The 54,913-nt window shown below is 65.7% G+C and carries 55 protein-coding genes, 2 pseudogenes and 1 riboswitch; of the genes and pseudogenes, 23 read left to right on the top strand and 34 right to left on the bottom strand.

Features of this window, described 5'->3' with window-relative positions; genetic code table 11:
- Positions 1-199: 199 nt before the first annotated feature.
- On the top strand, positions 200-349 hold the full coding sequence (locus ACLMAJ_RS29135; protein ID WP_412017054.1) for a hypothetical protein: 150 nt from the start codon (positions 200-202) through the stop codon (positions 347-349).
- Positions 350-426: 77 nt separating this feature from the next.
- Entirely contained in the window at positions 427-1,809 is a 1,383-nt protein-coding gene (locus ACLMAJ_RS29130) for an ABC1 kinase family protein (protein ID WP_412017053.1), read from the top strand.
- Here the strand turns inward: ACLMAJ_RS29130 and ACLMAJ_RS29125 are convergent.
- Positions 1,802-1,933 (bottom strand): helix-turn-helix domain-containing protein, encoded by a 132-nt coding sequence (locus ACLMAJ_RS29125; protein ID WP_412017052.1) that lies wholly within the window; start codon positions 1,931-1,933, stop codon positions 1,802-1,804. The genes ACLMAJ_RS29130 and ACLMAJ_RS29125 overlap by 8 nt on opposite strands.
- Between ACLMAJ_RS29125 and ACLMAJ_RS29120 the strand changes: the two genes are divergently transcribed.
- Positions 1,923-2,075 carry a hypothetical protein gene (locus ACLMAJ_RS29120; protein WP_412017051.1) on the top strand — a complete coding sequence of 51 codons (153 nt, stop codon included), beginning with the start codon at positions 1,923-1,925 and terminating at the stop codon, positions 2,073-2,075. The two genes, ACLMAJ_RS29125 and ACLMAJ_RS29120, sit on opposite strands and share 11 nt — an antisense overlap.
- A 366-nt stretch (positions 2,076-2,441) precedes the next feature.
- Here ACLMAJ_RS29120 and ACLMAJ_RS38075 read toward each other — a convergent pair.
- The 4 genes and pseudogenes from ACLMAJ_RS38075 to ACLMAJ_RS29100 form a co-directional block, all read right to left on the bottom strand.
- Positions 2,442-2,732 (bottom strand): annotated as a pseudogene (locus ACLMAJ_RS38075) (RsbRD N-terminal domain-containing protein); the annotation flags it as partial.
- A gap of 424 nt (positions 2,733-3,156) precedes the next feature.
- Complete coding sequence (locus ACLMAJ_RS29110) at positions 3,157-4,626, bottom strand: amidase (protein WP_412017049.1); 1,470 nt, start codon at positions 4,624-4,626, stop codon at positions 3,157-3,159.
- 345 nt (positions 4,627-4,971) lie between these two features.
- Positions 4,972-5,097, bottom strand: a complete 126-nt coding sequence (locus tag ACLMAJ_RS29105; RefSeq protein ID WP_412017048.1) for a hypothetical protein — start codon at positions 5,095-5,097, stop codon at positions 4,972-4,974.
- 76 nt (positions 5,098-5,173) lie between these two features.
- Positions 5,174-6,160, bottom strand: a complete 987-nt coding sequence (locus tag ACLMAJ_RS29100) for a GlxA family transcriptional regulator (protein ID WP_412017047.1) — start codon at positions 6,158-6,160, stop codon at positions 5,174-5,176.
- Between the two features lie 74 nt (positions 6,161-6,234).
- On the opposite strand from ACLMAJ_RS29100, the gene ACLMAJ_RS29095 reads away from it, so the two are divergent.
- Complete coding sequence (locus ACLMAJ_RS29095) at positions 6,235-7,074, top strand: dienelactone hydrolase family protein (RefSeq protein WP_412017046.1); 840 nt, start codon at positions 6,235-6,237, stop codon at positions 7,072-7,074.
- Between the two features lie 55 nt (positions 7,075-7,129).
- Here the strand turns inward: ACLMAJ_RS29095 and ACLMAJ_RS29090 are convergent, their stop codons facing one another.
- The 4 genes from ACLMAJ_RS29090 to ACLMAJ_RS29075 form a co-directional block, all read right to left on the bottom strand.
- Positions 7,130-7,600, bottom strand: a complete 471-nt coding sequence (locus ACLMAJ_RS29090) for a DUF4158 domain-containing protein (protein ID WP_412017045.1) — start codon at positions 7,598-7,600, stop codon at positions 7,130-7,132.
- Between the two features lie 519 nt (positions 7,601-8,119).
- Positions 8,120-8,917, bottom strand: coding sequence for a class I SAM-dependent methyltransferase (locus ACLMAJ_RS29085; RefSeq protein WP_412017044.1), 798 nt, complete (start codon positions 8,915-8,917; stop codon positions 8,120-8,122).
- Between the two features lie 100 nt (positions 8,918-9,017).
- Positions 9,018-11,288: an MMPL family transporter gene (locus ACLMAJ_RS29080; protein WP_412017043.1), complete on the bottom strand. Its 2,271-nt coding sequence runs from the start codon at positions 11,286-11,288 to the stop codon at positions 9,018-9,020.
- A 151-nt stretch (positions 11,289-11,439) separates the two neighbouring features.
- Positions 11,440-11,949 (bottom strand): GtrA family protein, encoded by a 510-nt coding sequence (locus ACLMAJ_RS29075; RefSeq protein WP_412017042.1) that lies wholly within the window; start codon positions 11,947-11,949, stop codon positions 11,440-11,442.
- A 126-nt stretch (positions 11,950-12,075) separates the two neighbouring features.
- On the opposite strand from ACLMAJ_RS29075, the gene ACLMAJ_RS29070 reads away from it, so the two are divergent.
- The gene (locus ACLMAJ_RS29070; protein ID WP_412017041.1) at positions 12,076-14,349 is read left to right on the top strand and encodes a molybdopterin-dependent oxidoreductase; all 2,274 of its coding nucleotides are present in this window, start codon (positions 12,076-12,078) and stop codon (positions 14,347-14,349) included.
- Positions 14,350-14,518: 169 nt separating this feature from the next.
- Positions 14,519-14,998 (top strand): nitroreductase family deazaflavin-dependent oxidoreductase, encoded by a 480-nt coding sequence (locus tag ACLMAJ_RS29065; protein ID WP_412017040.1) that lies wholly within the window; start codon positions 14,519-14,521, stop codon positions 14,996-14,998.
- Positions 14,999-15,062: 64 nt separating this feature from the next.
- Here ACLMAJ_RS29065 and ACLMAJ_RS29060 read toward each other — a convergent pair whose 3' ends face one another.
- Complete coding sequence (locus tag ACLMAJ_RS29060) at positions 15,063-15,335, bottom strand: hypothetical protein (protein WP_412017039.1); 273 nt, start codon at positions 15,333-15,335, stop codon at positions 15,063-15,065.
- Between the two features lie 166 nt (positions 15,336-15,501).
- On the opposite strand from ACLMAJ_RS29060, the gene ACLMAJ_RS29055 reads away from it, so the two are divergent.
- Positions 15,502-15,852, top strand: a complete 351-nt coding sequence (locus ACLMAJ_RS29055; RefSeq protein WP_412017038.1) for a hypothetical protein — start codon at positions 15,502-15,504, stop codon at positions 15,850-15,852.
- Between the two features lie 173 nt (positions 15,853-16,025).
- Here ACLMAJ_RS29055 and rox read toward each other — a convergent pair whose 3' ends face one another.
- Both rox and ACLMAJ_RS29045 read right to left on the bottom strand, forming a co-directional pair.
- Complete coding sequence (gene rox, locus ACLMAJ_RS29050) at positions 16,026-17,453, bottom strand: rifampin monooxygenase (protein WP_412017037.1); 1,428 nt, start codon at positions 17,451-17,453, stop codon at positions 16,026-16,028.
- Positions 17,454-17,741: 288 nt separating this feature from the next.
- Positions 17,742-18,209, bottom strand: coding sequence for a YybH family protein (locus ACLMAJ_RS29045; RefSeq protein ID WP_412017036.1), 468 nt, complete (start codon positions 18,207-18,209; stop codon positions 17,742-17,744).
- Positions 18,210-18,494: 285 nt separating this feature from the next.
- Here ACLMAJ_RS29045 and sigJ point away from each other — a divergent pair, with 285 nt between their 5' ends.
- Entirely contained in the window at positions 18,495-19,385 is an 891-nt protein-coding gene (gene sigJ / locus ACLMAJ_RS29040; RefSeq protein ID WP_412017035.1) for an RNA polymerase sigma factor SigJ, read from the top strand.
- Between the two features lie 276 nt (positions 19,386-19,661).
- Positions 19,662-20,657: a CHAP domain-containing protein gene (locus ACLMAJ_RS29035; protein ID WP_412017034.1), complete on the top strand. Its 996-nt coding sequence runs from the start codon at positions 19,662-19,664 to the stop codon at positions 20,655-20,657.
- A gap of 228 nt (positions 20,658-20,885) precedes the next feature.
- On the opposite strand, the gene ACLMAJ_RS29030 is transcribed toward ACLMAJ_RS29035, so the two are convergent.
- Together ACLMAJ_RS29030 and ACLMAJ_RS29025 are read right to left on the bottom strand one after the other, a co-directional pair.
- Positions 20,886-21,128 (bottom strand): hypothetical protein, encoded by a 243-nt coding sequence (locus ACLMAJ_RS29030; protein WP_412017033.1) that lies wholly within the window; start codon positions 21,126-21,128, stop codon positions 20,886-20,888.
- Positions 21,129-21,702: 574 nt separating this feature from the next.
- Complete coding sequence (locus tag ACLMAJ_RS29025; RefSeq protein WP_412017032.1) at positions 21,703-22,122, bottom strand: Hsp20/alpha crystallin family protein; 420 nt, start codon at positions 22,120-22,122, stop codon at positions 21,703-21,705.
- A gap of 147 nt (positions 22,123-22,269) precedes the next feature.
- Between ACLMAJ_RS29025 and ACLMAJ_RS29020 the strand changes: the two genes are divergently transcribed.
- On the top strand, positions 22,270-22,674 hold the full coding sequence (locus ACLMAJ_RS29020) for a MerR family transcriptional regulator (protein WP_412017031.1): 405 nt from the start codon (positions 22,270-22,272) through the stop codon (positions 22,672-22,674).
- Between the two features lie 188 nt (positions 22,675-22,862).
- Here ACLMAJ_RS29020 and ACLMAJ_RS29015 read toward each other — a convergent pair whose 3' ends face one another.
- On the bottom strand, positions 22,863-23,669 hold the full coding sequence (locus ACLMAJ_RS29015) for an SAM-dependent methyltransferase (RefSeq protein ID WP_412017030.1): 807 nt from the start codon (positions 23,667-23,669) through the stop codon (positions 22,863-22,865).
- Positions 23,670-23,860: 191 nt separating this feature from the next.
- Positions 23,861-24,733 (bottom strand): transporter substrate-binding domain-containing protein, encoded by an 873-nt coding sequence (locus tag ACLMAJ_RS29010; protein ID WP_412017029.1) that lies wholly within the window; start codon positions 24,731-24,733, stop codon positions 23,861-23,863.
- 69 nt (positions 24,734-24,802) lie between these two features.
- On the opposite strand from ACLMAJ_RS29010, the gene ACLMAJ_RS29005 reads away from it, so the two are divergent.
- Positions 24,803-25,876 carry a GNAT family N-acetyltransferase gene (locus tag ACLMAJ_RS29005; protein WP_412017028.1) on the top strand — a complete coding sequence of 358 codons (1,074 nt, stop codon included), beginning with the start codon at positions 24,803-24,805 and terminating at the stop codon, positions 25,874-25,876.
- On the opposite strand, the gene ACLMAJ_RS29000 is transcribed toward ACLMAJ_RS29005, so the two are convergent.
- Entirely contained in the window at positions 25,780-26,499 is a 720-nt protein-coding gene (locus ACLMAJ_RS29000; RefSeq protein WP_412017027.1) for a TetR/AcrR family transcriptional regulator, read from the bottom strand. The two genes, ACLMAJ_RS29005 and ACLMAJ_RS29000, sit on opposite strands and share 97 nt — an antisense overlap.
- Before the next feature lie 276 nt (positions 26,500-26,775).
- Between ACLMAJ_RS29000 and ACLMAJ_RS28995 the strand changes: the two genes are divergently transcribed.
- Entirely contained in the window at positions 26,776-27,078 is a 303-nt protein-coding gene (locus ACLMAJ_RS28995; protein WP_412017026.1) for a hypothetical protein, read from the top strand.
- Positions 27,079-27,207: 129 nt separating this feature from the next.
- Here the strand turns inward: ACLMAJ_RS28995 and ACLMAJ_RS28990 are convergent, their stop codons facing one another.
- The gene (locus ACLMAJ_RS28990; RefSeq protein WP_412017025.1) at positions 27,208-28,110 is read right to left on the bottom strand and encodes a phosphotriesterase family protein; all 903 of its coding nucleotides are present in this window, start codon (positions 28,108-28,110) and stop codon (positions 27,208-27,210) included.
- Entirely contained in the window at positions 28,107-28,532 is a 426-nt protein-coding gene (locus ACLMAJ_RS28985) for a carboxymuconolactone decarboxylase family protein (protein WP_412017024.1), read from the bottom strand. Before ACLMAJ_RS28985 ends, ACLMAJ_RS28990 begins: the two co-directional genes overlap by 4 nt.
- A gap of 83 nt (positions 28,533-28,615) precedes the next feature.
- On the opposite strand from ACLMAJ_RS28985, the gene ACLMAJ_RS28980 reads away from it, so the two are divergent.
- Both ACLMAJ_RS28980 and ACLMAJ_RS28975 read left to right on the top strand, forming a co-directional pair.
- On the top strand, positions 28,616-29,197 hold the full coding sequence (locus ACLMAJ_RS28980) for a CGNR zinc finger domain-containing protein (RefSeq protein ID WP_412017023.1): 582 nt from the start codon (positions 28,616-28,618) through the stop codon (positions 29,195-29,197).
- A gap of 529 nt (positions 29,198-29,726) precedes the next feature.
- A complete protein-coding gene (locus ACLMAJ_RS28975) occupies positions 29,727-30,518 on the top strand; it encodes an SDR family oxidoreductase (protein ID WP_412017022.1) in 792 nt (263 codons plus the stop codon).
- A gap of 579 nt (positions 30,519-31,097) precedes the next feature.
- On the opposite strand, the gene ACLMAJ_RS28970 is transcribed toward ACLMAJ_RS28975, so the two are convergent.
- From ACLMAJ_RS28970 to ACLMAJ_RS28960, 3 genes are all read right to left on the bottom strand, one after another.
- Positions 31,098-32,819, bottom strand: a complete 1,722-nt coding sequence (locus ACLMAJ_RS28970; protein ID WP_412017021.1) for a hypothetical protein — start codon at positions 32,817-32,819, stop codon at positions 31,098-31,100.
- A gap of 506 nt (positions 32,820-33,325) precedes the next feature.
- On the bottom strand, positions 33,326-34,249 hold the full coding sequence (locus tag ACLMAJ_RS28965; protein ID WP_412017020.1) for an NADP-dependent oxidoreductase: 924 nt from the start codon (positions 34,247-34,249) through the stop codon (positions 33,326-33,328).
- A 108-nt stretch (positions 34,250-34,357) separates the two neighbouring features.
- Positions 34,358-34,753, bottom strand: coding sequence for a MerR family transcriptional regulator (locus ACLMAJ_RS28960; RefSeq protein ID WP_412017019.1), 396 nt, complete (start codon positions 34,751-34,753; stop codon positions 34,358-34,360).
- Between the two features lie 219 nt (positions 34,754-34,972).
- Here ACLMAJ_RS28960 and ACLMAJ_RS28955 point away from each other — a divergent pair, with 219 nt between their 5' ends.
- From ACLMAJ_RS28955 to ACLMAJ_RS28945, 3 genes and pseudogenes are all read left to right on the top strand, one after another.
- The gene (locus ACLMAJ_RS28955) at positions 34,973-35,317 is read left to right on the top strand and encodes a hypothetical protein (protein WP_412017018.1); all 345 of its coding nucleotides are present in this window, start codon (positions 34,973-34,975) and stop codon (positions 35,315-35,317) included.
- Positions 35,318-35,371: 54 nt separating this feature from the next.
- Positions 35,372-35,536, top strand: a complete 165-nt coding sequence (locus ACLMAJ_RS28950) for a hypothetical protein (RefSeq protein ID WP_412017017.1) — start codon at positions 35,372-35,374, stop codon at positions 35,534-35,536.
- A gap of 269 nt (positions 35,537-35,805) precedes the next feature.
- Positions 35,806-36,045 (top strand): annotated as a pseudogene (locus ACLMAJ_RS28945) (Tn3 family transposase); the annotation flags it as partial.
- 45 nt (positions 36,046-36,090) lie between these two features.
- On the opposite strand, the gene ACLMAJ_RS28940 reads toward ACLMAJ_RS28945, so the two are convergent.
- Complete coding sequence (locus tag ACLMAJ_RS28940; protein ID WP_412017016.1) at positions 36,091-37,071, bottom strand: aldo/keto reductase; 981 nt, start codon at positions 37,069-37,071, stop codon at positions 36,091-36,093.
- A gap of 191 nt (positions 37,072-37,262) precedes the next feature.
- Between ACLMAJ_RS28940 and ACLMAJ_RS28935 the strand changes: the two genes are divergently transcribed.
- Positions 37,263-38,162 carry a helix-turn-helix transcriptional regulator gene (locus ACLMAJ_RS28935; protein WP_412017015.1) on the top strand — a complete coding sequence of 300 codons (900 nt, stop codon included), beginning with the start codon at positions 37,263-37,265 and terminating at the stop codon, positions 38,160-38,162.
- Between the two features lie 216 nt (positions 38,163-38,378).
- Here ACLMAJ_RS28935 and ACLMAJ_RS28930 read toward each other — a convergent pair whose 3' ends face one another.
- Positions 38,379-39,041 carry a TetR/AcrR family transcriptional regulator gene (locus ACLMAJ_RS28930; RefSeq protein ID WP_412017014.1) on the bottom strand — a complete coding sequence of 221 codons (663 nt, stop codon included), beginning with the start codon at positions 39,039-39,041 and terminating at the stop codon, positions 38,379-38,381.
- 41 nt (positions 39,042-39,082) lie between these two features.
- On the opposite strand from ACLMAJ_RS28930, the gene ACLMAJ_RS28925 reads away from it, so the two are divergent.
- Entirely contained in the window at positions 39,083-40,315 is a 1,233-nt protein-coding gene (locus tag ACLMAJ_RS28925) for an FAD-dependent oxidoreductase (protein WP_412017013.1), read from the top strand.
- On the opposite strand, the gene ACLMAJ_RS28920 is transcribed toward ACLMAJ_RS28925, so the two are convergent.
- From ACLMAJ_RS28920 to ACLMAJ_RS28910, 3 genes are all read right to left on the bottom strand, one after another.
- Entirely contained in the window at positions 40,245-40,436 is a 192-nt protein-coding gene (locus ACLMAJ_RS28920; protein ID WP_412017012.1) for a FitA-like ribbon-helix-helix domain-containing protein, read from the bottom strand. The genes ACLMAJ_RS28925 and ACLMAJ_RS28920 overlap by 71 nt on opposite strands.
- 4 nt (positions 40,437-40,440) lie before the next feature.
- Positions 40,441-41,565 (bottom strand): site-specific integrase, encoded by a 1,125-nt coding sequence (locus ACLMAJ_RS28915; RefSeq protein ID WP_412017094.1) that lies wholly within the window; start codon positions 41,563-41,565, stop codon positions 40,441-40,443.
- A gap of 213 nt (positions 41,566-41,778) precedes the next feature.
- Positions 41,779-43,005 (bottom strand): site-specific integrase, encoded by a 1,227-nt coding sequence (locus ACLMAJ_RS28910; protein WP_412017011.1) that lies wholly within the window; start codon positions 43,003-43,005, stop codon positions 41,779-41,781.
- Between the two features lie 237 nt (positions 43,006-43,242).
- Between ACLMAJ_RS28910 and ACLMAJ_RS28905 the strand changes: the two genes are divergently transcribed.
- Entirely contained in the window at positions 43,243-44,373 is a 1,131-nt protein-coding gene (locus tag ACLMAJ_RS28905; protein ID WP_412017010.1) for a coiled-coil domain-containing protein, read from the top strand.
- 489 nt (positions 44,374-44,862) lie between these two features.
- Here ACLMAJ_RS28905 and ACLMAJ_RS28900 read toward each other — a convergent pair whose 3' ends face one another.
- Entirely contained in the window at positions 44,863-45,522 is a 660-nt protein-coding gene (locus ACLMAJ_RS28900) for a class I SAM-dependent methyltransferase (RefSeq protein WP_412017009.1), read from the bottom strand.
- A gap of 120 nt (positions 45,523-45,642) precedes the next feature.
- Complete coding sequence (locus ACLMAJ_RS28895; RefSeq protein WP_412017008.1) at positions 45,643-46,860, bottom strand: hypothetical protein; 1,218 nt, start codon at positions 46,858-46,860, stop codon at positions 45,643-45,645.
- A gap of 237 nt (positions 46,861-47,097) precedes the next feature.
- Positions 47,098-47,214, top strand: a riboswitch (TPP riboswitch).
- Between ACLMAJ_RS28895 and ACLMAJ_RS28890 the strand changes: the two genes are divergently transcribed.
- Complete coding sequence (locus ACLMAJ_RS28890) at positions 47,209-48,579, top strand: purine-cytosine permease family protein (RefSeq protein WP_412017007.1); 1,371 nt, start codon at positions 47,209-47,211, stop codon at positions 48,577-48,579. (Overlaps the previous riboswitch by 6 nt.)
- Before the next feature lie 11 nt (positions 48,580-48,590).
- Here the strand turns inward: ACLMAJ_RS28890 and ACLMAJ_RS28885 are convergent, their stop codons facing one another.
- From ACLMAJ_RS28885 to ACLMAJ_RS28870, 4 genes are all read right to left on the bottom strand, one after another.
- Positions 48,591-49,136, bottom strand: a complete 546-nt coding sequence (locus ACLMAJ_RS28885; RefSeq protein WP_412017006.1) for a hypothetical protein — start codon at positions 49,134-49,136, stop codon at positions 48,591-48,593.
- The gene (locus ACLMAJ_RS28880) at positions 49,133-50,248 is read right to left on the bottom strand and encodes a hypothetical protein (protein ID WP_412017005.1); all 1,116 of its coding nucleotides are present in this window, start codon (positions 50,246-50,248) and stop codon (positions 49,133-49,135) included. The genes ACLMAJ_RS28885 and ACLMAJ_RS28880 overlap by 4 nt, the downstream gene beginning before the upstream one ends.
- A 110-nt stretch (positions 50,249-50,358) precedes the next feature.
- The gene (locus ACLMAJ_RS28875) at positions 50,359-50,814 is read right to left on the bottom strand and encodes a FixH family protein (protein WP_412017004.1); all 456 of its coding nucleotides are present in this window, start codon (positions 50,812-50,814) and stop codon (positions 50,359-50,361) included.
- The gene (locus ACLMAJ_RS28870) at positions 50,811-52,424 is read right to left on the bottom strand and encodes a hypothetical protein (RefSeq protein WP_412017003.1); all 1,614 of its coding nucleotides are present in this window, start codon (positions 52,422-52,424) and stop codon (positions 50,811-50,813) included. The genes ACLMAJ_RS28875 and ACLMAJ_RS28870 overlap by 4 nt, the downstream gene beginning before the upstream one ends.
- 185 nt (positions 52,425-52,609) lie before the next feature.
- Between ACLMAJ_RS28870 and ACLMAJ_RS28865 the strand changes: the two genes are divergently transcribed.
- Both ACLMAJ_RS28865 and ACLMAJ_RS28860 read left to right on the top strand, forming a co-directional pair.
- Complete coding sequence (locus tag ACLMAJ_RS28865) at positions 52,610-53,092, top strand: group II truncated hemoglobin (RefSeq protein ID WP_412017002.1); 483 nt, start codon at positions 52,610-52,612, stop codon at positions 53,090-53,092.
- 97 nt (positions 53,093-53,189) lie between these two features.
- Positions 53,190-54,326 (top strand): metallophosphoesterase, encoded by a 1,137-nt coding sequence (locus ACLMAJ_RS28860; RefSeq protein ID WP_412017001.1) that lies wholly within the window; start codon positions 53,190-53,192, stop codon positions 54,324-54,326.
- A 167-nt stretch (positions 54,327-54,493) separates the two neighbouring features.
- Here the strand turns inward: ACLMAJ_RS28860 and ACLMAJ_RS28855 are convergent, their stop codons facing one another.
- Positions 54,494-54,808: a hypothetical protein gene (locus ACLMAJ_RS28855; protein ID WP_412017000.1), complete on the bottom strand. Its 315-nt coding sequence runs from the start codon at positions 54,806-54,808 to the stop codon at positions 54,494-54,496.
- Between the last annotated feature and the right edge of the window lie 105 nt (positions 54,809-54,913).

Genomic DNA, 54,913 nt, shown 5'->3' with positions numbered 1-54,913 from the left:
GTTCGAGTTGACCCGCCCGGCGACGCATACGCATCGCCGGGCGGGCCGCTTCCCCGTGCGCCGCGAGGACGCCGCCACGTCTCACGGCGAGATCAGCATAATGTCGCGGTCGTCCGACGACCAGCCGACACTCCATGGACTTCCGCGCTATGTGAAATGCAGCCGGTGTGCTCGTGCATGCGCCGCGGATTTGCCTGCGATGCAACCGCAGAGCGATTTCAGGAAGTCGGCGCTGGCGGGGCGGTCCGCTGTGGAGGTCGACAGCCACGACCGCAAAGAGGCCATCGATATGACCGCGCGGATGATCGCCGCATGGATGGAAGCGGAAGTCCGAGAGGCGGCCGCGTAGATCTCCTCCTTCGCCGCGGCGCGAAAGGTACCGTGACTCACGGCATTAGCCGCGCGCATGCACATGGAGGTGCCGATATGGCCGGTCGAGTACCCAAAGGCCGTCTGGCGCGGGGGAGCAAGCTCGGCCGACTTGCGGCAGGGCAGGCCGTGCGTGAGGTCGGGACCCGCTTGTCGATGATCGGACGCACTGAACAAGCTCGGCGGATTCTTGCCGAACGGTCCACCCTTCAAGCAGCGCAGCAACTCGTCACCGTGCTCGGCGGTATGAAGGGTGCGGCGATGAAGCTCGGTCAGATGTTGTCGGTTCTCGACGTCGACCTGGTTCCGGAAGCGCACCGTGAACTGTTTCGGGTCAAGCTCGCCGAACTGCGGGATCGGGCCCCGACAGTTCCGTTCACGGCGATGCGGAAGGTGATCGAGGACGACCTCGGTCCATTGGCGGCGGTTTTCGCGGACTTCGACCAGACGCCCGTCGCCGCCGCGTCGATCGGCCAGGTGTATCGGGCGAGGTTGCATGACGGGCGCGAGGTCGCGGTCAAGGCGCAGTACCCCGGGGTGGACGAGGCTACGCAGGCGGATCTGCGCAATCTCGTGTTCGTCAGCAAGCTGTGGAAATCCGTCCTGCCGAGCGCGGCCGATGCCGCCGTGCTGGACGAGATCGCCCACAACATCAGTAGTGAACTCGACTACCTGCGTGAGGCGCACAGCCAGCATCGGGTTGCGTCGCGCTACCGCGGCCATCCCTTTATTACGGTGCCCGACAGCATCGAAGAACACTGCTCGCGGCACGTGCTTGTCACGGAGTTCGTCGAGGGGAAGTCGTTTCAACAGATCCAGGCTCTGCCCGAGAGTGAACGTGATCGGATCGGTGAGCTGATCTACCGCTTTTATGTCAGTTCACTGTTCTCCGATCACGAATTCTGCGGAGATCCGCACCCCGGCAATATCTTGCTCGCCGCCGACGGGCGGCTGGCCTTCGTGGATTTCGGGCTCTACAACCATATGGACCCGGTCCACGTCGACTTCGAGCGTGTGTGCATGGTGGCCGCGGGTGAAAACCGAGCCGAGGATCTATACGAGTTCTGGGCCGCCCGCGGCATCATCGACCCGGATTTCGGGGTCACCACACAGGAATGCCTGGAATACGTGTGGGCTGCCGCCGGCTGGCATCTGCTCGACGAGGAGATCACGATCACCCCCGAGCTCGCCACCGGAGCGCTGGTGCTGGCTGTCGACCCGAGGGCCGCCGAGTTCCGAGGTATGCGGCATCAACTACTTCCCGCCGAACATGTCTTCTCGCGGCGTGCGGACCTGTTCACCCTCGCCGTGCTCGGCCAGTTGCACGCAACCAACAATTGGCATCGGATCGCGCGCGAGTGGCTCTACCGTGAGCCTCCGGCCACTGCCATCGGGCAGGCTATCGCGCGGTGGCACGGCGACCTGGAACAAGCTATCTGAAGCCGCGAGCATTCAGTGCCGAGCGCAGATACCACAGGCCCATGCCTTCGGTGGCGTTGTGGCCGGTGATCTGCCCGATTCGTTTGAGCCGGTAGTCCACGGTGTTGGTATGGATGTGCAGCATCGCCGAACCGGTAGAGGGCAGGCACACATTCGAGGCGCTGGACCATGTCGGGCAGTTCGTGGGAGCGTTCGACGGCGTCCGGTATGTCGACGGGCGCGGCAGTCACGACAGTGGCCGTGACGGGTACTTGCGCGGCATGTGACAGAAAGTCGAGAAGCGCATCGAGGTCTCGGCCTGCCGAGGCGTCTTCGGGGATGAGCAAAGAGCCACCGTCGACGCTGAGCAATGACAGGGCGGTGTCCCCGCAGCGCGTGGCCAGCTCGGCTTGGACGCGGCGCAGCTTGCGGCGCGCCACTACCTTGCCGTCGATCATCGGGGGTGTCTCGTCAGGGTGTGCCGGAATGGCAACGGCGAGAACGGAGTACGACGCGGCGATCGCGATGCCGCATTCGCGGGCCACGGTGGAAGTGGGATGGCCGCCGAGCAGGGCCGAGGTGAGAGTGTGTACGGCGGTGTGATGTTCGCTGACGACCGCCTTGTGCCCACGGATGTAGGCACGGGACACGGTGGCGTTCATTGTGTCGAGCATTTCCACGACCAGCCTTGCGCCGCTGACCATGGCGTCGTAATCCTTCCCGCTCCCGTGGGACACGATCATGTCCAAGCCGACTTTGAATCCTTCATGGATGGCGTTCAGGATCGTGTCGATCGGTACGCCCTCGCTTGCCCAACCCGCGGCGGCGGCGGCGAGTTTGTCTATCTTCCGCGGGATGTCATCCCCGTCGAGCATGCTGATGGCGAATTCGAGACATACCCGCGTGATGGCGGTGACATCCCCGTTTATCGCGTCGCCCGGCAGCGTTCCGCACGCGATGACGTTATCGATGAAGTGGCCGACAAGTTGTCGGGAGACGGCTCGAACGTCCTGCGAACACGGGCCGCGCCGCCCAACCGGTGAGTTTCGTGCGCCGTCATGTGACCTTGTCGCGCTGACTTTTCCGGCACGCCAACTCTAAGGTGATGTTTCGCTCACCTACTACTTTCTTTCGCTCGAGTTGCTATCAGGCGGCCAAATGTGCCGTTGACCGCGCTGAATGTCTGTCGCAGGCCCATACAATCCGACTCCCGGAAGCGAATTCCGAACACCGTGCTCACCTTTTGGTGAGCACGGTGTCGTTCTTGCGTGGGTGAGATGACCTGTCGGACAACGGGAGTAGCCTCGGCGCTTTGGCCGTTACCACACCAACTCTCGTGTTCACCGACACGACTGGGTCGGCCTGGATTCAGGCCGACCTCTCCGAGGATGCCGGTGCCTGGAAGCCGCCGATCTTCTGCGCGAGCAGTTCGGCGAGCCGCAGCGGGGTGCGGTCCTCGAACATCGGACCGATGAGCTGCACTCCCACCGGCAGGCCCTCGGGTGACCGGCCCGCTGGTATGGCGGTGGCGGGCAGGCCGGGCATGGTGGCCACACCGGCCCAGACGAGTTGGTTGAAATACGGGTACTCGACGCCGTCGATGTCGATCCGGCGTTCCAGCGGATTGGGGTTGTGGTCGTGCGGGAACGCGGGAGTCGGCGTGATCGGACACACCACGGCATCGAATTCGGCGAAGAGCCGCCGCCAGCTGTGCCGGTGGAGTTCGCGGCGGTCGATCACCTCGATCCAGTCGCGGTGGCTGAACACCATGGCGCGCAACCGCGCCGCGTCGAGACTCTGGTCGTCCGCGCCCAGTCCGGCGGCGCTCGCCCGCAGCTGCTCGTACGCTTCGACGGGAAAACGTGCAACGGAGCCCGAAAACAACAACTGCATATAGAGTGTCGCGGCTTCGGTCAGATCGGGCAGCAACGGACTGTGCCGCTCGACGCGGGCGCCGTTGTCGGCAAGCGCGTCGGCCACCCGGTTCACGCCCGCCCGCACAGCCGACCCGGTCGGAATGAGCGGATGCTCGTCGAGGACCAAGACCCGGAAGTCGCAGAGCCGCTCGTGGCGCGCGGGCGGCAGCGTCAAGTCGTACGCCATGCCGAGCGTCAGCGGGTCCGGCCCGGCCATGACGTCGAGCAGGAGCATGAGGTCGCGGGCGGTGCGCGCCATCGGACCTACGACGGCGAGGTCGAGGTCGACCGGCAATGCCGGCGCGGGCGGCGCGACCATACCGCGGGCCGCCACCAGTCCGACTGTCGGCTTGTGCGCGTAGACACCGCAGAAATGCGCGGGGGTGCGCAGCGAACCGGCGAGGTCGGAGCCGATGGACAGCGCGCCGAATCCGGACGCCAGGGCTGCCGCCGAGCCGCCGGAGGATCCGCCCGACGTGCGCTCGTGATCCCACGGGTTGTTGGTGGTGCCGTAGATCTCGTTGAAGCTCTGGATATCTTGTAGTCCCAACGGCACATTGGTCTTGCCGAGCACCACCGCGCCGGCGGCCGCGAGCCGCGACACCTGTACCGCGTCCTCGGCAGGCACATAATTCTTGTGTTGCGGCATGCCCCAGGTCGTGGGCAGCCCTGCAACGTTGTAGGACTCTTTGACCGTCACCGGAATACCGAGCAGCGGCCGGTCCTCGCCGCGGGACCGCGCCTGATCGGCACGATGTGCGGCGGCCCGCGCACGGTCGAAGTCCGGCACACAGATCGCGTTGATCACCTTGTCGTCGCGCTCGATGCGGGCGATCGCCTCGTCGGTCAGTTCTATCGATGTCACCGCACCGGCACGCAATGCGGCCGCGAGTTCTTCGGCCGTCTGAAAACTCCACTCCATGAATCCGACGCTACCGGTCTGCCGCAGCCGCTCGACCGCACACACTTCGCCCGCATCCGCCGGAAAAGTCGGACCGGTCGCCTTCGCCAGCGAAGGCGCGCACTCGCTCCGTCATCGAAGACGGCCCAGCCCAGGTCAGTAGTGTTGGCAGTGAGCCGACTTTATGGGCACACGACGTGACAAGCCATGAAATATCGATTCGCACAACGGGATGGATGTCTCAAAACTCATCACGTTCCTGTCCGGCCACAGACGACAGGCACACGCCGTAATGCGGACACCGCTTTGTGGTGGGCCGTCACTGTTCAACGCGGGTGCTCACGCGGATCGGGTTTGTTGCCAGGTTCAGTGGACTATCTGCTCGATGAGCAGGAACATGCCGATGGCCAACATCACGACTCCCGAGAGCCGACCGACCCGACGTGCGGCCGTCGGCCGTGTTCGTAGTACCGGCCGGGCCGCGGTTCCCACGCCCGGATACCTGGCTGAACAGGGCGCTGAACAGGGCTTCATGTACCAGGTGACACGACCGTTAACGGCACTCCTATTAGGTCGATTCGGCCGCGCGGGTGCGGGTGGCAGTCGGTGTCTCGCCGGTGTGCCTGCGGTAGATGCGCCGGAAGGCCGCCGAATCGGCGTAACCCACCGCGCCCGCGATCACGTCGACGGGTTCGCGCGTGGTCGTCAGTAGGGTGGCCGCCTGCCCGACCCGGAGGCGATGAACGTACTGGATGGGTGAGACGCCGACGCGGTCGCGGATGCGGCGGGTCAGAGTGCGCGGAGAAACCGCTGCGACACTGGCCAATTCGTCCAGCGATAGTTGCCGGTGCAGATTGGCGTGCACGTGCTGTTGCACGGCGCGCAGCACCGGGTCGGTGGCCCGTAGATGCTCGAGCACCATGTAGCGCGACTGCGACATGCGGGCATCGAGCACCAGGTAGTGAGCCACCTGCTCGGCCAGTGCACCGCCGCCGAGGCGGGCGACCAGCGCCAGCAGCAGATCTGTGTGGGCGAAAGCCGCACCGGCGGTGAGTATTGCGCCGCTGTCGACCACCATGCGATCGGACTGCACGGTGACATCGGGGAAGCGGCGGGCCAACAGCGGCGCCAGCCACCAAGTAGTGGTGGCGGCCCGGCCCGACAGCAGCCCCGAGGCCGCTAACACGAAGACAGCCGAGCAGGAGGCAGCTACCGTAGCGCCGGAATCAGCTGCACGCCGGATGATTTCGACGGCCTGCATGGTCGGGGGTCGGGTCAGCAGTTCCTCGACACGCGCTTCGCTGGACGCGGACGGCCCCGGCAGCACCAGAATATCGCCGGGTTCGAACTCCGCCGCGCCGAGCGGGGTCTCGGTATCGACACTGATCAGCCGCCCACCGCTGGATCGGACCGGCAGCCCATCGAGTGATGCGACGCGCTGCCGCAGCCGCCCGCCCGTCGTGTCACCGGCGATCCCGGCTGCCGTGTCGACGATGTCGATACCGAGGCCGAGTGCACCTTCGAGCACACCGTCCAGCGCGAGGTGGGTAATCATTTGGCGAGACTAGACCGAAGGGTGTCGATCTTGCCAATTGCGGTGCGCTGACCTGCTGCGGCAGGGTTTGGGGTGTGCAGCAATCTCTCCCGCAGGATTCTCTCGACGACGACCTCGCCGATTTCGTACCCCGGTCGATCACGCTCGACGGAGTAGCCCGCACGGTGTATGTCAGCGGCACCGGACCGGCGGTCATCGTCATGGCGGAAATGCCCGGCATCAGTCCCGATGTGGCTCGCTTCGCCCGCTGGGTGCGCGACGCCGGGCTCACCGTCTATCTGCCGTCACTGTTCGGCCGCGACGGTGCCTATCCGGAGGCAGAGGCCGGCGTGGAAGTCTTCAAACGAGCCTGTGTCAGCGCGGAATTCCGGGCCTTCGGCGCGGGCAAGTCCAGCCCGGTCGCGGTGTGGCTGCGTGCGCTGGCAGCCCTGGCCCATCGCGAATGCGGCGGTCTCGGCGTCGGCGCGCTGGGTATGTGCTTCACCGGGAATTTCGCGCTCACCATGATGCTCGAGCCCGCGATGCTGGCGCCGGTGCTGTGCCAGCCGTCGCTGCCACTGGATGAGCCTGGTGGACTAGAGATTTCGCCCGGTGAGCTCGCGGCCGTGCGGGAGCGACTCGATCGCGATGATCTCGTGGTGCGCGCCTATCGCTTCGAGGGCGACCGCTTCTGCACCGCGCAGCGTTTCGCCGCCTACGCCGCAGCGCTGGGTCCGCGTTTCGAGCCGCGAGTGCTGCCCGCCGACGCGGCGAATCCCTCTCCGCCGCCGTTTTTCTCGCAGATCGTCGGCTGCCCGCACAGTGTGGTCACCGCGCATCTGGTCGATACGGCGGGGGAGCCGACCGCCGCGGCCCGCGACGAGATCCTCGCCTTTCTCGTGGACCGGCTGACTGCGGACGTCCCGTTGCAGTGACATAGCGTCCACTGCTGGTCCAGCTTCGCGGCCACTTCCGACGTACAGGAATTCTCTAGCCTGCAACATGTTCTCGGCTCAGGTCCAGGCGTGTGTCCATGTCGAGCCGGAATCGGCCATAAGGGTTGATATTCGACCAGAACAACGGCGACATCGCCCGGCGTTCGTTGTCGCCGATCAGGTCGTGGAATTCCGCATTCTCCAGGACGGCTTGGAACAGACGGGTATTGATGTGCGCCCGGTGGTACTCGATCGTGCTGCCGCTCCAGCGATAGGTGTCCAGCAGCGCTGGATCGACCTTGACCTGATCGGCCATATACGCCACCGCGGCGGCCGGTAACTCCTCCGGCCCGGTTGGGAATCGGCCCCCGAGTTCGAAGAATTTCAGCAACAAGCTGAAGCCGAGACGGGTCGCGCCCGACTTATTGCCCACCAGCCGCCAGTCTTCACCGACCAGCGTCCACGACCCGATCAAATCCTCGGTCGACCACTCCTGACGCACGCCCGGCAACAGTAGACGAATCACGCTGAGCGCGAAGCTACTTTGGGGCTGGGGCCAGCTTCAGGATTCCCGGGCCGGTTCAAACCGCTGATACCCGCACCCTTGACCACCCACCGCAGCGCCGGGCCCAAAATCTGGTCCGAGGTGGCCTGTGGGACGGGCGCGCGCGGACATTCTGATGCCCAGCCAGACCAGGTACAACGCTCCCGCCAGTGTCAGCGCGGTGAGGGGAGTCCGAGATGGCGGAAGGGTCATTCACGGCGGCGCTCGGGGGTGGGGGAGAGAGCGTGGCCCTGGATAGACCAGGGGAGGGCAGTGCAGGGAGGGAGGTTCCTGTGAGCCAGAACAATTCGATGATTCCGAAGTATCAGAGTTGAGAGCGCGCAGTCCTGATCTTGAATGAATAGCATTGCCTTACGTAGATATGCGCATCTACGCATGCAGCGTACCTGTTAACTACCACCACAACTCACCCCGCACACAAACCTCACCAATACTGCACAAGAACCGCATAGAAGAGGGGCGGGAGCGCCGTGCTGCGGCCTAAATTGCCGCGGTGGCGACGATGTATCCCTTGGGATCACGCCAGCTCTCGCCAGGATGATGGGCGAACCAATCCTCGATGTCTTCGCTCATATCGGTCAGGATCGCCTGCCGCTGTGGATGATCGGCGGCGATGCCATGGAAGCTGAACAATGCTTCGGCGAAGCGAATCAACGGGGCGGCGGCATCGAAGATCAGGGCGTTATCGGATCGGTGGATCCGGGTGGCGCCGAAGACGTCGGTCATCATCGCGGGAAGTGTCTCGGAATCGACCGTGGCGGTGAAGGCTTCGGCGGTGGTGATGCCGTAGCTGGCCGCGTGAGCGGCAACCAGTTCCGCGGTCAATGGGCAGGTATGAGGGTGATTCACGACTACCGCGACAGCTCCGCCGGGTTTGGTGGTACGTCGGAACTCGGCGAGGGCGGCCATCGGGTCCGGCACGTGATAGAGCATGTGCCGCGCGGTGATGACGTCGAAGCTGTTGTCGTCGAACGGGAGGTGCTCGGCGCCGGCGATTACGCCTTGGACGCCGGGTATCGCGGCGGCGGCGGCGACCATGGCCGGGGATGTATCGAGGCCGACCAGTGGGCCTTGGTGACCGCGTGCGGCCAGGCTTGCCAGGAAGCGGGCGTCTCCGCAGCCGATATCGGCCAGGTGCTCGGTTCCGGTGAGCGCAATCGCGGCCAGCACGTCGGCGCCGGGGTCGTGTGGCTGCTCGGAGTGTCGGCGGTGGGTGTCGATGCGCACCTGTAGCGGCGTCGGATCGGCGTATTCGGCTTCGAGGCGGGGGCTGCTCATCGGTGGTCGTCCTTCGGTCCGGTGGCCGGCGGTGACGCTTTCCGGCGCCGAGCGTACCTCCGTGGGCGACATCGTCGAGGGCTTTCGGCGCTCGGAGCCGCTACGGGACGCGCTCGGGGTGCGACGCTGTGACCACGGGGAGTTTCATGGTGACCGGGTCGGTGATGGGTGTGGACTTCACCAGGTCGTGTAGATCGCCGGTACCGGGGCGTTCATCGTCGAGGATAGGTTCGCCGAGACCGATCTTCTGCTGGATGCGTTTCATCCATGCCGGCGCCCACCAGCAGTCGTCGCCGAGCAGTTTCATGATGGCGGGGACGAGCAGCATGCGCAGGATGGTCGCGTCGATGAACAGGGCGGCGATCATGCCGTAGGCGATGTACTGCATCGCTACCAGGTCGGAGAAGGCGAATGCGCCGGTTACCACGAGCAGGATCAGGGCGGCGGCGGTGATGATGCGGCCGGTGTGCGCGGTGCCGGTTCGGACGGCTTCGCTGGTGCTCGCGCCTTTGGCGCGGGCCTCGACCATTCGTGAGAGGAGGAAGACTTCGTAGTCGGTCGAGAGGCCGTAGATGATCGCGATGATCAGTACGAGTACCGGCGCCATCATCGGTTGTGGGGTGAAGTTGAGTAGGTCTGCGCCGTGTCCGTCGATGAAGATCCAGGTCAGGATGCCGAGGGTGGAGCCGAGTCCGAGTGCGCTCATGAGTGCGGCCTTGATGGGCAGTACCAGTGAGCCGAAGGTGAGGAACATCAGGACGGTGGTGATGAGCAGGACCATCGCGATCATGAACGGCATGCGGTAGAGCAGGGCGTCGATGCTGTCTTTTTCGATGGCTGGTTTGCCGCCGACCATGAGGGTGACGCCGTCGGGAATGTCCATGGAGCGGAGGTATTCGATGGTTTTGCCGCCCTTGGCGGTGTCGACGAGTGGGGTCTGTAGTCGGTAGATGCCTGCTCGGGAAGGGGCGGGTGTGGGGACGCCGAATTTCTGGGCGAGGCCGGGTGCCTGGTTGGCTCGGCGGGTGACTTCGCCGACCTTGTATGGGTCGTCGGAGGTGATGATGAGTTGGAGTGGGTCGGTGGAGCGCAGGTGGAACAGTTCGTCGAAGTCCTGTTGCGCCATGCGGATCGGGTTGTCGGTGGGGAGGTATTTTTCGCTCATGCCGCCGAAGACGAGATTTTTCATGGGCAGGATCAGGAGGAAAAGTCCGATGCACAGGGGTATGGCGATGCGCAGTGGGCGTTGCATCACCCAGCCGGTAGCGCGTCCCCAGAAGCCGTTTTCCACTTCGTCGGCGGTCTTGGTTTTGCGGAATCGCTTGAGGCCGAGCATGTCTACGCGTGGGCCGAGGATGGCGAGGGCGGCGGGCAGGATGGTGATGGCGGTGAGAGCGGCGAGTGAAACGGTGGCGATGGCGCCGTAGGCGAGGGATTTGAGGAAGCCCTGTGGGAACAGCAGCAGTCCGCCGAGGCTGGCGATGATCATGGTGGCGGAGAAGACGACGGTGCGTCCTGCGGTCATGACGGTGCGGCGTACGGCGGTGGGGGTGTCGTAACCTTCGGCGAGTTCTTCGCGGAATCGGCTGACTATGAACAGGCCGTAGTCGATGGCGAGGCCGAGGCCGACCATGGATACGACGCCGTTGACGAAGGAGTTGACCTCGGTGAAGTTGGTGAGGATTCGGACGATGCCGCCGGCGCCGATGACGGTGAGGCCACCGATGATCAGTGGTAGTCCTGCGGCGATGAGGCCGCCGAAGATGAGGAACAGCAGCACCGCGACGGCGGGGATGGCGAGTTTCTCCATCCGTTTGGTGTCGGTGGTGATGGTGTCGTTGAGGGTTCCTCCGACGGCTTGTAGTCCGGCGATTTGGACCTGTATGCCGGGGATGAGGAAGGCGTCCTTGACTTTTCGGAAGTTGCGCACCATGTCGGTGTCGTTGTCGCCGCGGATGGCGAGTGCGGCGAAAGCTTTGGTTTTGTCCTTGTTCGCGGCTTGGGTTCCGCTGAGTTTTCCGGTTTCGGTGCGCCAGTAGGCGCCGTTGATGCCGGCGACTTCGTTGGGGTGTTCGCGGGGGAGGCGGTTGAGGTGGTCGATGACCGTGGCGCTGAAGGCGGGGTCGTCGACGGTTTTGCCTTGGGGTGCGGTGAAGAGCAGGATGACGTCGCCGTCGTGGTTGCGGCCGAAGGCTTCGTCGGCGAGGCGGCCTGCGCGCGCGGATTCTGAGGTGGGGTCGTCGAGTCCGCTGGAGCTGAGGTGGTCTTCGAGGCCGATGCCGTAGGCGCCGAGGGCGAGTAGTGTCGCGACGACGAGGCCGATGACGACAAATCGGAGTCGGTGGACGAGGTTGCCCCAGCGTGCGAACATCAGCCGATTCCTTGTGTCGGGTGGCGGGTCGGCGGCGCCGAGGACGGTCTATGGGCTGGGCATGCTGCGCCGATCGACAAGGGGCTGCATCCTTTCCGCTGGTGGACGCACGGTGTGCTTGTCATCAAAGGTACAGATGGTGCGGGAGTGGTCAGAGGCTGTGGATTTCGGCTTCGTCGAGGTCGTCGGGGAAGACGAAGCGGCGGATTGCCCAGAAGCGGAAGCCCATGGCGAGTAGCACGCCGAGGATCTGGCCGGTGATGAAGTTCGCGATCGCTTGGGTGAGTGGTCCGACGTGGGGGACTCTGAGGTCGAGTGCGTAGAGCGAGATGGCTTGTGGCAGTAGGGTGACGCCGATGCCGAGTGCGCTGATGGCGAAGAAGAGTGCGGCTTCGTGGTGGCGTTGTCGTCCGCCTCTGGTTCGGAAGGACCATTCGCGGTTGAGGATGTAGGAGGCGATGGTGGCGATCAGTACGCCGAGTAGTCGTGCGGTGAGTGGTTTTTCGCCGAGGACGGTGAGTTTGACCGTGTAGACGACGCCGGTGTCGATGAACCAGGTGATGGCGCCGACGGCGGCGAACTTCAGCAGTTCGCGATGCTGGATCGCTTTGGAGCGGTAGGGCTCTGGGATTCGATCGAGTGCGGGCTGCACGAATGACACGCCATCGACTATAACGGCGTGTCGGTGTGTGTGCGGGGTGGCAGGGAGGTCGTCGGCGGGCTGTGGTCGAGTTGGCGGTGGTGTTTCGGTGCGGACGGTTGGTCGAGATCGATCTACGGTGGTGGGATGACCACGCATCTGACGCATTGGGGAGTGTTCGAGGCTGGCAGTGACGGTGCGCGGTTGACCTCGGTGCGGCCGTGGCGCGGCGATCCGGAGCCGACAGCGTTGATCGATAATGTCGCTTCCGCACAGCATCATCGGACTCGGATCGATCAGCCGTATGTGCGCAGGGGGTGGTTGGAGCACGGGCCGGGACCTGCTCGACGTGGTGACGAGGCGTTTGTTCCGGTGTCGTGGGAGACGGCGGTGCGGTTGCTGTCGGGTGAGCTGAGTCGGGTCTATCGCGAGCATGGTGCGGAGTCGGTGTATGGCGGGTCCTACGGGTGGGCGAGTGCGGGGCGGTTTCATCACGCGCAGAGTCAGGTGCATCGGTTTCTGAACTGTCTCGGCGGATATGTGCGGCATGTGAACAGCTACAGCTTGGGGGCGTCGAGTGTGCTTTTGCCGCACGTGATCGCCGATATGTCGGTGATCGAAGGGCATGCCACAGCGAAGAGTGTGCTCGTGCGGCATGCGGAGTTGGTGGTGGCCTTCGGTGGGTTGTCGCCGAAGAATGCGGCGGTGTCACCGGGCGGAGTTTCTCGCCACAACACGCGTACGTGGATCGGTGCGGCGCGGGCGCGTGGCTGCCGGTTCGTGTCGATCAGTCCGTTGCGTGACGATATTCCCGGCGAGGCTCAGGCCGAGTGGATCGCGCCGCGGCCGGGTAGCGATGCTGCGTTGATGCTGGCATTGGCGCAGGTGTTGGACGCGGAGGGGTTGGCGGACACAGGGTTTCTGGACACCTACACTGTCGGTTTCGACCGGTTCGCCGACTATCTGCGGGGTGCGGGCGACGGGATAGTGAAGGATCCCGAGTGGGCGGCGTCGATTACCGGGCTGCGCGCTGACAGGATCCGGGGGTTGGCGCGGGAGATGGCGGCGGCGCGGACGATGGTCACCATCAGTTGGTCGCTGCAACGGGCCGAGCATGGTGAGCAACCGTTGTGGCTCGGGGTGGTGCTTGCGTCGATGCTTGGTCAGATCGGGCTGCCCGGTGGCGGTTTCGGTCATGGTTACGGATCGACGGCGCATGTCGGCGAGGCGGCGCGTGAGCACTCGGTGCCGAGGTTTCCGCAGGGCCGCAATGGTGTCGAAACGTTCATTCCGGTGGCCAGGATCGCCGATATGCTGCTGCATCCCGGTGCCGACTACGACTACAACGGTCAGACGCTGACCTACCCGGAGATCAAGCTCGTGTACTGGTGCGGTGGGAATCCCTTTCACCATCATCAGGATCTGGCCAGGTTGCGTGCGGCGTTCGCGCGGCCGGACACCGTCGTCGTGCACGACGCGTTCTGGACCGCGACCGCCCGGCACGCCGACATCGTGCTGCCCGCGACGATGTCCATCGAACGCGACGATTACGGAGCCGGGCAGAACGACCGGGTCTTCTTTCCGATGCCCGCACTGACCGAGCCGCACGCTCAGGCGCGCGACGATTACGCGATTTTCGCCGAGCTGGCCGAAACGATCGGTATCGGCAAGGAATTCACCGAGGGCCGCACATCGTGGGAGTGGTTGCGCCATCTCTATGAGCGGTGGCAGTCGGACGTCGGTGCGGACGTACCGGATTTCGACGTGTTCTGGGATAGCGAGAAGATCGATCTGCGGGTCCCCGACGCGGACGAGGTGCTGCTGGCGCAGTTCCGTGCCGACCCGCAACGCTTCCCGCTCACCACTCCCAGCGGGAAGATCGAGATCTTTTCCGAAACCATCGAGGGTTTCGGTTATGCCGACTGCCCGGGCCATCCGGTGTGGATGGCGCCCGAGGAATGGCTGGGCGGGCCGAGGGCGGCGCGGTTTCCGTTGCAGTTGATCGCCAACCAGCCGCGCACCAAACTGCACAGTCAACTCGATGTCGGTGCGCACAGTCAGTCGACGAAAATTGTTGGGCGAGAACCGGTTCGGTTGCACCCTGACGATGCTGACGCCCGTGGTGTCGGTGCCGGCGATATCGTGCGCGTTTTCAACGACCGTGGCAGTTGTCTGGCGGGGGTCGTGGTGGATGACGCGGTACGCGCCGGTGTCGTGCAATTGTCCACCGGCGCGTGGTATGACCCGGACCCCGACGATCCCACCTTCTGCCGGCACGGTAACCCGAACGTGCTGACCAGGGACCGAGGCACCTCGGCCCTGAGCCAGGGCTGTATCGGACAGCTCGCTCTGGTCGAGATCGAACGCTATACAGGCGCGGTGCCCGAGCTGGCCGTCAGCCACCCGCCCGCGACCACTTAGGTTTGCGGCCGACATTTCGGGCAAAGCAGATAGGTAGCACTCGGTTGCGACGACACTTGGTGGTCGGCGTCCGCGATGCGTCACGGGTTAGCCGAACCGCCCAGTGAGGGTGGTCTCACTGGGCGGTTCGGGTGAGTTGTTCGCTGGCGATGTCTGAAAGGATTCGAGGATGGTGTCCAACCCGTTGCCTCGCGTCGCTCGACGGCTGGCCGCGCGACGCTGGGTCATGCGCATTGCGCCGGTGGTGTTGCGGCTGGAACGTGTGGTGCGGCGGGTGAGTGGTGGCAAGCGAGGCATCCTCGATCTTGCGGGGCTGCCGTCGATCGAAATCACTGTCCCCGGCCGCAAAACCGGACTCCCACGCAGCACGTCACTGCTGTATGTCCCGGACGGCGCGAATTTCCTTGTTCTCGGCTCGAATTGGGGCAGTGCGAAGCATCCGGTATGGTCGGCCAATCTCCGCGCCGCCGCTGCCGCCACCGTCCGAACCAAGTCCGAGCAGCTCGAGGTCACCGTCAACGAAGTCACCGGCGTCGACCGCAAACGCGTCTGGGACCTGGCTGTCGAATTCTGGCCCGGTTACGAGATGGAGTGCGAGCTCTCCGGTGGCCGCGAATTCCGTATCTTCGAATTACGCCGCCGCGCTTGATGTTTCGGCCCACCAGCTGATGCAGGCGCAATGGAGCGTCGGACGGTGAGCTACCAGGATTCGATCAGCGGGACATCTGTTGGCGCCGCTGCGATTGCTCGCTGAGGCGACCGTGTCGCTCCGGGGTCGAGTACTGGATCAGCTTCTCGGCCAGCCCTAGCCCCAGCCCGGCGCTGTCGGAAATTCCGGTCGCGTCGTCGGTCAGCAGCGCAACCAGCGTTTCGGTCCGGACCGAGGACACGGCATCGACGAACGATTCGACGCTTGGGTAGGCGAGCGTGGCCAGCCGATTGCGGCTGGCCTCGAAACGCGCCACGGTGGCGGTGTTGATGGGCACTCCGTTATGCGGTGGCCCCGCTGGGTGAGTGCTTTTGGGTGGCGGCCGAGCGGTACTTATGATTCGGTCTTCCGAAGGTCGGGTGGCTCACAGCCCAGGCGGCGGTATCGATGATCGCCGACTTGACGCGCGCGGCCGTCCAGCCGCGTAGGGCTCCCGGCTTCGCTTGCGCGTTACCGTCGACCAGCTGGAAGAGCCCATCGTTGCGGCCGAGGCTGATGTGGTTGCCTATGTAGGAGAACGTGGTCGGCGAGACTTTGCGGCCGGTCAGGTCCCCGATGATCGCAGCCGTCGCCGCCTTGCTGGTTGGTCCTGCCGAAGCGCACGACATCGGGTACGGCAGGCCATTGTCGCCGATGACGAAGACGCTGTCACCGGCGGCGTAGACGTATCGACCGCCTTCTTCGACGGCCGCGGCGCTACCTCCGCCGTCACCGTCCTGGTCGTCTGGGCCACGCTCGGGGCGGCGCTGTGCCTGATCGGCGGCCTGTGCTCACCGCGCCACCTCGAACCCTGAACGTCTCCCCGGCCTCGACGGGAATCCCAGCCTGCGCGCAGAACTGCTCGGCCAGCGGCGCGCACTCCTCCCAGCTCATCAGCTGGGAATGCCGCGTTTGTGGATGGTGGCGATCCGTTTGCAGAACATGGGGTATCGATCGGCCGAAGCCCTCTCGGGCCACAACTGCGCGCTCAGCTGGCGGCAGCGCCGAACCACTTCGGCAGCTGGCCGAGCAGGTCCTGTTGGTCTTCACCGACCCATGCAACGTGGCCGTCGGGCCGCAGCAGCACAGCGGGCACCTCCAGTTCCTCGCTGACCTCGACGATGTGGTCGACCCGGTTTGCCCAGCCCGTCACCGAAAGCAGGCCGGTCTGGTCGAGCAGTAGCCCGCGACCGCCGTGCATCAGTTCGTAGAGGCGCCCCTGCTTCAGCTTCATATCGCGCAGTCGTCGGCCGAGCAGTTCGTGGCCTTCGCCGAAGTCGTAGCGGACCCCGATCGCGGTGATCTTCTCGGTCAGGTATCGGCTTACGTCCTCGAAGTCCATCAGTTCCGACAGCAGTCGGCGCACGGCCTGGGCACCCGGTTCGAGGGACAGCAGCTGCATCTGCGCGCGAGTGTTGCTCAGCACGTCGGCGGCTACCGGGTGCCGTTCGGTGTGGTAGCTGTCGAGCAGTCCCTCCGGTGCCCAGCCGTTGATCTCGGCGGCGAGTTTCCAGCCCAGGTTGAACGCGTCCTGGATACCGAGGTTGAGCCCTTGCCCGCCCACCGGTGGGTGGACGTGTGCCGCGTCGCCTGCTAGCAGCACTCGCCCGACCCGGTAGCGCTCGGCCAGCCGGGTTGTGTCGCCGAACCGGGACAGCCAGCGCGGCGAGTGGGCGCCGAAGTCGGTGCCTGCGGTCGCGCGCAGTTGCTGCTTGAGCTCGTCCAGGGTCGGCGGGACCGCGCGGTCGTCGGCTACTCCCGCGGCGGGCGTGACGACGCGGTATACCCCGTCTCCGAGAGGCCCTGCGCCGAAACGTAATTGGGTCTTGCGGACTTCGGTCACCACTGCGTTCACCGTCTCGGGTGACGCGGTGAACTCCACCTCTCCCAACAACGTGTCGACCGTGCTCGGCTCGCCGGGGAAGTCGACTCCGAGCAGCTTGCGTACCGTGCTGCGGCCGCCGTCGCAGCCGATGAGGTAGCGCGAGCGCAGCTGCGTGCCGTCGGCCAGCTCGACGATCACCCCGTTCTCGTTTTGGCTCAACCCGACCAGTTCGCAGCCGCGCCGGATCTCGACACCGAGTTCGGTGGCGTGCTCGGTCAGCAGACGGTCGGTGGTGGGTTGTGGGATGCCGAGAGTGTACGGATGTGCGGTGTCGAGCCGCTCGGGCGACGGCTTGGGGATGCCTGCGAAGAAACCACCGACCGGGTACTGCTTGCCGAGCGCGAGGAACCGTTCCAGCAGACCGCGCTGGTCCATCATCTCGACGCTGCGCACGTGCAGGCCGAGCGCGCGGACAATCCTGGTCGGCTCGGTGTCCTTCTCCAGCATGAGCGTGTGTACGCCGTGCAGCCGCAGTTCGCCGGCCAGCATCAAGCCGGTCGGTCCGCTACCGGCGATGATCACATCGATCATGTAGACCTCCATTCGACAGGTTGCGTTGTTTCCGCAGTTTCTGGCTGCGGCTGGAGATTCTGCGGCATGACCGGGGTCTTGTGGCAAGGCCCCTGGTGCGATATATGTTGAAGGGGGAGGGGTGGGTTACGGCCTTGCCGTTGTGTCGTGCGCTGTGGTCGGACATCCTCGTCGTGACGCCGCACAGCCTCACCTAGTTGGATCGAGGACCGGTGCGGGCGGGCTCGAGCCCGCCGCATCGAAAGCCCGCCCGCACAGTGACGGTCCCGACAACACTCTTGCGACCCGTCAGGGCTCGAGGTCGACCACGCCTTTCCCGCTCGCGATGTCGAGCGGCACCGACACCTGATCGTGCGCGATCAACCAGGTGTCGTCGATCTTCCGCATGCCGTAGGTGACCCGGACCCACATACCGCTCGTGGCGGTCCCGTCCTTCAGTGTGCCGCTGAGACGAGCAAAGGCGTGCCCGAATGCCACATCGTCGCCTACGGTGAACGTCAGGTCGCGGACCTCATAGGTCACAGTCTCGAAGAACATGAAGACCTTGGCCCAGTTCTCGAGTTTCGCCGCTATCCCGACATGTTGGAGCGGCGGCTCGACATCGAAGGACACGACGTCGGTTGTGTACAGCTGTCTCAGTGCTTCGAGATCCTTGGCTCGCAGTCCTTCGACTGCCTTGTCGATTTGCTGGCGAATCTCGACTTCATCCACCTCGATACGGTCAGTGTGTGACTGAAAGTCGTTCGGCGTCATCATGATTGGTTCCTTCGGAGTCGATGTGCGGGAGTATCGGTGGCGGGCCGCCGTAGCGGTGGCAGGGCGGTGCTCTGCGACGCCGAGTCCGGAACCCTCTGGGCGTCCTGTGGTTGGGCCGGGTACTGCCGAGGATGATGCCGATTCCGATCATGCCCGGAACTCCTGGTTTGCTGAACGTGTCACGACCTTCCGACGACACAGCCGTCCGGAATGTCAGGCCACCTCACAAATCGGGTCGCTGATTCGTCGAGTCGATGAGGGACGCACAGACCGAAGGAGCCGACCATGACAGACCTGCATCCGCCCGGAGTGAACGGTGAACGCCGTCAGCTGATCAATCTCGCCTACCGGCTGCTCGGGTCCCTGGCCGAGGCCGAGGATGTGGTGCAGGAGACCTACGTGCGCTGGTATGCGATGCCCGAGCGGCAGCGGCAGGAGGTGGCCTCGCCCGGCGCGTGGTTGACGACGGTCGCTAGCCGGATCTGCCTCGATCTGCTCGGCTCGGCACGCGCCCGGCGGGAACGCTATGTGGGCGAATGGATTCCGGAGCCGGTACCCGGCCGGTCCGAATGGCTCGGTGGTCCCGATTCCGTCGATCCCGCCGACCGGGTCACCCTTGATGAGTCGATCAGCATGGCCTTCCTTGTCGTGCTGGATTCCATGACACCGGCCGAGCGGGTGGCGTTCGTTCTGCACGACGTGTTCCGCTATTCCTTCGCCGAGGTTGCCGACATCGTCGGTCGCACCCCTGCGGCCTGCCGTCAGCTCGCCTCCAGCGCCCGCCGCCGTATCGATACCTCGCGGCGCCCTTCGAGCGTCGAGCGCGCCGAGGTGGTCCGGGATTTCAAACGGGCTTGGGAGACAAAGGATATCGAGGCGCTGATCGGCCTGCTCGACCCGCACGTGATCGCGACGGCCGACGGGGGCGGTCTGGCACTGGCCTTCCTCGTTCCGATCAACGGCGGCGAGCAGGTCGCTGACGCCTGGATGGAAATCGCCACCTATGGTCCCGCGCCAACCCTGCTGGAGCATACGGTGAACGGCCAGCCCGGCTTGATAGCGCGGCTCGACGACACCGTCGTCTCGGTCTACGCCTTCGATATCGTAGACGGCCGGATTACTCGCATCTGGGTGATCCGGAACCCGGAGAAGCTGCGGCCATGGACGGCCGACTGAACTGACGCGGATGTTCAGCGATCAGTGATGCCGCGATGTGCGATCACTGGGACAGGCTGCAGCACTTCGAAATGCTGGTCGCGGGTGCAGACCCGTCCGTAGCCGATTCGCATGGCGCGGAGTGTATTGCGAACCCCCGACAGGTTGACATTGGTGCGTACACGGCAAGCATTACAGAGGCGACCTGCGAACCTCTTCGCCGCAGAGTGTCTCGTGAACGATCGTATCCGGACGCTCCGGCGCGGCCGTCGGGTTCGGTCCAGGAATCGCTATCGTGTGCAACTGCTGTTGGCCGAGACTGCCGCCACCGCATGCATACTCGTCGCACGGCTGTCCGGACGGCGGCTTCGACCCGAGAAGGAGATCATTGTTCGGGAGTGTGAGTCGGAAGGTGCCGACCTCGCGCATTCACTCTCCGAGACTTTGACGAATGCCAGCAGAGCCTTCGCCGACAACTGGCGGCGGCACAGTGGTACGACAGCCGAGGCCGCGGACGCCTTGCGAGACCGTGACGCCGAACTTGCAGCTCAGCCCGGGCAAGCGTTGTCTGTCGCGGGTGACCCCGGCCATGGACCGCGTCCGAACAGCGACCCGTCGGTGTCAGCGCACGGCGGCGATCAGATCCCGACGCCCGATGAGGTAGCTGCACATGTTGTCAGAACAGGGTGGGCCACCGACCCGATCACACTGCGCACCCACGCGACCGATACGGGAACGGTGATTCCGCCGAGAACCCTCTACGAGGCCACGGCCACGGCCCCCGATGATCCGTGGATCTTCAGCAGTCGAGCCGGTCTGACCGAACTGTTCAAAAGAAACATCGAAAGCGGTGTCCGGCTTGATCGGCTCGAGTCGATCGGATCGATCAACCCCCACTACAACTGTCACGGGTACACCTTCAGCCGCGACGGCGAAGCGGGGTGGCTGGGGGGGCTTTGGGTCGACAGAATCCTGTCGGACAACGGGTTCCGCAGGATATCCGATATCGGTGCGGCGGTTCCGGGTGATGTTGTCGTCTATCGGAACGCCGACTCAGTCCTCACACATTCCGGGGTGGTCGCAGACGTGAATTCTGGCGAAGTCTACGTGGATTCCAAACAGGGCCCGCTGTCGCTGGTACGGCACCGACTCCACGAGATCACCGACATGTACGGCTCGGATGTAGCGGTGTACCGCACCGACCGCCCGGACGGCAGGTTCCTCACACCGGTCGAGAATTCCGGAGAGCCAGCGCCGCCATGGCCGCCTGCGCCCTCGCCTCACGACTCGTAGCCGACGTGGTTACCGGCCGCTCACCGGCGAAGAACGCACCTTCGTCCTGTCCCGGCACTGGCACAAACTCGGTCTCGAACACGACCCCGACGATTTCACCGACACCTCAGGCCGTCGTCGAAATCGCGCACAGCACCCTCGTTATCGGCGCCACCGGACAGCGCGAAAACACCGCCACCTTCCGCTGCGAATCACAGGCATGTGTTCGCGGGGCAGCGCGAGAGGCGGTCAGCGGGTGCGGCTGTCGCGGTCGTCGTCGCCGTCGGCATCGCAGTCCAGAGGGGTGATCCAGGCTTGGTCGATACGGTCGGTGATCTCGGCGCTGTCGAACGCGGTGCGGATCCGTTCGGCGAGCGGATGCAAGCCAGTGGTGTCCAGGCCCAGATCGCGGTCGCTGTCGCGGGCCAGAGTGTTCTGCTCGGCGCGATCGACGTCGCTGCCGGCAGGGAAGATGTCCTTGATGTCGGTCACGGCGGTTCCTCCTTCGAGTCCACCATCGTGGGTCATCGTGTGGTCGATTCGGGTCAAGGGGCCGGGTGAGCCCGGAAGCCCGATGCTGACCGGGCCCACCCGTCGACAGAAAGACTGTGACCACGAACCTCGGCGAAGCTCCCACGGCCGACGGCGAACCGTCACCGGCCTATTCATGGCACCCACAGTGGCCGGGCCCGTGCCGGACATCCGGTCCGGACATACAGAGGCCGAAATTGAAGCCGCCGGGCCCGGTCCGCCGCCGCGGTTCGTCGCGAGAACACTTCTGCGCGAGAACGTTTCGCGTGGTATCTGGTTATCTTCGGCATCACCTCGCTCTCACTCGAGTATCGAATATCGCGGAGCGGCCCCGCGCCCGGACGGTGCCCGGGAGACCGGCCACCGCCGGTCCCGGGTCGGGCGCAGGGCCTTCTCGATCTCGGGGGACACTCCCCGTGATCGAGGGCGGGCGCCAGTAGCGCGATCTCGAGCCGCGAGACTCCTGGGCGGGCGCGGTCGTCGAACGACCGGTCGCGTGCACCATCACAGGTACCTCGCGTGGAGTGGCCCGGGGTCAGGCGTTGATGGCCTGGCGCTCGTCGTGTCGGGTGACCTCGATCTTGCGGGGCTTGGCAGTCTCCGCGACCGGAATCACCAGGCGCAGTACCCCGTTGTGGTAGTCCGCGCGGATGGCATCGGTGTCGAGATTCTCCCCCAGGAACAGCTGACGGCTGAACACCCCGCGGGTGCGTTCCGCCGCGATCATCGACCGCTGCGAATCCAGCTCCGGACGCTGTGCGCGCACCGTCACCACGTTGCGTTCGATGTCCAAGTCGAGGGACTGCGGGTCGATACCGGGCAGATCGAGTTCGATGAAGAACTCATCGCCCTCGCGCCACGCGTCCATCGGCATCGCCACCGGACGCGCCGGCGTGCCGAACACCTGCTGCGTCAAACGATCCAGATCCCGGAACGGATCGGTACGTATCAGCATGGTCGCCACCTCCTGCTCGCTCTATTCACGATCGAACGATAGCCAGATAATCTCTGCCATCTGGCTTAATTTTGTTTTAGCACTCTACAGAGGAGAGTGCAAGGTAAGTGCTGAGGTAATCTCTGGAAAGCGAGAGAGAGGAACAGAATGCTGTCCAAGCGCCACGACCACGAGCCGCCCGGTCACCGGCCCGGCCCCGCTCAGGCGGTGTACGGGATCTCGGTGGCCGCCGAGCTGGCCAGGATGGGAACACATTCGCTGCGCCTGTACGAACAGCACGGACTGCTCACACCCGCCCGCAGCGCAGGTGGCACCCGCCGCTACAGCGACGACGACCTGGCGCGGCTCGCACGCATCGCCGGTCTGGCCGGGCAGGGGATCAACCTGGCCGCGATGGCGCGCATCCTCGACCTCGAAGACGCCAACACCGAACTGCGGCACACCAACGCCGCGCTCACCACCGAACGCGACCAGTTGCGCCGCGGCCACCGCCACAGTTCCTCACAACCCCTGGCCACCAGGATGACGAAACGATCTTCTACCGGGTCCTGACCACCGACAGCTACCCCTTCACCCGCTGCGGTGACAGGGCTGGGCACAGCACTCCGGACCGACCTGCGGCCGTGTCAGAACAGGGTGTCGCGCATTCTCGGGGCCGGTACCCGGTCGGCCCGAGCTGCGCCAACAGATAGCCGTCTTGACTACGTTCTGTGCGGTGGCTCCCGGCTGGCAACGAGCCGCTAGGGCTTGTGGGCGAGCCCGGCGACGATCAGTTGTTCCCAAACGCTGAGTTCGCGGTCAGGGGTCCCGATGGTCGCCGGGTCCGGGCGCCATTGGGCTGCGGGGACGATGCCGGGAGCCAGGAGGTCGAGTTCGCCGAAGAGGTCGTGGATTTCCTCGTCGGTGCGCCAGCGGCCACGACCGAAGGTGGATTGAAGTTTCGCTTCGGCGGCGGCGGTCTCCGGATTGTGTCCCGAGCGGAAGTGGGAGATGAAAACGCGACTGCCGGAAGGGATTTGGTCATACCAGTAGCGGACAACCGCCGCCGGGTCCTCGTCGTCGTTGAGGTGATGCAGGATAGCGCTGAAGATGATGGCGACGGGTTTGTCGAAGTCGATCAACCTGGCGACCTCCGGATGGTTGCGCACGCCCTGGGCGTCGCGGACATCGGCCTGGATGACGGTGGTGTTGTCGTTGGTAGCCAGCAGTGCCCTGCCGTGCGCCAAGACCATCGGATCGTTGTCGACGTAGACGACCCGGGCGTCGGGTGCGTGTGATTCGGCTACCTGGTGGACGTTATCGGCGCTCGGCAGACCACTGCCGAGGTCGATGAACTGTTGTAGGCCGTCGTCGGCGACCGCGCGGACCGCACGCACAAGCGCTTGGCGGTTGGTGAATGCGATGGCCACCGAACCCGGCAGGTTGACCTTGAAATGGTCGCCGATCTCCCGATCGACGACGAAGTTGTCCTTACCGCCGAGCAGATAGTCATAAACCCGGGCGATGCTGGGCTTGGATTGATCGATCACGTTGGCATCGTCGGTCATCTCTGTACCCCTCGTCCCGGACCCATGTCGCTACCGATCCTAGGAGACCACTTCCGGTGCGGTCCGCGCTTCACCGAACACCGGCTCCGGCGACGACGTGCGCATCAGCAACGATTCACTTGCAGTGCAACGTTATTCGCGAGCACCCACATCATGGCCGTCGGCTTACGACCCGCCAGGCGACGGCGCGCTCAGTTGGCTCCCACAGCACGGCCGCCGCCGATCCACCCAGCGAACGCGCGGTCGACGCCGCCGGTGGCGAGTTGGGTTGCCAGCCATGCGTTCACCGCCGCGGCGAGCATAGGGTCGTTCTTCTTCAGCAGGAACACCTTCTGGAACGAATCGAACGGGCGCTCCGGGTGCAAGACCTGCAAACCGGGATGTTCACGGACGCGGTAGCGTCCCTCGACCGAGTCGGTGACGAAGACATCGGCCCGTCCCTGGTCGAGTTCGTCGAAGAGGGTGAGGTTGTCATTCCACAGGGTCAGCTGCGCGTCGGGGAAGTTCTTGCTCGCGAACGCCTCGTTGGTGCCACCGCGGTTCGCGATCACCCGCACACCGGGCTGGTTAATCTGCTCGATCGTGGCGTAGTCGGCCCCCCTGTCGCGGCGGGTGATCGGGGCTTTCCCGTCGGTTCCGTAGGAGATCGAGAAGTCCGAGAACCCGCGCCGCGCAGGCAGATCCGAGATTCCGCCGACCGCGACATCACAGTCCTTCGGCGCGAAGTCCGCCGCCAGCGACGCCCAGGTCACCGGCACGAACTCGATCGGACGCCGCAGGACATCCGCGAGACCGCGGATCAGCTCGATGTCGATCCCGAGGTATCCGCCCGCGCCGTCGCGCACCGAATACGGCGGATAGTCACCCGGCGTACACACCCGCAACTCTCCGGCCGCGACGGGCTGCTGCGCTGCGGCGGGGATTGTCACCACAGCAACGGCCGCCCAACCAGCGACGAGTGCGGTGATCGGTCGAAGGCGCGCAAGTGTGAATTGTCCGAGCATCTTCGGGACAATACCGGCCATGGGAGGCAGCGCGGTGAAACCCATCGCCACGACTGACATTCGCCTGTCGCCGGACTTCTATACGGGGTCGCCCTTGGTCTACCGTGCCTCGGCGGTTTGGTCGGATCGTTGTGCACGACACCACTGGTCACGGTGTTCGGTGAACGGACGGTGCTGCTGGGCTTCGGATCTCTGCGCACTTGTTGGATTGGGTTGCTGCTGACCGCAGGTCCGGACACTGTTGGGCTGGTCATGATCGTGACCGCGGAAACGCTGCTGCTGGTCTGCGCGGGTGTGTTCAATCCGGTGTTCACCACCTATCGGATGAACCGCATCGCCGATGACCACATGGCGCGCGTCGGCGCCGCGTGGTCGATCAGCGCGAAGAGTTTCCAACCCGCGTTCATCGCCTTGGGGGGATTCATCGCCGCCGCGACGAGTATTCGCGTCGCCATCGGATGCGCCGCGGTCGCACTGCTGGCCAGCTCGCTGCTGCTGCCATGGCGAAAGGTTCATGTATGGGAGTGTCGTGGCTGGTTGAGGGCATCCCGGGATAGGCCGCGTGAGGGTGACGCTCGTTGTAGGTTGGGAGGTGGCGACGGCTGTGCGGTAGACGGTCTCGAGATCGAGTGGCGTTGGCGCGCAACAGGAGTGGTGATGGGTAGAGAATCCGGGGTGGGTGTTGTGGTGGACTTGGTCGAGCCGGGGGTGCGGACACTGCGGGCGCTGGCGGATGGTGATGTCGTCGCCGCGACGCAAGAGTCCGGGCTTCCGATTTCGGCGTATCTCACGACCGCGGAGCACAGGCCCACCTGGGCGTTACGGTACGAGCAGGTGCTCGCGGATTCTGCGGTGGCGGCGTGGACGACACACGTTGTCTACGACCCGCTGCGGGGAGTCTGTGTGGGTTGCGCCGGGTATCACGGGCCTCCGGATCGGCGTGGGATGGTCGAAGTCGGATATGCCATCGATCCGCGGTTTCGGCGGCGCGGGTATGCGCGGGCCGCGCTGGTGGCGTTGCTGGAGCGGGCCGCGGGTGAACCAGGCGTGCGTGTGGTTCGCGCGTCGGTCGGTCCTGAAAATCAACCGTCGCTGGCGTTGATCGGTCAGTACGGCTTTGTCCGGGTCGGTATCCAACTCGATCGGGTCGATGGTGCGGAGGTCGTTTTCGAAGTCGGTGCTGGGATGGGGCGGGCTCGGTAGGCCGGTCGGCTGAGGTCGGCGGCCCAGGTGGGGATTCGGGTCGGCCAGGTGCGCAGGGCGAGGTTCGCGATGTGGCGGAGGTCTTCGAGTTCGCAGCCGTTGGCGGCTTGGGTGGCGATGCCGTCGGTGATGGCCGCCATGAAGTAGGCCAAGGCTTTCGGGTCGGCGTCGACGGGGAGGTCGCCCTCGGCTCTCGCGCGTTCGAGACGGTGGGTCAGGGCGTCGGTGTGCGCTTTGCGGCGCGCGATGACCTCGCGTCGGATCGAGTCGGTGTCCGGGCCGCAGGCGTGCACGTTGCTCACGAGCAGGCAACCGCGGGGTGTGTTCAGGCCCGCGGTCAGCTCGATCGCTCCGTTTACCAGCGCTTCGGCGACCTCGAGCACGGATGGGCGATCCAATGCGTGCGCGGCGTAGGCGCCGGGGCCATCGAGGTAGCGGTCGAGGACCTTACCGAAGAGGTCTTCCTTGTTGCCGAAGGCCGCATAGAGGCTGGGGCGGTTGATGCCCATCGCCTCGGTCAGGTCCGAGAGGGCCGTGCCTTCATATCCTTGGCGCCAGAACACTTCCAGCGCCCTATCGAGGGCAGCATCAGGGTCGAATTGTCGGGGACGTCCGCCCGTCATTTCATTACCTCCAGATTTCTATACCCCTCGGTACAGTTCCCTTCCGGCCGGACGCCCAAACCTCTTCGGCATTCGACCCGGTAATCAGGGCGAACCTGGTGAGCCTACGGGTGGCGATCGCAGATCGTTCCGGCGCGCCGACCGCCCACGCGGTCTGCGTGGGATCTGTTGTGCGGCACTGCACCGATCACCCACTGCCGCAAGATATCCCACGGATCTGTCGGTGGTCACAGGTAATATGAGGATACTGCTCGAGCGGGGGAGGTTTCGACGTTCATGATGATGGCTGTAATTTTTGTGCTTGCGGGTGCGGTGTTGGTGGGGTTCTACCCGATCGCCGGTGCTGTGGCCTTCTTCGTCGCGGCGGTGTTGATCGGGATCAGTGGCGTTCGTTTCCTGCGTCAGCGCCGACGCGCCGCATCCTGGACCGCTGCGGGCCGCGCTCGGGCCGCACGGTACGGCGGTGGTGCGGCGCTCGGTAGCTACATCAGTGGTGGTTGCGGTGGCGGCGGAGACGGGGGTTGCGGTGGCGGAAGTGGTTGCGGCGGTGGTGGTGGAGGCTGCGGAGGGGGCGAGTGAGATGCCATGTCCGGATAACCTTCGCGCACAGAGCATCCGCTGAAAGGCCCTACCGGGCTCAGTAGGCGCTCTCCCCAGCCCGACGCGGCGGCCGTGAACAGAGATATGGGGTCAGATGCTGCGAACCGGTCATTTGGTCCATTCCACGGCGAAGGCATGGGATGGGTTGGTGGTGAAAATCGCTGTGGCGGTTTCGGATCCGAGTTCGCGTTCGATGCGGGGGCGCAGGGTGTGCAGTAGGAATGACATGCCCGGCCCGTCGCCGGTGGAGCGGGCGGGGGCGGTCACGGTGTCGCCCCCGAGCAGGATCCGATCGCTGTGACCGTTGTCGACCAGAGCCGTGATGATGTCCATGAGGCGCCAGTCGGCGGCGTGGTGTGCCCTGGACGGGCCTTCGAATCCGATAAAGGCTCCGGCGGCGGCGACCTGCCGGTGAATTGCGCTGTCCGGGAACCGATGCATGTGGCCGAGGATGATCCGGTCCGGCGGCACGCCATGGGTTCCGGCGAGCTTGTCGAGTACCGCCAGGCCAGCGGTGCCGCCTTCGAGGTGGACGCCGATCGGCGCTCCGGTGGCGTGGTGGGCCTCGGCCGCAGCGGCCAGCGTATGCCGGGTGTGCTCGTCGAGATGGTGAAATGCGCCCGCCACCTTGATGAGTCCGGCACGCACCGGGCCCGCGGTGAGCTGGTGCACGAACAAGGCGGCCAGATCGTCGTAGACACCGGCCAATTCGGTGGCGTCGTAGTGCTTGGCTTGGTGCAGCCCGGTGGCGGCGACGATGTGCACACCGGCTCGCCGGGACAGCTCGGGCAACTGGTCGAGCCGTTGCCCCATGCCCCACGGCGTCCATTGCACCACCGCGCCGCCGCCCAGCGCCGCGAACGAATCCAGATCGGTCAGCGCGGCATGCGCGTCGTCGAGCTCTTGTCCGGGGAGCTGCGGCGACCGCATGAACAAATGATCATGGGCATTACAGATACCCAGGCTGCCAGGTTCGATGTCGCCGCGCACGGTGCGGATCAGGCCGGTCATGGAGTCGCTTCCGCGGTCTCGGCGAGCGCGGCGGCGGCCACCCGCAGTCCGGCCAGCGCCTTGGGCACCCCGATGTAGGGCGCCAGATGCGCGAAGACCTCGAGGATCTCCTCGCGCGTGAGACCAACCCGCAGAGAGGTTTTCACGTGACCGGTCAGTTGCGGATCGACGCCGCCGAACGCGGTGAGCGCGGCCAGATTCAGCAACTGGCGATCCCGCAGCGACAGCTGCCCCCGCAGGTAGGTCCCGCCGAACAGGGCGGTGACCACCCAGTCGGCGAAGCCGGGAACCAGCTGCTCCAGGCCGGGCAATGCAGCCCGCTGGGTGGCCTGTTCCTGCAGCAGATCCAGCATCCTGTAACCCTCCTCGCGGTCGAAGCGGGCCGGGGTCAACTGTTCGGACAGTGGCGTGGTGTTCGTCATGGTCGGATACCTCGAAGCTCATGTAACGGATTAGGCGTTACCAACCTAGCATCCGTAACGGATTAAGCGTTACGCTTGCGGCCATGACGACGGAGGACAAGTACGCGTTCCGCTTCGATTGCGGTGCGACCTGGTTGAATCTGCTCGCCACCAAGGGCCGCAGTTTCAGTGCACACCCGGTGGAGCGGCTCGATACGCTTGCACGGTTGGCCGAGTGGCTCGATCGCAGCGAGCTCCGACCCGAGCATCCACCCACCGCCGACCATCTCACCCAGACGATTCACCTGCGGGAAACCTTGCGCCCATTGGCGTTAGCCACCGTCGACGGTGTGGCGCCGCCCGCCGCCGCGGTCGCGGAGTTGACCGCGTTCCTCGCCGAACACGACGAGCCGGTGCGTCTCACCGTCACCGACCGGCTGCATCGCGAACCTCCGGCGACCGCACGTGACGCGCTCGCCCGCATCGCCTTTCAGGCAGTCGATCACCTGACCGGCCCTGAACGCGCCGCCCTGCAAGTCTGCCCGGAACACGATTGCCGGGGCGTATTCACCGCCCCCACCGGTCGGCGCCGCTGGTGCCCCGCGCCCTCGTGCGCAAGCCGCGGACGAGTCCGGGCGATGCGCGCCCGTCGCGCTGGCACGGCAATAGAACCACCGATTGGATGAGAAGTCCCGGACACCAGCTCAACGCACGGAACTCGGCATTATCGGATGTCGCCGGTGTCGGGTCTTCATCACCGCACATAGCTGCCGCGTTGGACCTGCTACGACGCTTCCAGGACCACTCTGGCGAGTTCCCGTGGGAGTGGACGCCGCAGCATCTCGAGGAGTGGTCGACCGACCTTCGTGTGGTGTGGGGTCGTGTTGTCGACCGTGCGGTCCTACCAACTGGCGATTCGCTCGTTCCTCGCCTACGTCTGCGATCCGCTCTACGGATGGGATGCCAAGTGCGAGAACAGATTTGGGACCCATCCGGTTCAGATCAGCAACGCGCCTCGCTCCTCGCGACCGACTGGAACAGCTACGCCGCCCTCCGAGCAATTCGGCCGTCCATCCGAGGTGCATGAACTGACGCAGTGGATCTCGCTCCGACCGCCGCGCGACAGCGGCATACGCATAAGGTGTTGATGCGTCCTGGCCACCGGGCGCGGCAGTGCTGTCGCGGGTGCCCGGACGCCTGGCATGAGAGGATGCGATGTCGTCGCACACAGGGTTCGCTGGGCGAACATACGTCGTCACCGGTTCGGCATCAGGCATCGGCGCAGCGACCACCGCTCTGCTTCGAGAACGCGACGCCACGGTCATAGGATGCGACCTCTGTGACGCCGAGATAGAAGCCGATCTGTCCACGCCCGACGGCCGGCAGTCGATGATCGACCAGGTGAACGAGTACGGGCCGATCGACGCGGTACTCGCCATCGCCGGCGGGGGGAAAACCGGTCTGCTGGAAACGAACTATTTCGGTGCAGTTGCCACGTTGCAGGGTCTTCGGCCACTGCTTGCGCGCAGCCCCGCGCCCCGCGCCGTGGCCGTATCGTCGACCTCATCTCTGGCGCCGGCGAACGAGCGCGTCGTGCAGGCATGTCTCGACGGCGACGAGCCTGCCGCTGTTGCTTTGCTCGAGGCTGATCCCGCCATGGGCGGCACGGCCGGTGCCTACGGGGCTGCGAAACGTGGGTTGAATCGCTGGGTGCGCAGGGTCGCCCCGACCTCCGAATGGGCTGGCACCGGCATTGCCCTCAACGTGGTGGCCTCGGGTGTCGTCGACACGCCCGCGGCTTCCTGGATCTTCGCCGACGAGGCCGTGCGAAATGCCGTTGAGACCGCTGCGCCGCAACCGTTCGGTGGGTTTCCGGGGCGGCCGGAATGGGTCGCCGAGCTCATCTGCTGGTTGTCCAGCGCAGACAACCGCTTCGTAACGGGTCAGGTCATATTCGCCGACGGAGGTGCGGAAGTGGCGGCGGTCGGCGACCGCCAGTGGCAATGATGGGTAAGTCAGCAGAGTTCTCGACAGATCGGCGCTGATTCAACGCCATCCTGGCGAGACCCACACCACGAGATCGGGTTCATCAATGCCGGTTCAGGGAGCAGGCAGCCGGTCACAGATGGCCTCTCCCGGAGGGAATACGAGCACGCCGAATATGGGAATGTCACCGGTCGTAAATCATCAGCGCCGGATTCCGCGCGAACGTTCATTCCGGTGCCGAAGCACCAGGTCACTACCGCTCCCTCGAATCAGGTTCGACGGTGAGGGGCGCGGTCGCGGGCGTCGTAGTCCTGTCGGGCTCGATCGACCTTGTCCAGGTTGACCGACCATTCGGCGAGTTTCGCAAAGTGGTGCCAGGCCGCGTCCCAGTGCGCTGATCCGCTCGAACTCGTTGAGCGTCTACAGGATCGGTGTGGTCCAGCGGCTGAAGACGAGATCGACAACCGGAGCGATTGGGCAAGCCAGTTCCGGAGGGACCTGCGATGCGGTCTCGGTCACCTGAAACCCGCTTACCTCTGGGTACCTACTAGGTCTTGGGTGCGGGGGCTGCGGTCCGGTTTTGCGGGAACCCGTGCCGGGCTAGATCGGTAGTGCGCCGCGGCGTGGCCGGTGTCGTAGGTGTGCTGGTACGGCCAGCACTCCGGTGCCCTGGACGCAAGTGTGCGAGCCGAGAGCTTCGAGGTTGACCGACAACCGCCGCGATGCTCCTCGGGCGCCGAAGGCCAGGTCTTGGATTGTGCTCGCCGAGTCGAGTTCGTCTTCGTCGTCCGGCAGGTAGCGTTCGTGGTCGCGCTCTCGCAGCATGGCCACATATGCCTCGACGCGATCGTTGTCTGCCGGTGCGGTATGTGTCCCGTATGGGTTGCCGTTGGTTTCCAGCCATTCGTACAGTCGGTCGAGCGGTGCGGTCGGGTCGATCTCGTCGGATCGGTGGATCCGTACATCGCCGGATGATACGCAGTGCATGCGGATGTCGCCGTCCTGTGCGAGACACCATTGGCTCCAGCATTCTCCCGGCGCGTAGCTGTCGGGTAGTTGTTCGAACCACTGTGCTGTTCCGAATCGAAGGCTCAATTGCTCCATGCGCAGGTACATTTCGAGTCGCTGCTGCTCGAGGGGTGTGTCCAGTGCGGCGGGCAGTGCCTTGGTCTTGTGGAACACCAGTGTCCAGCCGTCGAGTGCCGGGGTGACGAACACCTGGTGGTAGAAATCTCGGAGGTAGGCATCCCTGGTGGCTTCGGCGTTCCACTCGGCGAAGCCGTGCACGCCTGCCCAGGTCTCGAGGTACATGGTCATGGGGTGTGACCGCTGCCATGGCGTGAATCGCAAGGGGGCGAATCCCATTCGCAGTGTCACGGAAATCGGGTCGCGCAGGTCGAGGGCGTCCAGGACGGCGTTCTGATCGGTGGTCGGCAGCGCGTACCACGATCCGGAAAAGCATGCGAAGTCCAGCGGTTCGGGTGTTTCGGCGTGCTGTTTGCTTCGGATCAGCCGCTCCAGCGTCATCAGGTCGCGGGGAGGCAGCAGGTGCCATCCGAATTCGGCCAGCATGGCCAGTGCTCCGCCCCGCACCTTCCGGTGTGCTCGTGGTATCGACCGCAACGTGTCGACCACGCCGAGCCCGAACACCATCAGTGACTCCATTGCCTGCTGGCGGACCTCGTCGAGCGAACTCCCCAGCAGTGTCACGACAATGGGAAAATGCCGGCACTCGTGTATGGCGACCTCGTCATAGGACTCCGGGCAGAATGTGCACTGGACGAGCGTCGCACACGAGTGGTCGGGCAGGAACTCGGGTACACGAGTGTCGGCCGGGAGCCCGAGCACGACCCAGAGCCGCTTGCGCAAACCATCTTCCGGCGCTCCCGCGAGGGCGAGGACAAGGGTGTCGAATGTTGTCCGAGCACGCAGCATCTCGATACAGTCCGGCCAGGCATAGTCGAAATGCTCATCCGCCAGCAGTTGCATCACGACCTCTATGAACCGGCCCCGCACTGTGTGCGACCGCCATGTTCGGCGGCGGACCTCCGGATCGGTGTCGGTCAGCACTCTCCGGAACTGTTCCGCCTCGAAACGCGTGATCACGAGTGCGAGGAGGTCGTCTCGATTCGGTTCGTCGACAACTCGATCCAGGGCATCCCAAATCTGTTGTCGCACGTTCAGATCTTCGGCACCGGCCTGTTCCCGCACTTCGTCGAGCAACGCTGCCACCTCGCCCTGGTCCAGGCGCCACCACCCATCGGGGCTCATGGAGTGTCCGGCGAGTAATGCCTGCAACCTGTCCAGGCCTGTCGTCTCCACTGCCGCAACCTAGCAATAGAGACTGGGCCGAAGGTGCCCAAGGCTGGCTGTACCGGATATCGGATCGGCCCTCGGGGTGCGGTGCTGATCGTCGCTGCCGGGTCCCGCGCTGGGCATCCCGGCCTACTTGATTAGCAGCCAAGCCAAGCACCAACCAACCAACCAACCCGACCCGCAGCCGGAACCGCCGAATTACCGGCTACCGGTGGGTATCCCGAACTTCGTTGGATTCTCGGCGATTACTACCAGGACCCGCATTCCGTGGCGAGCGTGGCCACGAGCGCGGAGGGCGGGCCTTTCAGCATGCCGACGCCGACGAGCGACCGGGCCGCCCATCTCCTGGGATGGATGATCCTCACCACGCCCGACCTGCCATGAATGTAGGCGCCCGTGCGGCTGCGCCAGCCCTCCACACGGCTCGGTGAGGGTCCGAGACCCAGTTGGGCGGCACGGCTATTACCCGATCCGCGGTCGCCCGCTCTTGGCGTCGGTCGGCCGGGCACTTCTCATGCCACCTTGATGACGACCTTGCCCACGGTGTGACCGTTCTCGACGGTGGCGAGGGCGGCGGGGGCGTCGGAGAGCGGGTGGACCGCGGTGATCACGGGTGCGAGGACTCCGTCGAGGGCCAGCCGGGCGGCCCGCTCCAGGTTCTCGCGGTCGAGGCGGCGCTCGACGAAACGCCCACCGAGGTCGGGCACGGACGAATCACCGACGGCAATGATGTTGCGGGGATCCCGGGCCAGCGGAGCGACCGTCCGTAGCGAGGTGCCTCCGACCAGGTCGACGATCCCGTCGAAGCCGTCCGGAACGAGCTCGCGTGCCGCGGCGACGACGTCTCCGGCGGCGTAGTCGATGAACCGCACCCCGATGGCCTCGGCGTGCTCTCGCTTGGCGGTACTCCCGGTGCCGATTACCCGCAGCTCGCGCCCGATGGCCAGTCGGGCGACGGCGAGACCGACTCCGCCCCCGACCCCGTTGACCAGGACCGTGGCACCGGCCGGGAGGCCGAGCTGGTCGAGCGCATCCACCGCGGTCGTCCCTGCCACTGGCAGTGTTGCCGCCACGGTCGCGGACAGGCCCGCCGGGATGCGCGCGGTGTTCGGTGCGGACAGCACCGTCGTCTCGGCGTAGGTGCCGCCACCGGTGAAGGCGAAGCCGAAGACCGCGTCACCCACCTCGAGCCCGTCGACGTCCTCGCCCAGGGCGAGAACGGTTCCGGCTGCCTCCATGCCCAGCACGCGGGGAAATGGACGCCCGCCGTCGAGCCCGGGGACCAGACCCGAGCGCAGCAGGTGGTCGAGGGGATTCACGCCGGCGACCTCAACCCGGATCAGCACCTCGCCGCGCCCAGGGACCGGATCGAGACGATCGAAGAACTCCTGCACCTCGGGCCCGCCATACCTGCCGAAACCCCACGCCTGCACCATCTTCTGCCGCCTCTCGAATGACCGACCCCGGTGGTTCCGGGGCTCTGTAGCCATCCTCACCCCTCACATCGATGTAAGGGGCAACCGACTGAGGTGCAGGTCACAGCATCAGGCCGACCGCGCCACCGGTTCGGGGGCCGTGGACACCTCCGCCCGGTGCCGGACGTTGGCCCTGATCAGCACGTCGAGCGCATCTCGGGTCTCGATCAGGTGCGCGATGTCGGCGTCGATCCGCTCGCGCTCGCGCATCATCGTCGCGAACGCCAGCTCAACGACGCCCGGGTCACTCGGGATCTCCACGCACGGCAGCACAGTGGCGATCACCCGGCTGGACATGCCCGCGTCGAACAGCTGTCGGATGAGCGACACGCGCTGGACCTCGGCATCGGAATAGTGACGCTGCCCGGCGTCGGAGCGTGAGCTGGTCAGCAGGCCCTGCTCTTCGTAGTACCGCAGTGAGCGTGGACTTACGCCCGTGCGCTTGGACAGCTCGCCGATCCGCATCTCTGAAAGCCTACGCCCGCGCGCGCCAGGTTCAGGTCGCCAGCAGACGCCGGTGACCCGGCTGCACCTGGAACCGCGCGTGCTGTTCGCTGCACGCACCTGACCTGCGCCGGTTACTCCGTTTCCGCCGGTGGTGCGGGTTCGGATCCGCTGTACGCGACAGGGGTCCAGGCGTTGCCTGTCCTACGCGGCAGTGTTCTGCCGACAGGAAGTACCGGTGTGCATGGTGGCGGTGGCACCGGCAATGACCGAGTCGAGCCGGTCTCGGGTGTGCGTGAGGTCCGCGATGTTCTGGTTGATGCGATCGCGCTGCATAGCCAGACCGTCGAGGAGCTCGGGTGTGGCCTTGCCGTCGACGACGCACGGTATGAGCTCGGCGATCGTCTTACTGGACAGACCGGCGGCGTACAGACCACCGACGAGGACCCGGCCCGTGTCGCTCTCGTCCAGCACGTCACCCTTGCCTTCCTGCGCCACGTCACCGGGATCGACCACACCGACTGGGAGAGGGCACAGTCCGTCCTTGCCGATGCCCACCCCCTGGGACGGCTGGAATCCAAGTGACCCCCCGGCGTTCGAAGGGGCGTCGCGCCATCTCAGATCTCTCACAAACGAAAGGTGATCGACGAGGACGACGTGTTCCTGGCCCGCGCACTCCGCGACAAGGGCACCCCGATACCCGACATCGTAAGGAAGCCGACCATCAAAACCGGCAAGAACACCGGCCAGCACCCCTCAGTCGCCTCGCTCTACCGCGCCCTCGCCGACAAGGGGTTCGGGTAGTAATCGCGCGAAAAACAACGACAATGGCTTGACCAGTGGTTTCGTGCCGTAGTGGCTCGGGCTGCGGATGTGTTGGGTTGGTGCTTGGCTTGGCTGCCGATGGGGTCGATCGGTGTGCTGGAGGTTAGTTTTCGTGGCAACGCGGGTGTTCGCGGATGAGGAGTTGGCGCGTCTTCGGGAGTTTCCGGATATCAGCCGTGAGGAGTTGTTCCGGTTCTTCACTGAAGGCGAAGCTGACCGAGATGTTGCCGTTCGCGCCGATCGTGTCGTGCCTTACTTTGGCCACGAACGCCGTGATCGCCTGGACCACAGAGTATTACGGGCTTGCCGTGGAACAGATGCGCCGCGCCGGGCGCCGCATCGATGACGACGTGCTGGCCCATATCAGCCCGGCGAACAGCGCCAACATCAATTTCTTCGGCGCGATCGAGGTCGACATCGACGCCGAGCTCGCCGCGTTGGGACCGACCGGGTACCGGCCGCTGCGGGTGCGCGACACCTTGTTCTGACCACCCGCCCCGGAGATCATCCATGGTGGTGAGGTTGTGGACCTGTCAGCGGTCGATGCTGGCCATGTTCGCGTCGTCGTGGCGTGCTCCGACCGCGGATGTGAGCCGGTCAAGGCGCGCGAGTTGGTCGGTGGTGAGTTCGACGGTGTCGGCGGCGGTGTTCTCCTCGACGCGCGCGACGCGGCGGGTGCCGGGGATGGGTGCGATGTCGCTGCCCTGGGCCAGCAGCCAGGCGATCGCGACCTGTGCGGGGGTGGCGCCGGCCTCGTCGGCGACTGTGCGGACCTCCTCGACCAGGCGCAGGTTCTGAGTGAAGGCTTCCCCGACGAACCGCGGGTTGGTCTTGCGCCAATCGTCGTCGGGGATGTCGGCGGGCGAGCGGAGCTGCCCGGTGAGGAAGCCGTGCCCGAGCGGGGAATAGGGCACGAACCCGATACCGAGGCCGCGCAGCAGCGGCAGCAGTTCTTCCTCCGGGTCGCGGGTCCACAGCGAGTACTCGGTCTGCAACGCCGCCACCGGGTGCACCGTGTGGGCGCGGCGGATCGTCTCCGGCGAGGCTTCCGAGAGCCCGATGTGCACGACCTTGCCCTCGGCGACCAGCTCGGCCAGCGCGCCGACGGTTTCCTCGACGGGAATGTTCGGGTCGACGCGATGCTGGTAGTAGAGGTCGATCCGGTCGGTGCCCAGCCGTTTCAGGGAGCCTTCGACCGCGGCTTTCACGTTCGCGGCGCTGCTGTCGACGGTGCCGGGCCCGCCGCCGGAATGGGAGACCAGCCCGAACTTGGTGGCGAGGACGACTTCGTCGCGTCGCCCGGCGATGGCGCGGCCGACGATCTCCTCGCTGTGGAAGGGACCGTAGATCTCGGCGGTGTCGATGTGGGTGACACCCAGGTCGAGGGCACGGTGGATGGTGCGGATCGACTCGTCGTCGTCCAGGGCTCCGCCGGAGGTGTAGGTGCCGGCCATGGTCATGGCGCCCAAGCCGATCCGGGACACCTCCAGAGTGCCGAGAAGTGCGGGTTTCATCGAATATCTCCTTCGTCGGTTCGTCGGTGCTGATCACAGGTATGGCCGCGACCGCCGCCGAAGGCGGCATCACCGTCGCGCCGTTTCCCTGACCTCAGACAACACCGTGTCTCCGGAGCGAGACAGGCTCTGGTGAGAGGGGTACTCACGGTGTCCCTCTACCCGCCCCACCAGTAGCTACGCTCGAAACCATGGACGACAAGGAGGCAGCGCGCGCAGCGGTCCGCGAGTTTCTGCGCAGCCGCCGTGACCGGGTCTCACCCGCCGAGGCGGGCCTGCCCCCGGCCGGGACCCGGCGCCGCGTGAAGGGCCTGCGACGCGAAGAGGTCGCCCTGCTGGCCGGGATCAGCCCCGAGTACTACATCCGCCTCGAACGAGGCCGGGCCACCGGCCCCTCACCGGGTGTCGTGGAATCCATCGCCACGGTGCTGCGCCTGGACGACGACGAACGCGCCCACCTCGACCGACTGCTCACCGCACTGACTCCCGAAGCCCGCAAGCACCGCAAACCCGCGAGCACCGCCACGATCAGCCCCGGAATCCGGGTACTGCTCGACTCGATCGACCACCTGCCCGCGATCGTGTTCAACCCCCGCCTGGACCTGCTCGCCGCCAACGACCTCGGACGCGCCCTCTACGCGCCGATGCTCGACACCGACGGCCCGGTGAACGCGGCGCGTTTCCTGTTCCTCGACCAGCCCGCGGCCCGCAACTTGTTCCCCGAATGGGAACGCGTCGCCGCGGACACGGTGTCGATCCTGCGCATCGAAGCCGGCCGCCACCCCGACGACCCGGAACTGATAGCCCTCATCGGCTGGCTGTCCACCCACAGCCCCGCATTCCGCACCCGCTGGGCGTCCCACGACGTCAAGACACACCGCGCGGGGACCAAGGTCTTCCGGCATCCCCTGATCGGAACGCTCACCCTGCCCTTCGAGAACCTCACCATCGACACCACCACAGACCAGGTCATGACCGTGTTCACCCCACAGCCGGCCTCACCCGAACACGACGCGATCCGCCTGCTCGCCAGCTGGAACGCCCATACCCCGTCCCCCGCACACACCGAGAGGTTCCCGGACGGGTCCTGACAGCAAGCCCCGTGTGGGTCGAAAACGAACGTCTCTATCCCAGATCCGGCCCGCGACTTCGTGTTCGCGAATCCGCAGGTCGCCGCAACCGCGCCTGGCCGCTATGACGTGAGATGGGCTCGACTGACGAGCGATGACTGATGTTCGAAGACTGGTGACGTAGCGGTATTGCACCCGTGCGGTATTCGCCGCCCGACGGGCATCGGGTCGTGCATATCAGGTCGGAGGCTCGGCGGGCGGGCCCACGTCGGGCATGTCGGAGGCCGGTCCGAGCCCGAGACTCACTGCCAGGGCGGCAATCTGGTCGGCGAACCGCTCGAGGAACTCAGGCGAACGCGGATCGACACCGCAGACGCCCTCCACGATCTGGGGCAGCGTGGTCGGTGCCATCGCCATGGCCATCAGCATGATCACCAGGCATGCGGGGTCGAGTTCGGCCGACAGGTGACCGGACTCCTGAAGTGCCTTCAGTTTGTCGATGGTCTCGGCGAACAGGCTGGTGCCGGTGGGGGATTCGGGCGCGGTGTATTCGAGTCCGTTCCAGGCCAGCAGGCGAACCCCATCCGGATTGTGCAACGCCTCCAGCGCGTAGCGGCGCAGCTGCTCGGGCAACGGCGCATCCGGCGGTACCAGCTCACCCTGGCGTTGCGCCCACTGCTGTGAGACGGCCTGGTATAGGCCCTCTTTGCCATCGAAGTAGTACGAGATCAACTGCACGTTCACCCCGGCGCGGGCGGCGATCGCGCTGATGCGGGCGCCGGCGTATCCGTGCGTACCGAACTCGACCCTCGCGGCATCGGCGATCAGTGCGCGGGTGTGATCAGGGTCGCGCTGCCGCTCCTGCGGCAACGGTGACCTGCGAGCTTTCGATCCTGCCATGCAGTCGATCATATAACCATTGAGCAATAGTATATGGATGCATGACAGTATCAAATGAACGTTTGACACCTGGTGCTGATGAGTACACCATGGAGACGGGTACCGGCGAGCGCCCGGTACCGGATCAGGAGATCGAAATGTCCGATGGCACAAGAATTCTCATCGCAGGGGGCGGCGTCGGCGGACTGACTCTCGCCCAGGCTCTGCATCACGCCGGGCTCGACGTCACCGTCTTCGAGCAGGACCCCACACCCCGCACACGCAATCAGGGCTACCGCATCCACATCGACCCGGACGGCAACGCGGCGCTGGGGGAATGCGTCACGCCGGAGGTGCTCGACGTGCTGCGCCGCACCAGCGGCCGCAACGGCGACCTGGTGACCACCTTCACCACCGGCCTGCAGCGAGTGTTCGCCCAGGACTTTCCCGGCATCCCCAACTCGCAGCTCACCGCGGTCGACCGCAACACCTTCCGTCAGGGGCTGCTCACCGGACTCGACGAGGTCGTCCGCTTCGGGCGCACGGTATCCGACTATCGGATCACCGATTCGGGCCGGGTCCGCGTCGAGTTCGCCGAGGGCGGCAGCGACGAGGGTGACCTGCTGGTCGGCGCGGACGGCGTCGGATCGGCCGTCCGTCGTCAACTGTTGCCCGATGCCGTGGTCGACGACTTCGGCCTGCGGTGTATCTACGGCCGGCTGCCCCTGACGGGGACCCTGTCGCCCGAGGAATTCGAGCGCGGCCTGTGCTGGGTGTCCGGCGGCAGCACCTGCGGCGCGGGGTTCGGCACCGTCCGCTTCCGCACCCGCACCGCGGAGCGGACCGACTATCTGATGGTTACCCTGATCGCCACCCCGCAACGACTCGGCGTCGCCGACGACACGCTGTTTCACATGTCGCCGGAGCAGTTGTGGAAACTGTCCGCGGACATCGTCGCGGACTGGCATCCCGCGATCCGCGATATCTATGCCCGCTCCGACATCGGCACGTTCTTCCCGATCACTTTCCGGATCAGCGACCCGGTTCCAGCATGGGAGCCGGGTCCGATCACCCTGCTCGGTGACTCGATCCACGCCATGCCGCCCACCGCCGGCGCGGGCGCGAATACCGCATTGGCCGATGCCGCCACCCTCGCCCGCGAAATCCTTTCCGCCACACGAGGTGACAAGTCGCTTGCTGACGCTGTAGCCGCCTATCAAGCAGTCATGCTGCCCCGCGGTTTCGACGCCGTCGACAAGTCCCGGCAGATGGCGGCCCAGATGTTCGCCGACTAGCCACAACCCAGGCGATCCCGGCAGTGGCCTCGGCCGCGATGCTGTTGCCGTGTTGGATCGCGCGGGCGTGCAGATCGCGGTAGACCTCGTCGGGAAAGTCGGGAATCGTCAATTCGGCCATGTGGTCACCTGCCTGGGCTGATGTGGTCTGATCTCACTCTATGGCGCGCTGATCGGCGGCTCGGGTGGCGAGGTAGTCGGTCCAGTCTCGTCGGGTTCGTTGCGCCCATCGTGTGGCGGTGTTGATGTCGATGCCCTGCAGATCGGCAGCGATCGGTCCGGGGATCTCGCGGGCCCAGGCGGCCCGGGCGGAGTTGCGTGAGCTCAACGTGCCGATTCCGTGGGCGCGGAGTTTGCGAGCGAGAACGAGGCGCAGAGGGGCCGCTGTTGCTCGTCCCTTCCGCGGACCGGGCGATGACGCCCGCAGCGCGAACACGGTGCGCATGAACCCAAAGCGCTTGCAGCCGACCGGGATTAAATAGCGGCCGGACCTCACTGACCCAGTGGTCGAGCACTTCGACGATCCAATCCATCTCCGGGACAGTCAACACCGTCCGTCGCTTGGGCGGACTGCCGTTCGAGGACTTGCCCCACCGCACGAACCACGCGCCATATTGGCCGTACTGCGGCATCTTCGGCGCGTGCCGACGGTCGGCCAGGTCCAGGCGTTGAGCTTCGCGACGGCGAAAGCCGTAGGCGTAGACGGCCTTCAGCAACGCCGCATCGCGCAACGCGGGAAGTGCGCCCTTGCGGCCGTGGAGCCGGGCGTGCACGACCCGCCCATCGGCGGCATCGAACAGCGCCTGGACCTCGTCATAGCTCAACGGCCGTCGTCCCGGCTGTCCCTCGAAATCCGTGACATGGGCGACCGAGTTGCCCTCGTGGAACACCTGCTGCGGCACCGATCCGAACCGTTCCCGGCAGACCGTCGGCCACTGGTACCGGGGATCGCTCACGTACTGCATGAACAACGTGATCGACACCTCGTAGCCGCGCGCGGACGAGACGGTGATCGGGCGCGCGCCGTCCCGCTCGGCCCGAAGGTGAGTGATGAAATCCTCCCCGTCGGCCGGTTCCCATTGCCACGGATACAAATTCGTGAACTCACCGAACCGGCGCATGAGCGCGATCCGGGGCCGGATCGTGGCGTCCTTCAGGAACCGCGTCCGCTGCTGGCGCTCCCAACCGGCCAGCATCGCATCGAACACCGCACGTTCAGGGTCCAGGTGTACGACACCATCGGCAAGCACAAGGTGCGCCGCACCGGGCAGATCAGCCCTTTCCATGGTGTTGCATTAAACACAACATTGTTGCGTCTTGTTCAAGGAACGTGGGAATCGCGCAGGTAGAGCATGATTTTCGTGCCGACGCGCTATGGTGTTGATTGCCCTCAACCTGCGTCGCAGCCTTCGTCGCCGCGATGTGCAGTGTTGCATTAAATGCAATTCATCCTAATACCCCGATCAGAGACCTAGTTTGGTGACCGCGTTGTCTTCCAATGGGTTTGCGGTGCGGATGTAGCCGTGCACGGTGCGGGGGTTGGACCAGCGGCCTTGGCGCATGATTTCGCGGTCGCTTGCGCCGCCGAGCGCGGCTTGGGTGGCGAAGCCCGCGCGCAGGGAGTGGCCGGAGAACAAGGTGGGGTCCAGACCTGCGCGGGCAGCGTAGCGCTTGATGAGTTCGGCGATGGCGCGTCCGGACATGGGGCGCGTGGCGATGCCACCGTGGCGGGTGATGGTCGGGAAGAGTGGTTGGTCGGTGTAGTCGGCGAGGGTGATGCCTTCGAAGCCGTGGCAGCGGTGGATGTCCGGGGATGTGGGTGCGGTTTCGGCCAGCCACGACCGCAGACCGGTGTTGCCGTGGGCGGCATGCACTTCCAGTAGTGCCAGCCAGTCGACGAAAGCGCAGACGGGGCAGGTGTGCGGGCGTTGGCCGCGGGGGAGGGCGACGCGTTGTTCGGCGACACCGGTGGGGTCGGTTTTGGTGGTGGGCAGCTGCACGATCAGCAGGGGCTCGCCGGTGCGATGGTCGAGGTTCACGCGGATATCGCTGATGCGCAGGGCGGCGAGTTCGCTGCGGCGCAATGCTCCGGCGAATCCGACAAGTAGTGCCAATGCGTCACGGCGGCGGGCGGGTTCGGTCGGCCAGCCTTGTTCGGGGAGCCCGGCGAGGAGTTGTTCGAGGGTGTGCAACAGGACGGGGCGTTTGCGCTTGGGTTGAGCGCGGCGTGTGCGGCGGATACCGCGCAGAGTCAGGCGCACTACGTCGGAGCGGGTGGGGGAGGGAAGTCCGTTGGCGGCGTGGACGGCGGCGATCGCGGCGGCTTTACGTTCGAGGGTGGCGGCGCTGAAAGCCCACTGCTGGGGCGCGGTTTCGTCGTCACTGTGACGCAATGCGTCGGCGGCGGCGGCCAGGTAGACCGCGACATCCAAGGGGTCGGCGGGGAGGGCTTGGCGGCTTTCGGCGGTGCACCAGGCCGACCAGGCGATCCAGTCGGTGCGGTAGGCGCGCAGCGTATTCGCCGATTGGGATGCCTCGAGGTATCGGCGCAACGATCCGGCTTGGTTGTCGTCGAAGCGTTCGCGAACCAATCGCAGTGCGGCAGCGTCGATCAGCACACTGCGCACTCCTTTGCGTAGTTCGGTCTGTACCAACTCCGGCACCGCGACAACAGCGCTTCGATCGTCCACGAATCAGCTCCCTAGTTTTTATGTAGTTCCGTAGCAGTTTCGTTTCGTCTTAGCCAACCAAACGAAAACGGAACTCGTGCACCGACAGTCGATAACTCTAGTCGAGTCTGACCGCCGATAAGGTTCACTTATCGGCGGTCAGGCGAACGTGTCTCAAAATGAGTCTTCCTGGGGCAACACGCATTTCGTTTCGTTTAAATACGTTGGTTACGACGAAACAAACGCTACGATTCTCGGGTGTCCAACGTATGCAACTACCCGGGCTGCCCCCGGCCCATAACTCGCGGCGGCGGCCCCGGGCGACCCTCGGAATACTGTGATCACCCGGAGCACACCAGATGGCGCGCCTGGCGGGAACGTCAACGCCAGCAGCAGGAGTCGGAGGCGGCGACCACTTCCGTCACAGTGACGCAGCAAGGTCCGGTCACGGTCGCCCGCTTGCGTGCCGATGAACTGCTCACCCAATTCCGTGGACTGGCAGATCAACTGGGCAATACCCTGAATTCGGCGGTGGCCGAACTGTCCACGCTGGCGGACCCTTCGATCGCCGAAGCGCAGGTCCAGGCCGTGCAAGCCGATGCGGCCCGCAGGATCGCCGAGGCCGAGATGGCCGGGGTCGCCGCCGAGCAGGCCCGTCGCGATGCCGAAGAAGCCGGAGCGCTCGCCGACGCCGCCGCCGAGGATGCCGCCGCGGCGGCTGAGCACGCGGAAGGGCTGGTCGCCACCGCGATTACCGACCGCGACGACGCATTACGCGAAGTCGAGCGCACCACCAGGCAAGCCGCCGATGATGTGTTCGCCGCCCGCAGCGCCGCCGAAGCCGACATCCGCACCGCACGCCGCGAAACCGCCGAGGAAATCGAGCGAATCCGCCAGGACACCGCCGAGCAGGTGCAACAGGCACAGCACCGCGCCGACAAGGAAATCGGCCATGCCCAGCGTGAATCGGCGGCGCGGGTAGCGGCCGCGCACTCCGAACGCGATCTCGCCGTCCAGCGAGCCGCCGATGCCGAGCGCGCGACCGAACGCGCCGAGCGGGCGGCCGCGGAACGAGTGGAAGCCGCCAACGAGGCACGGGAGGAATGGCGCAGGGTCCGAACCGAACTCGATGCCACCCGCAACGAGTTGGCCGAGGCGCGCCGGACAGCGACAGCCGAAGTAGCCGCGGTGCGCGCCGAGGCGACCACGATGATCGAGAAGGCGCGGGCCGAGGCGGCACACCGCATCGAGGCCTTGAACGAAGCACGCACCCAAACCTTGGCCCGCGCCGAACGCGCCGAAATCCAACTCGACGAGTTGCTCGCCGAAGCGCGCCGCACGGGCGTGCCGAAAGCGCTGGCATCGGAGTCGACACCGCACGCCGGGTGATCACCAGTCCGCTGCCGCGCTGTCGGCTCGAGGGGGCCAGATCTGAGAAATCCGGCGCTCAGCGACTCCCAGTCGGGGCTGGTTTGGCTGAATTCCGTTCTGGTCAGGAAGGTTTCGATGGCTTCGACTGCAAGACCGGTGCCCGACAGTTGTACTCACCACTCTCGGAGGTACGCAGTTCGAGCCAGTTGATAGCATGAGTGCCGGTCGGACAGACTGCTTCGGCGTACGCGACTAGGAGGTGGTCGCCGCCATTGATATGGGTCAGGTCAGGCCGAATATTTCGGGGGCATGCGTATAGATGTACGTTTGTCGAAAACCACCTCCTTCGCGCGCCATCAAAGAACAGCGTCCGACGTGGATGCGATGCATGCGGGGCGCGTCGGGAACCGTTGTAGCGAAGATGCGCGTTTCGGTTTCGGAGCGGGAGCCTCAGCTGTTGGTTCGGATCGCTCCGGCCTTGGACGACGGGTCGACCGGTCTCGCAGGCTAGATCCGTGTGACCGTCGCGAACCAAGCCGGTGCTCCGTCATCGTGGTATCTCGTATGAATGCGGTCCGGTTCGATGGTGGCGACAGTCCATCCACTGGTGGGCTCGAACGCCGCTCTCAGCTCTTCCCGACTGACCGGGTGTGGGCCGGTATCGGGACCGGTATCGCTGAAGCACAACACATACAGGGTTCCCTCGTGCTCGGTCACCGCCGCCAGGCTCGCCACGTACGCGGGTCGCTCGTCGGCGTCGAAGGTGTGGAACAGTCCGCTGTCCAGCACCGTCTGGAACCTGCGCCCCACCCGCTCCAGAGCGAACGCGTCGGCAACCTCGAACTCGACCTCGATCCCACGGTCGTCGGCCTTGCCTCGCGCGATCGCCAATGCTGTCTGTGCCACGTCGACGCCCAGAACCGACAATCCCAGCGAGGCAACGTGAAGAGCGTTTTCACCCGTCCCACAGCCTGCGTCCAGGACCGCTCCGGCGAAACCGCCTTCGGATGCCACACGCACTATCGCCGGCTGCGGGCCGCCGATATTCCAAGGTGAGGGACCGTCGTGGTACGACGCGTCCCAAGACAGTCCGGTCTGCCGTTCGTGACTGGTCGGGTGCCGACCACCGAACGGATCGTCGGCGACGGGTACTGATGGCTCCGACAACTTCGTCACCTCCTGCCAGTGATGGTGCACCTCATCGTGGCACGCCGATCCACACGGCGTGACGGTTCCCGCGGCAACCGGCTACACGCACGGGCAAGGGTGACGACCGAACCGGGAGCCTCAGGTGGGTGGGGCCACTTGCTGGAAAACCTCGAGGATCTGAGGCAGCGCGACGAGGGCGGTGCTGCCGTGATCGAGGGGGCCGAGGTCGAGGAGGGTGGCCTTGTCGCTGTGCAGGGCTTGCAGGCAGTGTTCGGAATTGGCGTAGAGGACGCTGCGGTCGCCGGAAGCGGCGTAGAGGTGGACGGGGACGCGCGGGGTCCAGTCGCAGGTGCCGTCGGTGTCGGCCACCGCGTCGAGTGCGGGACCGGCGGGGTTGCGCGACAAGGCGATGAACTTCGGTGTCAGCAGCTGTTGCGGGGTGGTGAGTAGGGCTGCGGCGATGGAGAGTTCATTGTGGTTGCCGTCGAAGAGTTCTTCGATTTTGGATGCGTAGGGTTCTTGGAAGGCTTCGGTCGGGCTGTCATAAAGGTGGTGGATTCGGTTCATCGAGGTGAGCCAGTAGGCGAAGTAGACGACGGCGCTGGCGGGGGTGACTCGGCCGTCGAGGCCCGCGGGTGTCTCGACATTTCGAACGTCGTACGGGCCGCTGATCGGTGCTAGTGCCGCGAGCCCGAAGCCGGGGACTTCGCCTGCTTGTAGTGCCTTGCTCAATGCCGTCGCGGCCTGGCCACCTTGAGAGAAGCCGGTGACCAGGATGTCGGGCTCCAAGTCGCGCTGTTCGCGAGCGGCGATCGTGCGGGCGGCACGCAGCAGGTCGACCGAGGCGCTGACCTCCGTCGGGGCGTGGGTGTAGGGGTGAAAACCTGGGCCTTCGCCCAGCCCCAGGTAGTCGGGTGCGACCGCCGCATATCCCGCGGCGGCGAACATGACCGTGCGCGCCTGGTCGGGGCGGGATGCCCCACTCACCGATGGCGCATCGCTCTTGCGTGAGAGGGTGCCGTGTTCATAGGTGACCACGCGCAGCCGGTGGGAGTCGGTGCGGGGCAACACGACAAGTCCGCTCGCGGTGGTCGGGGCGCCTGCGGTATCGATGGTCCGGTACACGACGCGATAGGCGTCGACACCATTGCGTGCGGTGGCGGCCAGATAGGCGGTGGCCTCGTCGGTGGACATCTGGGCGACCGGAACTGTTGAGACGACCTCGCCGCGGTTCGTCTGCTCGGTGGACCTCGAGTCGCCGTCCGCATGTTCGGTATCGGACGTACAGGCCGTGGACCCGCACAGCACGATGGCGGCGCTGATGACGGCGACCGCGCAGCGCGTGGATCCGATCATGATCGTGCTCGCCTCTCCTGGATGAATTCACCTGCTGCAATAAGGCATTCGCTGCATTCGGCGACATTGTGCTCGGCATCGTGCACGCGCCGACCATGCGATCCTTCGATGCTCGGCACTGGTAGCCACAAGTTACCGCAGACCGCTGCGCGGCAGTGGGCGAAGTCGGCCGCTGGATTCGAGCCGAGTATCGGTCGCTATGTGACATGGCTCGGCGCGTGTACTATTCGCCCGAATAGACCCCACCGCGGGAGCTCGGGCACGGCCGGGCTGAGAGGGCGAACCCCATGTTTCGCCGACCGCATGAACCTGTCCGGGTAATGCCGGCGTAGGGAGTAGTGCTCAGGTATGTCCGTACCGACCCTGGACGAATCCGAACGGCACGAAGCGCCGCTCACCCTCGAAGAATCCGCGCCGAAAGTGCTGTCCTTCTGGGACCAGAGCGCCTTCTGGGCCAACCTCGGCGTCAGCCTCGTCGCCTTCACCGGTGCCTACACGGTGCTGGCCCCCAATACCGAGTACGCACCGCAGATCTCGATCGCCGCGGGCATCGTGGCGATGATCGTCGGCACCGTGGTGGGTGGTGTGATGCTGGGGCTGGCCGCGGTGCCCGGGGCACAGACCGGTAAGCCCGCCATGGTGCTGCTGCGTGGACTGTTCGGTGCGAAACTCAGCTATCTGCCGACGGTGCTCAATATCGCGCAATTGATCGGCTGGGGGATTTTCGAGTTGATCGTCATCGGCAATGCGGCCGAGGAGCTCTTCGGCGGTGGCCCGCATTGGCTGTATGTGGTGCTGGCCGGTGTGCTCACGACCGCGTTGACGATCTGGCCGCTCGGCTCGGTCCGGATGCTGCGCCGGTTTGTCACCATCGGTGTCGTCATCGCCCTGGTCTGGTTCTATATCCAGTTCCTGCACAAGGGCCTTCCCGATTTGACCGTCAACCCCGGCCCCACCGGGGGCGGCCCGTTCGGTGTCGACTGGAACCTCTTCTGGATCGCCACCGACGCGGCGTTGGCGGTGTCGATCTCGTGGGTGCCGGTCGCCGCGGACTACACCCGCCACTCCCGCAGCACCGGGGCGGCTTTCGGTGCGGCCAGTGGTGCGTACGCGATCACCCAGATCGTCGCCTACATCCTCGGTCTGTTCGCGCTGGCGCTCGCCACCGGCGACGGCGGACAGTACACACCGTTCCTACAGGTCAGTTTGGGCGCGGTGTTCTTCTTCGTTTTCGTTGTGCGTGAGGCCGACCAGTCCTTCGCCAACGTCTACTCCACCGCCGTCTCGATCCAGAACCTTGCGCCGCGCATCGATCGCCGCGTCCTGTCGATCGGGCTCGGCGTACTGATCACGCTGCTGGCGCTGCGGCTGAAAATGGAGAACTACTTCGGCTTCCTCGGGCTGATCGGTTCGGTGTTCGTGCCGCTGCTCGGTGTCCTTGTCGCCGACTTCTTTCTGCGCGCCAGGGGCGAATGGAACACCACACCGGATGCCCCTTCGCGCTGGGGGATGATCTTCGCGTGGCTGGTCGGTCTATCGGTGTACCAACTCATCAACCCGGGTGACGCGGGCTTCTGGACCGACTTCTGGGTTAACGTCCAAGAGTCTCTGCATTTCACCAAGCAGGCCTGGATGAGCGCGTCGCTGCTGTCGTTCTTGGCCGCGGTGCTGGTGGCCTGGATTGTCGGGCGAGTCAAGACGGGCCGGAAAACGGTGTAGCAGCACCACGTTCAGACGGTCAAAGGGCGACGGCCCGGGCGGGTGCGCCGCCATGCCACCGCGAGGAATATGACAAGACCGAGCAGTGGCAAGGTGCCGATCGTCCAGCTCAGCGGAAGTGGCGGGCCGGGTTGGTCGAGTACTTCGACGCCGTCGAGGGCTCCTTCTCCGCGGCCGAGCGGGCCGTCGATGACGAAGGCGAACCGGTAGGCCCCTGGGTCGTCGAACGCCTTCACATCCAAGCCCCAGGAGTCACGCTTACGGGGATGACGCACCAGCGGCCCGGCCCGCCTTCCTGGTTTGATCGCGGGACCGGTGACGCGCAACGTGCCGGATTTGTCGGCGATGCCGCCATCGGGCAGGAAGGTGAAGTCCAATGACTTCATCGCGCGCAGTGGCCAGGTCGAGAACCCGACAGTGACACCGTAGGGCCCGGCCTGGATGCGTTCGGTGTGCACGATGTCGACCGGCGCATACGCGGAGGCCGGGGCGATCGTGACCAGGGACAGAGTGATGGCTGCCAGCACAGTGAGGGTCAGCCTGCGCAGAAAGGTCATCGGAGCTCCTCCGTGGCGGGTGCGGGCAGCATGGTGGTGAACCGGCCACCGAGGAATCCGGCGAGCAGCCCGAGCGGAACCCCGAACAGCGTGATCGTCATGACGTCCCCGAATGCGATGTGTGACATCGCATGGGTGAGGTTCATTTGCAGCGGGAAGCTCACCCCGACGATCACACCGGTCACCACGCCTGCCACCAACACGATCTTCTCGGCATCGACACCGCGGGCACGTGCCAGCCAGAACAGACCCTCGACGGCCAGGGCCGCGACGATCAGGAACATCGGCATGATGGCGGGCAGTTGCGGTGGCCCCGAGGGGAGACCGTCACGCAGCGGAAGTCCGATTGCCGAGGCATAGGTTTCCGCGGCCCACGGCGAGAACCACCACAGGATCGCCTGCATGGTTCCCAGCGATACGGCGATGGCGACCGCGGCACCGGGACGGGCCAGCAATGCCGCACCGAGAATGAGCAACATCGGCCCGAACAGGACGATCCCGAGGATGGTCGGATCGGCGGGCAGTTCCAGATTGTTCAACGCATTGGTGGGAATCGGCGCGAAGGTGATCAGAATCGGGATCGCGACAAGAATGCCGATCCGGCCCCAGCGGTGGTCGCGATGGGCGGCGAAGACGATGATGCTGCCGATCATGGTGAGGGCTATCGACAAGAACAGCGCCACATGGGATGGGGTGTTGAGCACCGCGTCGAAACCGTAGATCGAATGCCATTCCAGGTCGAGCAACCCATAGAGCAGGAACAACGCGGCACCCGCTCCGGCGACCATGTATCCCAGCGGTGCGGTGAGGTTGCTGCCGAACACTCGAATGGGGGTGCCGCCCAGCCGCGGCACCGGCCGTCCCGCGCGTTGGGCGGAGGTGGCGATGAGCACCATGGCGAGGCAGGCGAACCCGGAGATGGCGCTGCCGGAATACAGCAGCAGATGCGGCAGCGTGAAGAAGGTGTCGGGGCCGACTTCGTCGTGCCACTGGATATCCCAGCTCAGGCCGACCAATGTGACAGCGGTGCCGAGTACGACGAACCAGGCGCCGATACGCGCGGCAGTACCGTTATCGGAGGCGAGGACGGGTGCGGGTTCCGCGATGCTCACGGCTGGTCCAGCGCGGTCTTCGGGCGCGTCGGATGATGCTGCGGTACTCATGGACGATCGGTCCCTTCTCTGATCTGGTTATCGCTCATACGTGCGCGGTGGCGCGATGGTCAGCCGCCGACCCACAGCGGCAGCGTGAGTTGCTCGACGCAATCGTGGGTATCGATCGACAGTCGCAGCTCCCACGGGCCGGTCATCATCAGCGGCACCGCAGCGGCGCGGAAGCGGCCCTCGCCCGAGGGGACCGCGGTGATGGGTTGCCCGGCGTGCCCCATCAGTGTCTGGATGGCTTGAATCTGTACTGCGCCATGGTCTATGGGGGCACCGGCGCGGTCGGTGACGGTGACCTCGATAGCGGGGGCGCCGAGGCGAACGCTGTCGAGGGTGACGGTGACGAGATGGTGAGGAGTGCCGGAATTCAGTACTACCGGGGCGGGCGGACTCGGCCATACCAGCCACCCGGCCACGGCGATCACCACTGCGATCGCGACGCCGACGGCCACGAGAACGCGACGCGACCGCAGGCCATGATCGGTCGGCCGCGTGGTGGTTACGGCCGCGCTCATCGGTGTGCTCCGGCCGCCGCGACATCGAGGACCACAGGAACGGTGAGCACGCTGTAGTGCCGTTCGACCTGTATCCACAACCGGTACCGGCCCGCGGCCGGGAAGGTGTAGGTGAAAGGTACGTCGGGCCCGTAGGCGGCCACCGTCTCGTCCGGAGCGCTCTCACCGTTGACCGGCGGCATGAGCATCGTTGCGCCTCCAGTCGTGGGCATGTCGCCCATCGCGTGCATGCCCGGCATGTCACCCATCCCGGACATGGCCTGCATCGATGTCGATCCCATCGAGTGAGCATGTCCCCAGATAGGCGAATCCTGCACGGCCACACCGATATCGGTGCCGTAGCCATCGGGTAACGGTCCCGCCATGATCATGTGCCCGACCATCCCGAGCCACGGTTGCAGATCGGCGCTGTCACCGACCTGCGCGGTGATGGTCGTGGGCAACCCTGCCACCGCAGTGGTCGTCCGCACGCTGACGGGGTCGTCGCCGAGGGTCGTCGCAGCGATGTCGCCGCCGCCCAGATGCACCGGAGCGTCCGGCGACGGTGCAACACCCGCCGCGTCATTCGTAGCCACCGTGAAACCGGTTGCCATGCGCAGCATTTGGACACCGCCACCGCGACGCGCAACCTCAGCGGATACGGCATGGCGTCCGGGTTCGGGTGCGGCCAGGTGAACTTGATAGCGGCCGGGGCCGATCCGGATCGGGTGCAGATGCGACAGGCGCCCCGATGGCGCGACCAGCAGCAGATGCATCAACGCACTATCGTGCACGAGAAGGTCGTCGACCGGTGCGCCGGTCGCGGCGTCGATCACCTTCAGATCGAGATCGCCCGGCCGTCCGGCTATTGCGGGACCACCTTCGATGGTGAGCAGGACGGGGGGACGAGAGAAGTCCGAGATCATCGGCTGGCTCACCGCATACGGGTTCTCGACGTTGTCGACGGTGGGGTCGAGTTGGGTGCCCGGTTGTGGGGGCAGCGGGAACGACACCGACAGCAGCGCGGCGGTCACCGACACCGCAACCCCGGCCACCATGCCAGCGGCAGGAAGCAGCGCCCACACGCCGCGGCGGGCACGGGTCGCGACCAGCACCGAAACGGGTAGCAGCACCCCTGCCACCAGGAACCCACCGTAGACCAGGCGCTCCGGCGGTGAGGTGACCTGCGCGGGCACCACGAAAGGGATGCGCGCCAGCCGCACGCCGTCGCCGATGGCCAGTTCCCACGGTCCGGCCCTGTCCATCGCCACGGTGGCCGAGTACATGCCTGGTGTGCCGCCGAGCTCGATAACAGACTCGGCGGCGGGTGCCCCCGGAGCAGGCATTACCGACTCCGCGGCGGCTCCGGTCGGTGTCGCCGCAAGTGTGAGTTGGCCGGCGGCGGTACCGGTATGGGTGACGACGTCCACGCGCAGTGGGCCCGGCACACTGGTCACCCGGCGCAGCACGATGGTGAGTTCGCGATCGCCGAGGCTCTGTGCGATCGACACGTCAGCCCCGGAGGATGGCGAGTCGGCTGAGGCGGGTGCCATCCACATCGACAGGAACAGGGCACACAGTCCCGCAACGCCCATGGCACGGCGGCGAACAGCATGGGCGGCGATGGTCACCACCGCCATGGTAGGGGCGCGGCCCGACGAGACCATCACCTCCAGTAGGGATTTCGTGTCCCTCGCCGGAGTGATGCGGCGCGGGGGGAAGTCCCGGATAATGCCGTGGCCTCGTGTCCACGCACGCGCACGCATGGTGCGGCTGCACCAGGAACGTGGCGCGGTGTTTGTGTAGGGTTGGGCTGGTGACAGACTCCTCTGTCGGCGCCCCAGACGTGCCGACGCTGTTCGAATGGGCCGGTGGCACACCTGCGTTCGAAGCGCTGACCGTCGCGTTCTATCGCGAGGTCCTCGAAGACGACGTGGTCGGCCCGCTGTTTCGCGGCATGGACCCCGGGCATCCGAAATACGTGGCGATGTGGCTGGCGGAAGTATTCGGCGGGCCCGACACCTACAGCACCGAGCGTGGCGGCTACCACCACATGGTGCGTCAGCACCTGGGCAAGGCGATTACCGAGCCGCAGCGTCGCCGATGGGTGAACTTGTTGATGGATGCCGCCGACGAGGTGGGCCTGCCCAGCGACCCGGAGTTCCGCGCCGCCTTCGCCTCCTACATCGAGTGGGGCACTCGTCTCGCGCAGACGAACTCGCAACCCGAGGCCCACCCACCGTTAGAAGCCCCCATGCCGCATTGGGGCTGGGGCGTAGCACCGCCTTACCAGCCGTAAACCCCACCTTGGGTTAACGCTGTTATCGTAGGTAGGGCCCATGGCGCCGGGCGGAGTGGACCGTGCGCTACACCTGCGCCAACAAGGATGAATCCTGTTGAAGTATGTTCCGCGTGTTGTGCTGTTGCTGGCGATTCCCGCCGTGCTGTTCCTACTGCCCTGGTGGACGGTGGTGCAAGCACCCACCAGCGGCGAAGGCCCGCTGTTCTGGGCCGGGTCGGTGGTGTTCCTGCTCGGATACTTGTGCCTGCCCGCGGCGATGTTCCTGGGGCACGGGCCCGCGCAGTCCGACGCCGCGTCCATCGTGGGCGACACACTGCTCGGGGTGATGTGGGTGGTGTTCAGCTGGTCGGTGATCGGCAACATCGCACGCTTGGGGCTGCTCGTCGCCGGTGTGGACAACCCGGCACGCTCGCGCATCGTAGCGGTGGGTGTGCTCGCGGTGGCGGCGGTGTTGACGGTGTGGGGGATCGTCGAGGCACGGCGGGTGCCCAGGGTGCGGACACTCGATGTGACGATCCCCGGGCTCGGACGCGGACTCGACGGGCTGCGCATGGTGGTCATCACCGATACCCATTTCGCCGCGCTCGACCGGTTGCGCTGGTCGGAGAAGGTTGTCGAGGTCGTCAATGCGCAACGGCCCGATATCGCGTGCCACGCAGGCGATCTCGCGGACGGATCGGTAGCGAAGCGGCGTGCGCAGGTCGATCCGCTCGGCAAAGTCGATGCCGAGCTCGGCAGGTACTACATCACCGGCAACCACGAGTATTTCGGTGACGCGCCCGGCTGGATCGAGCACATGGCCTCGATCGGCTGGCAGCCGTTGCATAACCAGCATGAGATCGTGGGCCGAGGCGGTGACCGGCTGGTGATGGCGGGTATCGATGACCCCACCGGCGTCGGGCTGGAAGGTCACGGACCGAACCTGTCCGCCGCACTCGCCGGCGCGGAACCGAACGTGCCGATCGTTTTGCTCGCCCACCAGCCGCGCCAGGTCGTCGAGGCCGCCGCCGCGGGTGTCGCGCTACAGATCTCCGGCCACACCCACGGCGGCCAGATCTGGCCCTTCCACTACCTGGTTCGCCTCGAGCAGCCCGTCGTCGCGGGCCTGAGCCGCCACGGCACCGCCACCCAGCTCTATACGAGCCGCGGTACCGGATTCTGGGGACCGCAACTGCGCGTGTTCGCGCCAAGCGAGATCACCGTTCTGGTGTTGCGTTCGCCGCGGAACTAGACCGCTCAGCGAGGACCGGTAGGCGATCGACCGCGCTCGGCGACATCCGGCGCACGATGTTCGCGCTCGGATCTCGTCGCCAGAGTTCCGCGGTCGCGGCCAGGTTCCGCGTCTTCTCGGCCCGAGCGCCATGGCGTGGGTGCTGTCCGGCCGTGCCTGACAGGTTGTCAGAGGTGTGCGGGGTGTCCGGGCGGTGGGGGCAGCGGCTTGCCATCGGGACCCATCGGCGGCGGGCATGGCTTGCCGTCGGCGTCGGTCGGTGGCGGCAGCGGCTTGCCGTCGGATCCCAAGGGTGGGGGCAGCGGCTTGCCATCCGACCCCATCGGAGGTGGCGGGCACCCATTGTTGTGGTGCTGCGCGGATACCGGCGCGATGGGGGCGGCGTCGGATTGCTTCTGCGCCGAGGAACATCCGGTGGCGACAGTGACAGCGGCGGTGACCACGAACAGCGCGACCGCGAAACGAGAGTGCGTACGGAGCATGCCGGTGACCGTACCAGGCGGACCGGTCGGCACATGGTCGAAACAGGTTGAGCTGGAACAGGTTCGAACTGCCGACCGTCCGAGATTGCTGCCGCGCACGGCTGG

The sequence above is a fragment of the Nocardia arseniciresistens genome, from assembly GCF_046764875.1.
Lineage (GTDB): Bacteria > Actinomycetota > Actinomycetes > Mycobacteriales > Mycobacteriaceae > Nocardia > Nocardia arseniciresistens.
The sequence above is the reverse complement of the archived record's forward strand: the minus strand, read 5'-3'. Positions and strand labels throughout refer to the sequence as shown.

What these genes read in the sequence shown, in the direction of transcription:
- ACLMAJ_RS29135 (WP_412017054.1), top strand. Translation starts at nt 200, where the DNA reads ATGCAACCGCAGAGCGATTTCAGGAAGTCGGCGCTGGCGGGGCGGTCC.
- ACLMAJ_RS29130 (WP_412017053.1), top strand. Translation starts at nt 427, where the DNA reads ATGGCCGGTCGAGTACCCAAAGGCCGTCTGGCGCGGGGGAGCAAGCTC.
- ACLMAJ_RS29120 (WP_412017051.1), top strand. Translation starts at nt 1,923, where the DNA reads ATGTGCAGCATCGCCGAACCGGTAGAGGGCAGGCACACATTCGAGGCG.
- ACLMAJ_RS29125 (WP_412017052.1), bottom strand. Translation starts at nt 1,933, where the DNA reads ATGCTGCACATCCATACCAACACCGTGGACTACCGGCTCAAACGAATC.
- ACLMAJ_RS29110 (WP_412017049.1), bottom strand. Translation starts at nt 4,626, where the DNA reads ATGGAGTGGAGTTTTCAGACGGCCGAAGAACTCGCGGCCGCATTGCGT.
- ACLMAJ_RS29100 (WP_412017047.1), bottom strand. Translation starts at nt 6,160, where the DNA reads ATGATTACCCACCTCGCGCTGGACGGTGTGCTCGAAGGTGCACTCGGC.
- ACLMAJ_RS29085 (WP_412017044.1), bottom strand. Translation starts at nt 8,917, where the DNA reads ATGAGCAGCCCCCGCCTCGAAGCCGAATACGCCGATCCGACGCCGCTA.
- ACLMAJ_RS29080 (WP_412017043.1), bottom strand. Translation starts at nt 11,288, where the DNA reads ATGTTCGCACGCTGGGGCAACCTCGTCCACCGACTCCGATTTGTCGTC.
- ACLMAJ_RS29070 (WP_412017041.1), top strand. Translation starts at nt 12,076, where the DNA reads ATGACCACGCATCTGACGCATTGGGGAGTGTTCGAGGCTGGCAGTGAC.
- ACLMAJ_RS29065 (WP_412017040.1), top strand. Translation starts at nt 14,519, where the DNA reads ATGGTGTCCAACCCGTTGCCTCGCGTCGCTCGACGGCTGGCCGCGCGA.
- rox (WP_412017037.1), bottom strand. Translation starts at nt 17,453, where the DNA reads ATGATCGATGTGATCATCGCCGGTAGCGGACCGACCGGCTTGATGCTG.
- ACLMAJ_RS29045 (WP_412017036.1), bottom strand. Translation starts at nt 18,209, where the DNA reads ATGATGACGCCGAACGACTTTCAGTCACACACTGACCGTATCGAGGTG.
- sigJ (WP_412017035.1), top strand. Translation starts at nt 18,495, where the DNA reads ATGACAGACCTGCATCCGCCCGGAGTGAACGGTGAACGCCGTCAGCTG.
- ACLMAJ_RS29025 (WP_412017032.1), bottom strand. Translation starts at nt 22,122, where the DNA reads ATGCTGATACGTACCGATCCGTTCCGGGATCTGGATCGTTTGACGCAG.
- ACLMAJ_RS29020 (WP_412017031.1), top strand. Translation starts at nt 22,270, where the DNA reads ATGCTGTCCAAGCGCCACGACCACGAGCCGCCCGGTCACCGGCCCGGC.
- ACLMAJ_RS29015 (WP_412017030.1), bottom strand. Translation starts at nt 23,669, where the DNA reads ATGACCGACGATGCCAACGTGATCGATCAATCCAAGCCCAGCATCGCC.
- ACLMAJ_RS29010 (WP_412017029.1), bottom strand. Translation starts at nt 24,733, where the DNA reads ATGTCAGTCGTGGCGATGGGTTTCACCGCGCTGCCTCCCATGGCCGGT.
- ACLMAJ_RS29000 (WP_412017027.1), bottom strand. Translation starts at nt 26,499, where the DNA reads ATGACGGGCGGACGTCCCCGACAATTCGACCCTGATGCTGCCCTCGAT.
- ACLMAJ_RS28995 (WP_412017026.1), top strand. Translation starts at nt 26,776, where the DNA reads ATGATGATGGCTGTAATTTTTGTGCTTGCGGGTGCGGTGTTGGTGGGG.
- ACLMAJ_RS28990 (WP_412017025.1), bottom strand. Translation starts at nt 28,110, where the DNA reads ATGACCGGCCTGATCCGCACCGTGCGCGGCGACATCGAACCTGGCAGC.
- ACLMAJ_RS28985 (WP_412017024.1), bottom strand. Translation starts at nt 28,532, where the DNA reads ATGACGAACACCACGCCACTGTCCGAACAGTTGACCCCGGCCCGCTTC.
- ACLMAJ_RS28980 (WP_412017023.1), top strand. Translation starts at nt 28,616, where the DNA reads ATGACGACGGAGGACAAGTACGCGTTCCGCTTCGATTGCGGTGCGACC.
- ACLMAJ_RS28975 (WP_412017022.1), top strand. Translation starts at nt 29,727, where the DNA reads ATGTCGTCGCACACAGGGTTCGCTGGGCGAACATACGTCGTCACCGGT.
- ACLMAJ_RS28965 (WP_412017020.1), bottom strand. Translation starts at nt 34,249, where the DNA reads ATGGTGCAGGCGTGGGGTTTCGGCAGGTATGGCGGGCCCGAGGTGCAG.
- ACLMAJ_RS28960 (WP_412017019.1), bottom strand. Translation starts at nt 34,753, where the DNA reads ATGCGGATCGGCGAGCTGTCCAAGCGCACGGGCGTAAGTCCACGCTCA.
- ACLMAJ_RS28940 (WP_412017016.1), bottom strand. Translation starts at nt 37,071, where the DNA reads ATGAAACCCGCACTTCTCGGCACTCTGGAGGTGTCCCGGATCGGCTTG.
- ACLMAJ_RS28935 (WP_412017015.1), top strand. Translation starts at nt 37,263, where the DNA reads ATGGACGACAAGGAGGCAGCGCGCGCAGCGGTCCGCGAGTTTCTGCGC.
- ACLMAJ_RS28930 (WP_412017014.1), bottom strand. Translation starts at nt 39,041, where the DNA reads ATGGCAGGATCGAAAGCTCGCAGGTCACCGTTGCCGCAGGAGCGGCAG.
- ACLMAJ_RS28925 (WP_412017013.1), top strand. Translation starts at nt 39,083, where the DNA reads ATGACAGTATCAAATGAACGTTTGACACCTGGTGCTGATGAGTACACC.
- ACLMAJ_RS28920 (WP_412017012.1), bottom strand. Translation starts at nt 40,436, where the DNA reads ATGGCCGAATTGACGATTCCCGACTTTCCCGACGAGGTCTACCGCGAT.
- ACLMAJ_RS28895 (WP_412017008.1), bottom strand. Translation starts at nt 46,860, where the DNA reads ATGATCGGATCCACGCGCTGCGCGGTCGCCGTCATCAGCGCCGCCATC.
- ACLMAJ_RS28890 (WP_412017007.1), top strand. Translation starts at nt 47,209, where the DNA reads ATGTCCGTACCGACCCTGGACGAATCCGAACGGCACGAAGCGCCGCTC.
- ACLMAJ_RS28885 (WP_412017006.1), bottom strand. Translation starts at nt 49,136, where the DNA reads ATGACCTTTCTGCGCAGGCTGACCCTCACTGTGCTGGCAGCCATCACT.
- ACLMAJ_RS28875 (WP_412017004.1), bottom strand. Translation starts at nt 50,814, where the DNA reads ATGAGCGCGGCCGTAACCACCACGCGGCCGACCGATCATGGCCTGCGG.
- ACLMAJ_RS28855 (WP_412017000.1), bottom strand. Translation starts at nt 54,808, where the DNA reads ATGCTCCGTACGCACTCTCGTTTCGCGGTCGCGCTGTTCGTGGTCACC.